At 56.1% G+C, this 57,671-nt stretch carries 46 protein-coding genes and 6 pseudogenes (2 of these 52 cut by a window edge); 26 read left to right on the forward strand and 26 right to left on the reverse strand.

Annotated features, from left to right (window positions below):
* Positions 1-592, reverse strand: the 5' portion of a protein-coding gene (gene istA, locus J5289_RS27240; RefSeq protein WP_111221723.1) for an IS21 family transposase. It extends 962 nt beyond the left edge of the window; only the first 592 of its 1,554 coding nucleotides appear in the window; its start codon is at positions 590-592; its stop codon lies beyond the left edge, outside the window.
* A 129-nt stretch (positions 593-721) separates the two neighbouring features.
* On the opposite strand from istA, the pseudogene J5289_RS27245 reads away from it, so the two are divergent.
* The 7 genes and pseudogenes from J5289_RS27245 to J5289_RS27270 all read left to right on the forward strand — a co-directional run.
* Positions 722-1,414, forward strand: a pseudogene (locus J5289_RS27245) (IS21 family transposase); the annotation flags it as partial.
* A pseudogene (gene istB / locus J5289_RS27250) lies at positions 1,404-2,199 on the forward strand (IS21-like element helper ATPase IstB). The pseudogenes J5289_RS27245 and istB, both read left to right, overlap by 11 nt.
* Before the next feature lie 172 nt (positions 2,200-2,371).
* Complete coding sequence (locus J5289_RS27255; protein WP_219276583.1) at positions 2,372-2,656, forward strand: cupin domain-containing protein; 285 nt, start codon at positions 2,372-2,374, stop codon at positions 2,654-2,656.
* A 153-nt stretch (positions 2,657-2,809) separates the two neighbouring features.
* Positions 2,810-3,037 (forward strand): annotated as a pseudogene (locus tag J5289_RS29600) (four-carbon acid sugar kinase family protein); the annotation flags it as partial.
* Positions 3,014-3,406 carry a TetR/AcrR family transcriptional regulator C-terminal domain-containing protein gene (locus J5289_RS29605; protein WP_374108616.1) on the forward strand — a complete coding sequence of 131 codons (393 nt, stop codon included), beginning with the start codon at positions 3,014-3,016 and terminating at the stop codon, positions 3,404-3,406. The pseudogene J5289_RS29600 and the gene J5289_RS29605, both read left to right, overlap by 24 nt.
* A 56-nt stretch (positions 3,407-3,462) precedes the next feature.
* The gene (locus J5289_RS27265; protein WP_209207710.1) at positions 3,463-4,080 is read left to right on the forward strand and encodes an O-methyltransferase; all 618 of its coding nucleotides are present in this window, start codon (positions 3,463-3,465) and stop codon (positions 4,078-4,080) included.
* Between the two features lie 466 nt (positions 4,081-4,546).
* Positions 4,547-5,365 carry an IS5 family transposase gene (locus J5289_RS27270; protein WP_219276648.1) on the forward strand — a complete coding sequence of 273 codons (819 nt, stop codon included), beginning with the start codon at positions 4,547-4,549 and terminating at the stop codon, positions 5,363-5,365.
* A 246-nt stretch (positions 5,366-5,611) separates the two neighbouring features.
* On the opposite strand, the gene J5289_RS27275 is transcribed toward J5289_RS27270, so the two are convergent.
* From J5289_RS27275 to J5289_RS27285, 3 genes are all read right to left on the reverse strand, one after another.
* Positions 5,612-7,000 (reverse strand): MATE family efflux transporter, encoded by a 1,389-nt coding sequence (locus J5289_RS27275; protein WP_257625540.1) that lies wholly within the window; start codon positions 6,998-7,000, stop codon positions 5,612-5,614.
* A 229-nt stretch (positions 7,001-7,229) separates the two neighbouring features.
* On the reverse strand, positions 7,230-7,601 hold the full coding sequence (locus J5289_RS27280; protein WP_219276650.1) for a hypothetical protein: 372 nt from the start codon (positions 7,599-7,601) through the stop codon (positions 7,230-7,232).
* Between the two features lie 452 nt (positions 7,602-8,053).
* Positions 8,054-9,127, reverse strand: a complete 1,074-nt coding sequence (locus tag J5289_RS27285; protein WP_209207655.1) for a Fic family protein — start codon at positions 9,125-9,127, stop codon at positions 8,054-8,056.
* 949 nt (positions 9,128-10,076) lie between these two features.
* On the opposite strand from J5289_RS27285, the gene J5289_RS27290 reads away from it, so the two are divergent.
* From J5289_RS27290 to J5289_RS27305, 4 genes are all read left to right on the forward strand, one after another.
* The gene (locus J5289_RS27290; protein WP_209207656.1) at positions 10,077-11,411 is read left to right on the forward strand and encodes a 4Fe-4S cluster-binding domain-containing protein; all 1,335 of its coding nucleotides are present in this window, start codon (positions 10,077-10,079) and stop codon (positions 11,409-11,411) included.
* Positions 11,412-11,565: 154 nt separating this feature from the next.
* Positions 11,566-11,988 carry a hypothetical protein gene (locus J5289_RS27295; protein WP_247750785.1) on the forward strand — a complete coding sequence of 141 codons (423 nt, stop codon included), beginning with the start codon at positions 11,566-11,568 and terminating at the stop codon, positions 11,986-11,988.
* 20 nt (positions 11,989-12,008) lie between these two features.
* On the forward strand, positions 12,009-12,446 hold the full coding sequence (locus tag J5289_RS27300; protein WP_209207658.1) for a hypothetical protein: 438 nt from the start codon (positions 12,009-12,011) through the stop codon (positions 12,444-12,446).
* Between the two features lie 17 nt (positions 12,447-12,463).
* A complete protein-coding gene (locus J5289_RS27305; protein WP_209207659.1) occupies positions 12,464-13,270 on the forward strand; it encodes an inositol monophosphatase family protein in 807 nt (268 codons plus the stop codon).
* 321 nt (positions 13,271-13,591) lie between these two features.
* Here the strand turns inward: J5289_RS27305 and J5289_RS27310 are convergent, their stop codons facing one another.
* The 4 genes and pseudogenes from J5289_RS27310 to J5289_RS29610 all read right to left on the reverse strand — a co-directional run.
* Positions 13,592-15,190 (reverse strand): IS66 family transposase, encoded by a 1,599-nt coding sequence (locus J5289_RS27310; RefSeq protein ID WP_219276654.1) that lies wholly within the window; start codon positions 15,188-15,190, stop codon positions 13,592-13,594.
* Positions 15,191-15,263: 73 nt separating this feature from the next.
* Positions 15,264-15,608, reverse strand: coding sequence for an IS66 family insertion sequence element accessory protein TnpB (gene tnpB, locus J5289_RS27315; RefSeq protein ID WP_209187038.1), 345 nt, complete (start codon positions 15,606-15,608; stop codon positions 15,264-15,266).
* Positions 15,605-15,976, reverse strand: a complete 372-nt coding sequence (locus J5289_RS27320) for a transposase (protein WP_257625541.1) — start codon at positions 15,974-15,976, stop codon at positions 15,605-15,607. Before J5289_RS27320 ends, tnpB (J5289_RS27315) begins: the two co-directional genes overlap by 4 nt.
* 129 nt (positions 15,977-16,105) lie before the next feature.
* Positions 16,106-16,222, reverse strand: a pseudogene (locus J5289_RS29610) (oxidoreductase); the annotation flags it as partial.
* Between the two features lie 215 nt (positions 16,223-16,437).
* Between J5289_RS29610 and J5289_RS29615 the strand changes: the two are divergent.
* Positions 16,438-16,653 (forward strand): annotated as a pseudogene (locus tag J5289_RS29615) (transposase); the annotation flags it as partial.
* Positions 16,654-16,753: 100 nt separating this feature from the next.
* On the opposite strand, the gene J5289_RS27325 reads toward J5289_RS29615, so the two are convergent.
* The 6 genes and pseudogenes from J5289_RS27325 to J5289_RS27350 all read right to left on the reverse strand — a co-directional run.
* The gene (locus tag J5289_RS27325) at positions 16,754-18,085 is read right to left on the reverse strand and encodes an ATP-binding protein (protein WP_219276657.1); all 1,332 of its coding nucleotides are present in this window, start codon (positions 18,083-18,085) and stop codon (positions 16,754-16,756) included.
* Positions 18,082-18,804, reverse strand: a complete 723-nt coding sequence (locus tag J5289_RS27330) for a response regulator (RefSeq protein ID WP_142832606.1) — start codon at positions 18,802-18,804, stop codon at positions 18,082-18,084. Before J5289_RS27330 ends, J5289_RS27325 begins: the two co-directional genes overlap by 4 nt.
* A 94-nt stretch (positions 18,805-18,898) precedes the next feature.
* The gene (locus J5289_RS27335; protein ID WP_153816505.1) at positions 18,899-19,048 is read right to left on the reverse strand and encodes a hypothetical protein; all 150 of its coding nucleotides are present in this window, start codon (positions 19,046-19,048) and stop codon (positions 18,899-18,901) included.
* A gap of 296 nt (positions 19,049-19,344) precedes the next feature.
* Positions 19,345-19,818 (reverse strand): hypothetical protein, encoded by a 474-nt coding sequence (locus J5289_RS27340; RefSeq protein ID WP_219276659.1) that lies wholly within the window; start codon positions 19,816-19,818, stop codon positions 19,345-19,347.
* Between the two features lie 149 nt (positions 19,819-19,967).
* Positions 19,968-20,576, reverse strand: coding sequence for an outer membrane protein (locus J5289_RS27345; RefSeq protein WP_209208100.1), 609 nt, complete (start codon positions 20,574-20,576; stop codon positions 19,968-19,970).
* 428 nt (positions 20,577-21,004) lie between these two features.
* Positions 21,005-21,385 (reverse strand): annotated as a pseudogene (locus J5289_RS27350) (transposase); the annotation flags it as partial.
* A gap of 187 nt (positions 21,386-21,572) precedes the next feature.
* On the opposite strand from J5289_RS27350, the gene J5289_RS27355 reads away from it, so the two are divergent.
* The 3 genes from J5289_RS27355 to J5289_RS27365 all read left to right on the forward strand — a co-directional run bounded on the left by J5289_RS27355 (position 21,573) and on the right by J5289_RS27365 (position 24,882).
* Positions 21,573-22,391, forward strand: a complete 819-nt coding sequence (locus J5289_RS27355; RefSeq protein ID WP_219276561.1) for an IS5 family transposase — start codon at positions 21,573-21,575, stop codon at positions 22,389-22,391.
* 438 nt (positions 22,392-22,829) lie between these two features.
* Positions 22,830-23,906 (forward strand): PHB depolymerase family esterase, encoded by a 1,077-nt coding sequence (locus J5289_RS27360; RefSeq protein WP_209208091.1) that lies wholly within the window; start codon positions 22,830-22,832, stop codon positions 23,904-23,906.
* Between the two features lie 322 nt (positions 23,907-24,228).
* Positions 24,229-24,882 (forward strand): TetR/AcrR family transcriptional regulator, encoded by a 654-nt coding sequence (locus J5289_RS27365; RefSeq protein ID WP_247750861.1) that lies wholly within the window; start codon positions 24,229-24,231, stop codon positions 24,880-24,882.
* Positions 24,883-26,113: 1,231 nt separating this feature from the next.
* On the opposite strand, the gene J5289_RS27370 is transcribed toward J5289_RS27365, so the two are convergent.
* Entirely contained in the window at positions 26,114-27,238 is a 1,125-nt protein-coding gene (locus J5289_RS27370; protein WP_219276660.1) for an IS5 family transposase, read from the reverse strand.
* Positions 27,239-27,329: 91 nt separating this feature from the next.
* Here J5289_RS27370 and J5289_RS27375 point away from each other — a divergent pair, with 91 nt between their 5' ends.
* Together J5289_RS27375 and J5289_RS27380 are read left to right on the forward strand one after the other, a co-directional pair.
* Complete coding sequence (locus J5289_RS27375) at positions 27,330-28,508, forward strand: efflux RND transporter periplasmic adaptor subunit (protein ID WP_209208083.1); 1,179 nt, start codon at positions 27,330-27,332, stop codon at positions 28,506-28,508.
* Positions 28,509-28,514: 6 nt separating this feature from the next.
* Complete coding sequence (locus J5289_RS27380) at positions 28,515-31,649, forward strand: efflux RND transporter permease subunit (RefSeq protein WP_209208084.1); 3,135 nt, start codon at positions 28,515-28,517, stop codon at positions 31,647-31,649.
* Positions 31,650-31,901: 252 nt separating this feature from the next.
* Here J5289_RS27380 and ltrA read toward each other — a convergent pair whose 3' ends face one another.
* Entirely contained in the window at positions 31,902-33,725 is a 1,824-nt protein-coding gene (gene ltrA, locus J5289_RS27385; protein WP_219276662.1) for a group II intron reverse transcriptase/maturase, read from the reverse strand.
* Positions 33,726-33,837: 112 nt separating this feature from the next.
* Here ltrA and J5289_RS27390 point away from each other — a divergent pair, with 112 nt between their 5' ends.
* Positions 33,838-34,260, forward strand: coding sequence for a transposase (locus J5289_RS27390; protein ID WP_209208094.1), 423 nt, complete (start codon positions 33,838-33,840; stop codon positions 34,258-34,260).
* Positions 34,241-34,438: an IS66 family insertion sequence element accessory protein TnpB gene (gene tnpB / locus J5289_RS27395; RefSeq protein WP_209208095.1), complete on the forward strand. Its 198-nt coding sequence runs from the start codon at positions 34,241-34,243 to the stop codon at positions 34,436-34,438. The genes J5289_RS27390 and tnpB (J5289_RS27395) overlap by 20 nt, the downstream gene beginning before the upstream one ends.
* 99 nt (positions 34,439-34,537) lie before the next feature.
* Here tnpB (J5289_RS27395) and J5289_RS27400 read toward each other — a convergent pair whose 3' ends face one another.
* Entirely contained in the window at positions 34,538-36,547 is a 2,010-nt protein-coding gene (locus J5289_RS27400; protein ID WP_209208096.1) for a S9 family peptidase, read from the reverse strand.
* Positions 36,548-36,717: 170 nt separating this feature from the next.
* On the opposite strand from J5289_RS27400, the gene J5289_RS27405 reads away from it, so the two are divergent.
* Positions 36,718-37,797 (forward strand): IS630 family transposase, encoded by a 1,080-nt coding sequence (locus tag J5289_RS27405; protein ID WP_111223089.1) that lies wholly within the window; start codon positions 36,718-36,720, stop codon positions 37,795-37,797.
* Between the two features lie 258 nt (positions 37,798-38,055).
* Here J5289_RS27405 and J5289_RS27410 read toward each other — a convergent pair whose 3' ends face one another.
* From J5289_RS27410 to J5289_RS27425, 4 genes are all read right to left on the reverse strand, one after another.
* The gene (locus tag J5289_RS27410; RefSeq protein WP_209207901.1) at positions 38,056-39,087 is read right to left on the reverse strand and encodes an ABC transporter substrate-binding protein; all 1,032 of its coding nucleotides are present in this window, start codon (positions 39,085-39,087) and stop codon (positions 38,056-38,058) included.
* Between the two features lie 125 nt (positions 39,088-39,212).
* Positions 39,213-40,451 carry a cytochrome P450 gene (locus tag J5289_RS27415; RefSeq protein ID WP_209207900.1) on the reverse strand — a complete coding sequence of 413 codons (1,239 nt, stop codon included), beginning with the start codon at positions 40,449-40,451 and terminating at the stop codon, positions 39,213-39,215.
* A 237-nt stretch (positions 40,452-40,688) separates the two neighbouring features.
* Positions 40,689-41,126, reverse strand: coding sequence for a VirK family protein (locus tag J5289_RS27420; protein ID WP_142832428.1), 438 nt, complete (start codon positions 41,124-41,126; stop codon positions 40,689-40,691).
* 103 nt (positions 41,127-41,229) lie between these two features.
* Positions 41,230-41,742 (reverse strand): GNAT family N-acetyltransferase, encoded by a 513-nt coding sequence (locus tag J5289_RS27425; protein ID WP_247750833.1) that lies wholly within the window; start codon positions 41,740-41,742, stop codon positions 41,230-41,232.
* A 1,774-nt stretch (positions 41,743-43,516) separates the two neighbouring features.
* On the opposite strand from J5289_RS27425, the gene J5289_RS27430 reads away from it, so the two are divergent.
* The 5 genes from J5289_RS27430 (at position 43,517) to J5289_RS27450 (ending at position 50,754) form a co-directional block, all read left to right on the forward strand.
* Positions 43,517-45,739: a peptidase domain-containing ABC transporter gene (locus tag J5289_RS27430; RefSeq protein ID WP_257625542.1), complete on the forward strand. Its 2,223-nt coding sequence runs from the start codon at positions 43,517-43,519 to the stop codon at positions 45,737-45,739.
* Positions 45,736-46,971, forward strand: a complete 1,236-nt coding sequence (locus J5289_RS27435) for an HlyD family secretion protein (RefSeq protein ID WP_219276664.1) — start codon at positions 45,736-45,738, stop codon at positions 46,969-46,971. Before J5289_RS27430 ends, J5289_RS27435 begins: the two co-directional genes overlap by 4 nt.
* Positions 46,972-47,031: 60 nt before the next feature.
* Complete coding sequence (locus J5289_RS27440; protein WP_209207943.1) at positions 47,032-47,271, forward strand: flagellar hook protein; 240 nt, start codon at positions 47,032-47,034, stop codon at positions 47,269-47,271.
* A gap of 757 nt (positions 47,272-48,028) precedes the next feature.
* Positions 48,029-49,195, forward strand: coding sequence for an HlyD family secretion protein (locus J5289_RS27445; protein ID WP_209207944.1), 1,167 nt, complete (start codon positions 48,029-48,031; stop codon positions 49,193-49,195).
* A complete protein-coding gene (locus tag J5289_RS27450; RefSeq protein WP_209207945.1) occupies positions 49,192-50,754 on the forward strand; it encodes a DHA2 family efflux MFS transporter permease subunit in 1,563 nt (520 codons plus the stop codon). Before J5289_RS27445 ends, J5289_RS27450 begins: the two co-directional genes overlap by 4 nt.
* 538 nt (positions 50,755-51,292) lie before the next feature.
* Here J5289_RS27450 and J5289_RS27455 read toward each other — a convergent pair.
* Complete coding sequence (locus tag J5289_RS27455; RefSeq protein WP_219276668.1) at positions 51,293-52,597, reverse strand: MFS transporter; 1,305 nt, start codon at positions 52,595-52,597, stop codon at positions 51,293-51,295.
* A 544-nt stretch (positions 52,598-53,141) separates the two neighbouring features.
* Between J5289_RS27455 and J5289_RS27460 the strand changes: the two genes are divergently transcribed.
* Positions 53,142-53,519 (forward strand): hypothetical protein, encoded by a 378-nt coding sequence (locus tag J5289_RS27460; RefSeq protein WP_209207942.1) that lies wholly within the window; start codon positions 53,142-53,144, stop codon positions 53,517-53,519.
* A 1,634-nt stretch (positions 53,520-55,153) separates the two neighbouring features.
* Here the strand turns inward: J5289_RS27460 and J5289_RS27465 are convergent.
* The 4 genes from J5289_RS27465 to J5289_RS27480 all read right to left on the reverse strand — a co-directional run.
* A complete protein-coding gene (locus J5289_RS27465; RefSeq protein ID WP_209208106.1) occupies positions 55,154-56,278 on the reverse strand; it encodes an IS5 family transposase in 1,125 nt (374 codons plus the stop codon).
* Between the two features lie 36 nt (positions 56,279-56,314).
* Positions 56,315-56,725, reverse strand: a complete 411-nt coding sequence (locus J5289_RS27470; RefSeq protein ID WP_209207933.1) for a hypothetical protein — start codon at positions 56,723-56,725, stop codon at positions 56,315-56,317.
* Between the two features lie 27 nt (positions 56,726-56,752).
* Complete coding sequence (locus tag J5289_RS27475; RefSeq protein ID WP_209207932.1) at positions 56,753-57,355, reverse strand: hypothetical protein; 603 nt, start codon at positions 57,353-57,355, stop codon at positions 56,753-56,755.
* 143 nt (positions 57,356-57,498) lie between these two features.
* Positions 57,499-57,671 carry the 3' portion of a SyrB-like regulator gene (locus J5289_RS27480; protein WP_209207931.1) on the reverse strand. The gene runs 238 nt beyond the window's last position, so 173 of the gene's 411 nt are visible here — the last part of the coding sequence; the start codon falls outside the window, past its right edge — the gene reads right to left on this strand; its stop codon occupies positions 57,499-57,501.

Consider the following 57,671-nt stretch of genomic DNA (forward strand, 5'->3'; position numbering starts at 1 on the left):
TCCAATCCGGCAGCTTCTGACTGAAGCTGGCATAGGAGAACACCAATTGCGATGCACTCAGCACGGCCACATAAATCTGTGCTGCCCGGATCTCGCCAGAAGAAGGATCGATGATCGGGATCGTATGGCCGGCATAGTCGCATTCCATCGCGACACCAGCCACATGACGACTGCGATAGGTGGGTTTGGCGCGGCTCTCATAATCAGCAAATCGGCAGCAGAACCAGGTGTAGCCGTATCCATCCGGATGGACCTCCCGGTATTCCTGCCATAGCAGGTTGAGCGTCACGCCTTTGCGTTTCAACTCGCTGGCCACTTTCGGCCAGTTCGGTTCCTCGCTGTCTCGAGGAGGTCGCCCCATCCGCCGGAATAGACGCTGCTCCAGGAGCTCGTCATCATCCAGACCGGGTGGAAGTGGCCATGCTGCAAGCCCCGCCTCCCGCGCCCGCAGCAGATACGTTGAGACCGACGTCTTGCTCATCTTCAGCCGCTCAGAAACGGCGCGTATCGACAATTCCTGCTCGAACGTCAGCCGCAGTATCGATCGAATGTCTTTCACATCAGTATGTCTCGCTTGCTTCCGTCTAGGCATTAGATCCTCGCTTAAAACACGAGAACAAATTGCCAGATCGGCGCTCACGAGATTCGATCTAAATCCGCTGTCGCTTCTGTCCGCGACTTACTGAAATCTTTGTCCGGGACTTTGTGAAACCCGCAGTTTTGGCAGCAGACCGCACATGGAAAGATGCGCGGCACCATTGCCGACCTATGGGCTGAAGAAGCACTGGCTCTTATGCCAACGTCCCGCCTGTTCGATGGCTTCGTCGAACACACCAAGCGCGTTTCCCCCACTTGTCTCGTGCACTTTGACCGTAATCGCTACAGCGTTCCGGCATCCTTCGCCAACCGGCCCGTCAGCGTTCGGGTTTACCCTGACCGTATCGTTGTGGCTGCGGAAGGCGATATCATATGCGAGCATGTTCGCATCATCAGCCGCTCACATGACGGACCCGGACAGACGGTCTATGACTGGCGGCATTATCTGGCGGTGATACAGCGCAAGCCAGGCGCTCTTCGCAATGGCGCACCGTTCACCGAACTTCCCGACGCCTTCAGGACACTGCAACAGCATCTGCTCAAGAAGCCGGGCGGTGATCGTGAGGTGGCCGATATTCTGGCGCTGGTGCTGCAGCACGACGAACAGGCCGTTCTCTCGGCCGTCGACATGGCACTGAAGTCAAATGTTCCAACCAAGACGCATGTGCTGAACCTTCTCCACCGGCTCGTCGACGGCAAATCCGTCACGCCGCCCACCATCGATGCGCCTCAAGCCCTGATGCTCACCAACGAGCCCAAGGCGAACGTCGAGCGATACGATGCCTTGAGAAAGAAGGAGGTTCGCAATGCGTCATAATCCAGCAAGCGGGGCCATCGTCATCATGCTGAGGAGCCTGAAGATGCATGGCATGGCACAGGCCGTCGGCGAACTTACCGAGCAAGGAGCACCGGCGTTCGAGGCGGCCATTCCGATCCTGTCGCAGCTCCTCAAAGCCGAGACAGCCGAGCGAGAGGTCAGGTCGACTGCCTATCAGCTCAAAACGGCACGCTTTCCGGCGTATCGCGATCTCAATGGCTTTGACTTCTCCAGTAGCGAGATCAACGAGGCGCTCGTGCGACTTAATCGAGGAGGCCAATAACATCGTGCTGGTCGGCGGCCCCGGTACGGGCAAGACACACGTCGCCACCGCGATTGGTGTGCATGCCATCGAGCATCATCACAAGCGAGTCCCCTTCTTCTCAACGGTCGAACTGGTGAACGCACTCGAACAGGAGAAAGCCCAAGGCCGCTCCGGGCAGATTGCCGGTCGGCTTGCCCATTCCGATCTCGTCATTCTCGATGAGCTTGGCTATCTGCCGTTCAGCGCATCAGGCGGCGCATTGCTCTTCCATCTGCTGAGCAAGCTCTACGAGCGGACCAGTGTGATCATCACTACCAACCTCAGCTTCAGCGAATGGGCCAGCGTCTTTGGCGATGCCAAGATGACGACCGCGCTGCTCGACCGCCTCACGCATCATTGCCACATCCTTGAGACCGGAAACGACAGTTTCCGATTCAAGAACAGCTCAGCCCACGATACTAAAACCAAAAAGGAGAAAAACAGGAACTTGACCCCAACACCAGACCCGAAACATACATAACAGGCGGGTCAAATCTCGGTGGAAATGCCGGGTCACTTCTCAGTGGATATCAACATCTCGCCGTTTGTCGGCTTTGGTAGGGCTAATTGCGATCATCGGGCTGTCAGCATTGGTCAACCCATCCTCAGCGGACCAAGCACAGTCGACGGATGACAGTGCAAAGGAGGCAAAATTGCCAGTTCAAATTCTTTCCATGAACAAATCGGTGGTCCTCAAAAACCCGGGCAAGGATTCGGCCCAGCTTCTGTGGGGGGAGAATTCACCGGAGGCGAAGGTCACGATAACAAAGGTTACCATGCAGCCGGGAGCAGTGTCGGAGCGGCACACCCATGCGGTCTCGGAGCAAATCTGGCTCGTGGAGAAGGGCGAGGGTGACATGCTTCTGGCGGACGGGCAGACTACGCCCATCAAGGCGGGGCAGCTTGTTCGAACGCCCGCTGGGTCGTTCACGGCATAAAGAACATCGGATCGGTTCCCCTCGAGTACACTTCGATCACAACCCCTCCCGAGGACATGACAAAATTCTACAAGGAGCGGGCGACGTGAATTCTGTCGATCGCATGACGCACGCTGTAGAAATATGGGACTGTAGGGCGAGGGAGCTAGGCGGATGAAGAGAAAGCTCGGCTGCATAGCGGATGATTTCACCGGCGCGACCGACCTTGCGGGCACGTTTGCAAAGGAAGGTCTCCGGACCGCCCAGATGATCGGTGTCGCCGACACTTCGCCGCCTGAGGACGTCGACGCCATAGTCGTGGCGCTCAAGACACGCACGGTGTCGGCCGAAGACGCAGTCGCGCAGTCAGTCCAGGCCTTGAAGCTCCTCGGGGAATGGGGGGTGACCCTTCTCGACACCCTGGTGCCAATATTTCGGCTCGATATCGATGAAGCCGCAGAGCTTCGTCGAGAGGCGCTTCTGCACCCGATCATGCGTGAATCGCTGCAATTCCCCGAGCTTTCCGATTACCTGTACGACAACGGCATCATCCGCGCCCGCGAGGATCTGCTCGAGTGGGCTAAGATCCCAGAACGAAGCGGTCGGTTGACAATCGAGGATCCAGCAGTCTGTTCGGGAATGCTGATGGACATCGTCTTCGGTGCATTGTTGCGACGCCGGCACCTGAAAGCGGCGGCGGACCGGGAACTTCGAAAACTACACATCAAAAAGCGATTGGAAATTTTCCTGAATGGAGTGAGGCGAGCATGAAGATGTTCGAGTGCTGCCGCACTGCTTCAGATAGAGATATTTATGGAGAAAAAGATATGGATGACAAAGTATTGGCTGTCCTCGACCACTATCACGAAGTGATCCGCAAACAGCAGAACGAGCCGCGCGAAACGCCTCCGGGCGGGCGTGATGGTGGACTGGACCAGCGCATGCGCGCTGTCGGACCTGCAACCGGTCAACTGCTGAACATCCTTGCGAAAAGCATCAAGGCACCGACCATTGTCGAGATCGGCACGTCTTTTGGATATTCCGGCATCTGGCTCGGAGAAGCGGCCAGGGCTTCCGGCGGCCGGCTCATCACCATGGAACTGCATGCATACAAGACCGACTATGCGCGCAAGATGGCCGAAAGGGCAGGACTTGGTAGCTTCATCGACTTCAAAGTCGGCGATGCCATCGAGATGATTTCGCAGCAGCCTGACGGGATCGATTTCATACTGCTGGATCTTTGGAAGGATCTCTACGTGTCCTGCCTCGAAGCGTTCTATCCAAAGCTAAGTCGCGGTGCGATCATTGTCGCCGACAATATGGTGCGCGGTGGCGACGGCAATATGAAGGAATATGCAGCCCGCATCCGTGCTATACCGGGCATCAGTAGCGTGATGCTGCCGGTCGGAAGCGGCCTCGAAGTCAGTCGCTACGACCCGGACTGAGACACATGACGCTCTTTATCAAGTCGTGACGCGGTGCTCGCGCACTCTTCGTCGGGATAAAGCGGCAAGGTATGAAAGCGTGACGAGCCGAGAGGCGATATCTCGATGCGGATCAGACCGTCTGACGCAGTGCGACTTTGAGCACACAAAATTGATTAGGCAATCGACGTCGTGGATCATCGTGCCCAGCGGTCAATGACCGCGCTGGCAAGCCGGACATATGACAGCTCTGACTTTCCGTCGATGCCAAGCATGCATGCCGTGTGAAACGTCTGGCACGAATATGTCAGCAAGAAGAACCATATCAAGACATTCGCGAGCAGCGCTCCAAACAATAGGGGTGCCACTTCCTTGCCTTGTTCAGACCTTCGATAAGTGTCTGTTCAAGAATGGCGGGCGTGCGCGGGGTTGAGTGAAGGGCGGCAATCAGATTCTTTGTATTTTGCGACAAATACGGAGAGATCGAATGGCCTGGACACCCTTCACCCGGCGTCACCATGACAGAAGCCGCATGCGCTACGCAAGTGATCTGAATGACCGTGAGTGGAGCTTGATCGAGCCCCTCATGCCGAGGCAGCCTCGACTGGGCCGCAGACGCAAGACGTCGCTTCGGGCGGTGATGGACGCGATTTTTTATCTGCTGCAGTCAGGCTGCCAATGGGCATTGCTGCCGCATGATTTTCCACCGAAGAGCACGGTCTACCATTATTTCAAACGGTTTTGCCGGGACGGGACGTGGCGTCGTATCCATGACGCGCTCTACTGCCGAACGCGGCAGCTTGAGGGGCGAGAAGAGCAACCGTCATTTGCCATCATCGATAGCCAATCAGTGAAGACCGGCCCGGATGCTCGTCTCGATATCGGCTATGATGCGGGTAAGAAGATCAAGGGCCGCAAGCGGCACATTCTGGTCGATACTCTTGGCATGCTTCTGAAAGCCGAGGTCCACTCGGCAGGAATTCAGGATCGTGATGGAGCAGCACTTGTTTTCGACAGGCTCGCCAACCGTTTTCCCTTTATCGAGAAAATCTGCGGCGACGGCGGCTATCAGGGCACAACAGTAGAAGAGGCCAGCCCGCGACCGATGGAGATTATCAAACGAAACCAGGCCGGTTTCCAGGTGCTACCAAAGCGATGGATTGTCGAACGAACGCTGGCGTGGCTCGGCATAAACCGCCGAATGGCAAAGAATTTCGAGCGTTTCTCGGCCACAAGCCTAGCCTTCATCCAAACAGCAATGATCAAGCTCATGACAAAAAGGCTCGCTCGATACCCGCTTTCTTGAACAGACTCTAAGAGAACACCGCGACAACGAATACGCCGCCTGTGATGAATACTATAGGCGTGATGTAGTCTTCGAAGGATTTCATTCGTGGGCCGCAAAATGGTTGAGCGACCAAAGCATTGGCACACTTTTGTTTAAAGGTAGATAACGTGACCGCTCTCAGCATTCTGCTGCCATCTAGTCGCGGCGACCTTTTTCAGAAGGAAGAGAGAATGATGTCAAGATGCGGGCGTAACAGCGGTTACCCTAAACCGCACGCTCGGGAAACCAAACGCCAGAGCGTACCGCCAGCGCCAAAAGTGTGGAATAGACAACAAGTGCGATTGCCATGGCAGCGTATAATCCTTGTAGCGAGCCTGAAATCTCTACCGCAAGCCATCCGCCAACTCCTGCAACGGCCAGCCGGAGTAATCCGCAACACATAGGCCAACGCAGTTGGCCTGCCCCTTGGGAAGCAAAGTAAAGAGCCATGCCCATCCCGGAGAACCCGTAGACGGGCCCGATCACCTGCAGGTAGCTGACGCCTGTATCGATAGCCCCGGCAGCATGGCTGAACAGACTAATCCATTCATGAGGAAATATCGCAGCGATGATACCAATCGTTTCCGTAATTGCAAACGATAGAGCAGCGCCCGTTAACGCAATTTTGATGGCTCTATCGCACTGACCGGCGCCGATATTGGTCCCTATCAAGGCAACCATCGGAGCGCCGATCCCGAATATCACGGGCATGAGAAGGTATTCAAGCCGTGCAGCGGTACCGAAGCCTGCGACTGCCTGCACGCTTGAATGAGCAGCCACAATCGCCGTTGCCACGCCTATCGTGACATTCGTGAGCACAGAGTTGACAGATGAAACGGCGCCCAGCCGCGCTATGTCTCGAAAGCGATCAAAGCTCAGGGCATCACGTCCGAAAACAACGGCATTTCGGCCTGACAAAATATACCATCCGAGAATAGCGGTGCCACAAAAGTTGTAGAGCAACAACGCCAATCCTCCACCGGCAACCCCCATGGCGGGAACCGGCCCGAGGCCAAAAATCAGCAGCGGCGACACAAAAACAAGCACGATCGCCCCCCCGCATGTGACGATTCCCGGTACAAGCATGTTCCCTGTCCCACGAACGATACTGGCAAGGCCATTCATCAGCCAGACAAAAACCAATCCGCTGAACACGGTATTTGAATAGATGAGAGCAGCTTCGAGCTCGCCGGCCTTCCCGCCCAACGCCTGATATATTGGCCGTCCGAAAACTAGCATAATTGCCGAGAAAATAATGCCGAGAGCGACGTTGATGATAATGGCGTGGGTCGCAAGTTGATTTGCGTCCGCGTTTCGACCTCCGCCGAGCGCTCGCGCAATCCCTGACGAAATTGCTCCGCCGAATGCACCGGCAGACATCATCTGCATCAGCATGACCGCAGGGAACACGAGCGCCAGTCCGGCGAGTACATCGGTACCCAGATGGGATAGCCACCAAGTCTCTATGAGCCCAGTCGACGCCTGTACCAGCATGATAAGGACGTTTGGCCAGGCTAGGCGAACAAGCATGGGCAGGATCGGATCTGTGAGCATGCGCCGGATGCGTGGATTCATAGGTGGCGGTTGGGCAATGGCGTCCGTTGCCGTTGTCATCGGGTTCCCTCGTCCCTACGCGTTAATCTCTAAATCTATCAATAGATGGCGCCCTCAATTTATTGCCCATGCAAGCCCAAGTCACGCTCATCGGATCAGCGTCCTTGAAACGTTTTCAAGGTTAGGACGCATCTGAGCTTTGAGCCGTTCGGAAATCAAAGCTGACACGCTATGACCCTGGATTCAATATGCGAGTTAGCTCTTCATGGTGCGAAATCCGGCATTACTTTTATCTCTGGTCGTGCACAACACCCATGATATCGCCAGACCGCGATACGCTCACAAGCAGGTTGTCGCCGCCGCGGGTTGCCTTGACCAGATAACGTTCGCCGACATCCTGAACATTCCTCACGCGGTAGCCGCGACCTTCAAGCAAGGTGATGACGTCATCCGGTCCAAAGCTAGACTGTTGCCCGGACGAGCGGTTCCGATTGTCATGATGGCGGTTCCACGAGTTTAGAAAGTTGGATTCGGTGTTCCCGTCGACCGAGTAGGGATCTGAGGGCTCGCCATCGTATATTACGACCTGCGGGAAGGCTGGTACGGCGGCGATAGCGGTTAGAGCAGCGGCCGCGGTGAACGCGATGACATAACGTGTCATGAATTTTCCCTTTGACTAAAACGCTTTACCCGGTCCTATTTTGCGACCAAGTTAGATCAATGTTTGGAGGCGATGCAAAGCTCAATGACATTATGCGCCTTGCTACTGTTGCAGTGTGTCGTTTGTTGTTACAAAATGTTGGAGCCACTTTTACGGATCAAACTGCGGCAGTACGGCAGTGGTCCCCTTGTCGACTGTCGTTCGAATCACGAGGACAGGAGGTGGGAATTGCGGTGGCGCACATGCGTGGCAACGTGCACCTGCTATATAGTGTTCTTACGGTGTATTGGTATTGAACATAGAGCTGTCGCTGGAACTGAAAAGTTCCATAAATAGGCTTTATGCAAAAAAAAGCGTGGCGTTTCAGACGCTTATTCAATTTCGGCCATCCGGTCGCGGGTTCAATACCGTTCAAGGGCATATCTATTCAGATGGACCTGACATCCGGTTCATCATGAAAGACCGTACCATGCCCCGCGGCCTGCACCGCGCAGGATGAGGTGCCCTTGATCCACGAGTGCCTTGAGATGATCCTTGATGGTGTGACGGCTAGCGTCTGTGATCCGTGCAGCCTCCGCGACCGTGATCCGCCCGTGCTCGCGCGCCAATTCGAGCAATGTGACAGATAATTCCGGCATGTCGGCGAGGATAATGCGTTCGCGCTCCATTTTCTTCTCAAGCCGCGTCTTCTGCCGATGCAGGGCTCTCAAAAAGAACTCGATCCAGGGATTCCAGTCAGGCTCGGCGCTGCGGATCGTTCCTTGCGTGCGTCGAAGCGAGATGTAATAGCTCTCCTTGCTTTGCTCGATGATGCTTTCGAGCGAGCTGTAGGGGACGTAAGCGTAGCCGGCCCGCAGGAGCAACAAAGTGGTCAGAATACGCGACAGGCGGCCATTGCCATCCTGGAATGGATGGATTTCGAGGAAAACGACAACGAAGATCGCTACGACCAAAAGTGGATGGAGCCGCTTTTCTCGCCCTTGCTCATCCAGCCAGGCGATCAGTTCTTCCATTCGACGCGGCGTATCGAAAGGTGATGCCGTTTCGAAAACGATGCCGAGGCTTTCGCCCTGCTCGTTAAACGCTTCCACGTTGTTGGAGAGGGTTTTGTAGGCGCCGCGATGCCGCTCGTCCTTTGTCGAATGCGCAAGAAGGTCGCGGTGGAGCTGACGGATATGATTCTCGGTGAACGAAATTGCTTCGTAGGCACTGAAGATGGTCTCCATTACCTCCGCATAGCCGGCAACCTCTTGCTCGTCGCGTGTCGTAAACGACCCCAGGCGAATATTTGCCAGTAGCTTTTCCACCTCCCGGTCGGTGAGGCGTGCCCCTTCAATACGTGTGGAGGAACCGACGCTTTCGATCGTAGCAACCCGCCGGAGGCTGGATAGCCGCTCAGGCGCGATCCGGCCGATCGCACGCCAAGCACCTTTGAATTCATCGATTTCGGCGATCAACGATAGGATTTCGGGCGTAATTCGGATGGTCGCTGTGTTTAGAAACTCCATTTGCCCATCCATTGGCATCCGATACCTGAGATGCTGTCATATGCTATTTATTCATCCATTTCCATCCAATTTCTACGACGCACTTGTCAAACGTGCCGGTTGATCCGCTTGACCTCAAGCGAATCCAAACTTTTGCATAGAGAGGCGAGAAGATGGGCGAGGACAGCTCTCAAAAATCGAGACGGTCATCCTAAGTGGTTGGCAAAGCACTAGCGAACGAGCTCGTGGATTGGGATTTCTAAGTCTTTGACATCCCTAACGGTCCGGATGAGATCGACACGAAACAACGGTGCGGTCGTAGGTTCGACTCTGCTCAAGGCGTACACACGGGATCTACAGGGCAGCGCCTAACGTATTAGTTTATGTGATAACGAACATTATCATATATAGAAGGCCGGCAATACGCCGGCGACCGCGCTGTGGATTCTGGCGCAAAAGTCGGTATTCTGCAGCGGCGCAAAACTCAGTCGCAAAATTGAAATTGTAATCAGTATTTTCGCGACAAGCGCGTTCAAACAGAAATTTCGCTTCCCTTTGTCGAAGTACTCCTTATCCGAAGTTATGCGTTTTGCGCTTCCCGCCTCGGCCGAACGTCACCGTCGAGGCAGTAGTTGCCTGGACGCAATTGCGTACCCATCAGCTCCCGGCAATGAGAACGCGATCGAATAGACAAGTCGTGATGGTGGCGCATTCACCGGCGCGCATTACTAGAGCGCGCGGTTGTCGTAAACCTAATAGACGGGGAGACGGCTGAAGATACAAAAGCCTGCCTCTAAAAAAGTCCAAAAGAGTAAATTATACGCAATTTCAGCTTGCGTTTGCGGTTCGTCAGGCATAGCTTGAGCTTAAGGGTGGCATCGATCACCCACATAATAAGATTTCATATCGACATTTCAGCTTTCCAGCTGTGACCGGACAGGATTTACGTGCCGGTGAGCATTCGCAGGGATATACCCGGAGTGGTCACATGGCATTTGAAACGCTTGCGGCATTTTTCGCCGAACCTGTCAAAGCACGCGAGCAAATTATTCGTTCGCTGGGTCCGTTTAAGGCTCCAATTCCACTCTCCGGATCTAGTTTTTTTATCCATCTATCGGAATTATGCCCGGTTGCATGCGAGCACTGCATGTACTCGTCGGATCTTACTTCAAAGTCTTTGAAGGATGCACTCGATAAAGAGGATCTGGAAGATGCTTTGTGCTTCATCGACGAGAGCCACTCCCAAAAGCTCAATATCACGGGAGGAGGCGAACCCTTTCTCAAGTTCGGCAATATCCTTCGCCTTGTAGAAGCAGCTAAAGTTCCAGTCATCGAAATCGTAACCGCAGGACATTGGGCAAAAACCCAACAGCGCGCAACAACTGTGCTTCGTCAACTCGGCGAGGCAGGGCAACGCAACGGTGAACTGCGGGAACTTAGGTTGAGGCTCAGCCTCGATAGGTACCATGTTGGTGCACCTCGTCCTGTTCTCCTCGAATACTACGCAAATGTGGCACGCGCTTGGGCTAGTAATTCGGAGGTCATAGGCCTTGGCTTTCGCAGCATACAACCTGACCGAGCGGTTCTTGACGCTGCGCTAGCTCAACTGCTGGGGGGACACACTGAGGTCATCAACGACTGGAACCATGTGATCGTGTTCGGCGACAATAAGCGGCTTCCGATTACTTTCAACGTTATGAGATTTAGCGGCAAGGCTGAGGATCTCCACGACAGCGAAGAGCTCTCAACGAACTCAATGACTATCAAGGAATACTACACCCCATTCGAACGAGCGCCCGGTAGGCTGAACCTCGCGACAACAGTAAACGATGCAATCAAAAGCACCTACACCGTCAGTGAAGGAGTGGCCATTACGCTCAATTCCGACGGAACTTACTGGATTTTCAGCGGCACTTCGCCCGAGCGAAAACTCAAGCTTGGGACGTTGTCGTTTCAGGAGTCCGTCGCGTATTTTTTCGAAGACCCCATCACCAGATTTCTGGTCGACGACGGCATATGGGCTCTCGCCGAAATGGTGAAGCGCCTTGATCTCGCACTGCATGACCGGGCATTTTTGAAAAATGACGTAGCATTTCTTGTCGAGGATCTGTTGGCAAATGCGCGGATCCGCCTTGCGGTCACTGTCTGGATTCTTAAACGGATGATTGATCGTGGCGATGCCGGCGGCAGTTCTTTGCCGATAATTTCGACACTCTGCAAATCGCGCGAGGAGGATCTGCTCTCGCGTCTGACAGAAGAACTTTCACGGAAGGAGCCATTTGATGTTGTCAGTCGAAATAGAAGATCGACGCGGGTTGTATAAGGCCGTCAGGTCTGGAGTGCCATCTCGGATCGGGATGCGGGAAAACCTCAGTGATCTAGGATTCAGCCTGGCACGACAGACCCGGGTGATTGTGATGGCTCAGCCTCCCGCACCCCAACGAGTTCTTTGCGTCGTTATCCTTAGGGGCGGTGGCATGCTTTATCCTGGCTTTCTCTCGGAATTCGTTGAGGCGGATTTTTGCATGTTAGGCCTGCAAAGAGGCGACGGAGGGCAGGGTGAAGCGAAATGCACATACTGCTCCCCGCTGGAATCGTCTCACTATGACTCGATAATTTTTCTCGACTGTATCTCGGCTACCGGTGGGACGATTCTTGAGGCGAGCCGATTTCTTCAAACCAGATGCGATACAGAAGCAAGGCTTGCCGCGGTCATTTGCTCCTCCGCTGTCGGAAGCAGAGCCCTAAATGACAGCGGGATCGGCGTCATAGGTTTTAGTCTCCGCGAGAACATGAAGGGGAATGTCGTGACGCCAGATTTTGGTGAGATGGACGCAGGTGATATTTTCTTCCGTGCACAGGTTTCACCAACGCTAGATCTTGCAACGGCGGCACAGTGACTGAGCGATAGGAAGCAAGAGTGGCAAATATTATTCCGATCATCATTGGAGGGGCTATTCCAGCGTTCCTGTGGGGAATGACGTCAATATTACAGCGACAGAGCAGTATGTCTGGCGCAAGTCCATCTGTTTATCTGGCTATCTTCGGACTTTCGATTTTTGCTGCTGGCCTGGCTTCCTTGGCATTCCAGCCCCGTCAGTTAGTCCCATCACTAGGTGCGATTACCTACGCAATTATGGCGGGCGCAGGCTTTGCGGCGGGAACTGGTTTGGTGGGCATGGCGCTTTGGAAATACAACTTTCCGATTTCCAGGCTGGCCCCTATCTTAAGTACCAACGTACTCGTAACCGTGGCGGTTGGGCTGCTTTTAGGCGACGTCGAAAACGTCAATAGCGTCAGGCTGCTAATAGGGACCGCTTTGATAATCGCGGGTGTTGTGTTCGTCACCGTAAGCTAGGGCCTGAGAGGTACTCGATGAAAGAATTTTCGGGGGTGGAGCCATTGATGAAAGCCGTGGCTCTGGCTGAAATCCTTCCTAGGTTCAACCGACTTCGGCCAGAGGAAATCTTCAATAAATCTGAAAATGATTACGCGACATCTGCCGACCGAAAAGCAGAAATGGCACTAGGTTCGGGACTAAAGGCACTCTTAAGCGGGTCCGTCTGCCTCGGGGAAGAAGCCGTTCACGAGAATCCTGGGATTATGGCAGCATTGGAAGAGGACGCACCCGTATGGATTATCGATCCTATCGACGGTACCTCCAATTTTATACGCGGAGAAGCAGATTTCTCGGTGATGGTTGCCCTCGTCCTGAACAGAGAAACAGTTGGAGGCTGGATTTTTGCACCGATCCTCGGCCTCATGGCAGAAGCAGTCGCTGGAGAGGGCGCGCGTTTGAATGGAAATGAGCTGAAAATCACGCCAAATGAGAACGTCATCGACCGAATAGTGACAACTCACCCAGCTTACCGCAATGCTGAGGACGAGCGCATGCTTGCACCGTTGAACCGCCACCAATCGGTGAAGCTGCACGCTCGAGGAGCCGGTTTGGAATACGTCGATCTCGCTAGGAACCTAGCTGATGCTGCAGTCTTTACCTGGCAAAATCCATGGGACCATGCCGCCGGCCTTCTACTTCATAGGGAAGCGGGAGGCCATAATGCCAGCCTTTCAGGAGAAAGGTTTCGTTTATCAGGCGGAAATGATCTGCCTATTATTGCGGCGAGAAGTCATTCCGCTTTCAATAACCTTCGTCAGCTTCTCGCTATAGACCATCGTTAAGTTTCGATTTTTGACTGCCTAGATGAACCTTGGTAAGCTCTTGGACACGCTGTAGCGGTGGCACCCTCTCCTGCGGGCCGATTAGCCTCAGTTACGCATTCTGGAGCTTAACCGGCCAGACTGCCGCCACTTTTCATAAAGCGTTGTGTTACGAAGTACATTTTTCAGGAACTTAAGCTGTCTGATCAACCCGTCGCCGGTTCGATTCCTTTCAAGGCGGTACCTTTGCGCTCCATCTACAGGTTCGCGAAAAAGAGGGTCTTCCGGCACCGAGACTCTGATGGCGCAGATGTTGGCGGGTGGTCGGATGATCGTAAGCGCTTAGCCGACAGCGTCTGCCTTATAATTCCAGGGCATTAGCAGCTCGATATCGGCGGCGGGCCAACCGTTTGCGATGCGCGTCAGCGTCTGGGAAAGCCAGGCAAGCGGATCGACGTTGTTCATTTTCGCTGTTTGCAAGAGTGTGGCGATCGTTGCCCAAGTCTCTCCACCGCCTTCGCTTCCCGCAAACAGGCTATTTTTTCTGGTAATTGTCTGTGGCCGGATCGCGCGTTCGACGATGTTGGAGTCTATCTCGACACGGCCATCATTCAGGAAGTGCTCCAGCGCCTCTCGGCGTGTCAGAGCGTAGCGGATTGCCTCGGCTGTCTTGGACTTCCCGGAGACTTTGGATAGCTCCTTTTCCCACAACTGGAAGAGATCGGCGACGATGCCAGCGGACGTCTCCTGACGACGCCTTGCGCGGGTCTCGGCGTCGCTGCCGCGGATCTCGTCCTCAACCTGCCAAAGTCCCGTCATCGCGGTGATCGACGCTGTCGCGGCGTCATTGATGCCACCGACGTGCAGTTCATAAAACTTGCGGCGGACGTGCGCCCAACATCCGGCCAGCTTGATCGTTCCATTGCTGCCGGACTTGGCGCGTTCTTTGAGCATGCTGGTATAGGCCGAGTAGCCGTCAACCTGCAGGATGCCGCTGAAGCCTTCGAGATGACGCGCGACACACTTCCCACCCCTGCTGACTTCGAAGCGATAGGCAACCATAGGCGGGCCAGACCCGCCAAAAGGTCGGTCATCGCAAGCGTAGGCCCATAACCACGCCGTCATTGTCTTGCCAAAGCCTGGAACCAGCGTCGGCAAGGTCGTCTCGTCCGCAAATATCCGCTCGCTGGCTTTGATACGCTCCAAGATGTAATCCGAAAGGATCCGCAGCTCGAAGCCCAGATGCCCCATCCATTGGGCCATCAAGGAGCGGCTGAGAAACACGCTGTCGCGCAGATAGATCGCCTCCTGGCGATAAAGCGGAAGACCGTCGCCGTATTTGGAGACAGCGATATAGGCCAGCAACCGTTCGCTCGGCAGGCCAGCTTCGATGATATGCGCGGGTGCCAAAGCCTGTAGCACACCGTCACGCTCCCGTAACGCGTATTTGGGGCGGCGTGTGATGATGACCCTGAACTTCGGCGGGATGACATCGAGCCGCTCTGATCGATCTTCGCCGATCAGAACCCTCTCCAAGCCCTGGCATTCCTCTGGGATCTCCGGCTCGATGACTTCCTCTATGCGCTCCAGATGGGCTGCAAAACCTTTGCGAGGACGGGCTTGCCTCTTTGGTCGTTCTCTGCCGACCTGGCCGAGTTCACGATCAATCGCGGCAAGGTCAGTCTCGACCTCCTCGAAGGCGAAGTCGATCTGGTCGTCGTTGATCGCCAGCCGCAGACGCTCGGAGCGCGTTCCTTTTTGAGCACGCTGCAAAACCTTTAAGATTGCCGTCAAATTGGTGATCCGCTCGTCGGCCTTCTGTTGGGTAACCTTCATTCGAGCGATTTCAGCATCAGTCGCAGCCCTCTCCGCGTTCAAAGCGATGATCATCGCTTTCAGCGCATCGACGTCGTCGGGAAGGGCGGGACCGGGTAAAATCATGATGCCAGTAAAGCACAAAAGCGCCCGATTTCCCAACACTTACAGCGACATGATTCATCTTGTCGCAGGCAATTCAGCCCGTTGACAGTGGTCGGCGCACTTGGACGGGATGGATCTTTTTCCAATCCATTCCGGCTAGAAGTGCCATCAACTGCGCATGGTCGAGACGGATACGGGCGCTGGACTGCCCTGGCCAGCAGAAGCCATTTTCCTCAAGAATTTTTGCGTAAAGGCAGACACCTGTCCCATCCCACCAAACAATCCGGATCCGGTCTGCTCGCTTCGACCGGAAGACAAAAAGTGCGCCACTAAAGGGGTCAAGGCCGCCATCCCGCACCAGGACCATCAGCGACGCGGCTCCTTTGCGGAAGTCGACCGGTTGGCACGACACGTAGACCACGACACCCGAAGCGATCATGCCTGCCGTACCGCTCTGACAATGCCGCTCAGCAGCGCCGGATCGGTCGAGGCGCTGACGCGAAGTGTCGCGTCGCCAACCTTTATCTCGACGGTGTCCGTTCGGACTGCTTCGAAACGGGTAAAGGCCTCGCCATCTCCGGCTGCGCTCAGGCGCTGAACCGAACCAGACGCAAGCGCTATTCGCCCCCAACCAAAAAGCTGCGACGGGTCCATTCCATGAGCACGCGCAACCGCAGACACATTCGCGCCAGGAGCAAGCGCTTCCTCCAAGATCTGAGATTTCTCCTCGTCTGACCACAACTTCGGCTTTCGCCGCGTTCGCACAGGATCAGCCGTCAGAATTTCGAACGTACGACCCTGTTTCATGTCTTCACTCATAGGTTTCCCAGCATGATTCACACTGAAAATGAGCGATTTTCCTGCTCAATGCTACGTGGGGTAGCCTTAGCGCTTACGGATGATCGACGACGGTTCATCGACCATCCGTATTGCGCCTTACGGGATCGACCGTACCAAGCCTCCATCCACACGCAATGCCGTACCACTCGTCGCGGAGGCCTTCTGCGAGCGGACGTAAAGGACAATGTGGGCGATTTCCTCCGTGGTCGACAGGCAAGCCAAGCTAAATCATCGTGAAATGCCGCGGCTTGCTCTAGGGAGCGCCGGCATCATGGCAGCAAAGGTCGACCTAAAAGTGTCGAGGATGACGGTTTATCGGTTGATCGAGCACTTGCAGGCGCAGGCCAGTCGTAAAACCTATGAGGTCCACTACACACGTTCTAAGTTAAATCTTCAAGTTGGCCAAAATTGCAGCTTCGGGCCGACAGGCCTATGTCGAGCAGCAGCTCGTGCCGGTCCTCAAACCCAATGGCATCGGACAATATCGGGACCCATAGATCGGCCGCTGTGCTGAAAGCCATCAAGGCAGCCGGTGCACGCCTCTGGTTCCTCCCACCATGCTCCCCGAACTTCATCCGATCGAGCAGGCATCTTCCAAGATCAAGCACTGGATGCGAGTGGCAGAAAAGAGACTCACCGACGAAATCTGACGGCATATGGGCCCCCCTCAAAACCATCCAATCCGACTGATGCCACAACTATAAGGAAGATAACGGCTATGTTTCTACAAAACACTGAAAGGATCTAGCCAGTTGCGGGTGGCAGCCGGATATCGGCTAGCAGCCCTTTCGGGATATTGTCGAGCAACTGGAACGTGCCGTTGTGACCTTTCTCGACGATGCCCTTGGTGATCGTCAGGCCGAGGCCGAAGCCGCTCCCCATCGCTCCGCCCTGCCGGGATGCGTCCGCCTTGAAGAATGGCTCGAGAACGCGGATTTTCATATTGTCGGGAAGGCCGGGCCCGTTGTCCTTCACCGCGATCCGGACGCCGCCGTCCTCCAGACATTCGAGCGTTATGCAGACCTGATCCGCATAGCGGGCGGAGTTCGACACCAGGTTGCTCACGGCTCTCGTCAGGCCTTGCGGCTTGCAGATGTACACGACACGTCGCGGACCTTCGAACGTAACGTTGACGCCAGTGTCGGCGAAATCGCTGGCGACGGTCTGGAGGAGGCTCGACAGATCGACTTTGCGGGTGTTTTCGACCTTATCGTTGAGGAATGAGAGGCTTTCGTCGATCATCGAGCCGAGAGTGGTGACATCTCTCAGCATCAGATCCTTGAGGTCGGAATCTGCCAGCCGTTCGGCTCTCATGCGAAGCCGGGTGAGGGGCGTTCTGAGGTCATGGCTGATGGCGCGCAACAGCCTCGTGCGATCGACGGTCATCTGCTGAATACGGCTGCGCATGGTATTGAGAGAGTTAGCGAGAATTCGGATCTCGCTCGCACCCTCGACCGTGAACGGTTCCGCATAGGTTTCGTTCAGGACCGTTTCTCGCTGGGCCGCCGTCGCGATGCGCTCCAACGGCCGGGTTATCAGCCGGCTGCTGAGATAGGCCATGATCGCCAGGGGAATGATGATCTTCAAAAGCCCACTGGCAACAGCTGGAGCAAACCAGAGATATTTCGGAAACGCAGGGGCTTCAATCGCAAGCGCGTTATTGTTGTCGAGCATGACGAGAAGGCTATGGCGGGGACTGGCGTGCGAGAAGATTTCGCCGATCTCCGCGGCAAAGGATTTGTCCAATAGCCTGCGAATGCCCGGGCGAACGTCTGCCTGGATCGGCACGACGGCGGCTGCGTCCGCGAACTGCCTGGGATCGACCCGCCCCATGCGGAGCCCGACGGCGGCCGCATTGGCAAGTGCTGCATCCTCGTCTGCCCGGGAACTGGCCTTTTTGAATTGCTGCAGCACCGTCTCCACGCGACCGGCGAACAAGCCGATCTCGATCCCCTTGTCATGTCGGCCATAGATGAACGGCTCGGTAATCGTCGCGACAGCGGATACGAGAACAACGAGGAGAATGGCAAGCAGGAGTATCTGTATGCGAAGGGACGCAGAACGCAGCGATATCACAATATCCGCTCCACTTTTGCGGCAAACATGTAGCCGCCGAGCCGGACCGTCTTGATAAACGTCGGCTCCTTGAGGTTCGGCTCGATCTTCTGGCGAACCCGACTGATGTGCGCGTCTATACTGCGCTCGATCGGTCCCGCAGTGCCCGCATGGGTCATCGACAGCAATTGTTCCCGCGTCAGGATCTTGTTGGGATTTTGGCAGAAGGCCAGTAGCAGGTCGAATTCGGCAGTCGTCATCGACACCTGCGCGCCCTCGGCGTCGTGCAGCTGGCGACTGTTTGGATCTATACGCCAGCCGGAAAATGTCAGGGCAGCGAGCCCGCCATCCTGTTCACGCACATAGGAAGCCCGACGCAGTATGCTCTTGATGCGGGCAATGAGTTCGCGCGAGTTAAACGGTTTGGTGACGTAGTCGTCGGCTCCCAGCTCGAGGCCGAGAATACGATCGATATCCTCCTGGAGCGCCGTCAGCATAATGATTGGGATGGTGCCGGAGGAGCGCAGCCTTCTGCAAATGCTGAAGCCGTCTTCTCCAGGGAGCATCGCATCCAGAACGATCAGATCATATTTGTAGCGCGCCAGAAGGCGGTCCATGTCCGCACCGCTGTCGGCCGACGTCGCCTTGTAGCCATTGGCGCAGGCCAGCTCGACCAGCATTCCGGCGATTTCGGTGTCATCTTCAACGATGAGGATGTGAGCTTGGTCTTGAAATGTCATCTCGGCGGGCTCCCCGATTTCAGAGGCCAGTCTTATCGCAGTTGCAAGCCGATTGCTGGATTTATCCGCTCCGGTCTTTTTTGCAAGCTCCAGATCATATCCCACCGGACATCCCCGTATCGACGATGATCATCGAGATATAGCAGGCGCGTGCCGCAACCAGGACAAAAAAGGCAATTCCGAGAGTAAGTGTCGCGTAGTGGCGCCCACGGGAATACTTCGGCATGCCTTCGATGATCTTCATGAGCGTTATCCTCAGAACCTTCGCAAAAGTCAGAAGGCAAAAGAAGGCTGTCAGAACGAAACCGCTGACCGAGGCAGCGCCGATTATCCACAACATCAAAAGAGACCCTATCCAGAAAAGGAATTCGCATTTTACCGCAGCGGCCTGTGCGGTATCCAATCCCTTGGGGAGCCAGGTGAAAGCGGTCCGGCCAGTTGCCACCGTTTTCAAGCGACCAGTGTGAGACATCGTGTCTGCGCTCCCATGACGCGTCATGAAATCCGGACGATGGCAAGACAGATCGGAAATAAGCACGCTCAGACGTCCATCCTCGCCATGGAGCGGCTTTTAAAAAAATGCGCCGCCGCTTTGCGCCATCCCGCCGAGGCGGAGTTCGCTCCAGTCGGCTTGCGCCCGAACTCCGTGACTTTCTCAGGCTCCCGTCCTGATCGGGGCGCAGTGAGCGTCTTTATGCGGTTGACGAAGGCATTGACGTCGAACTGCTTGCTGCTGATCTCACCGCTGTCGGCTGTGAGCGACATATGGAAGAAGACCTCGAGGTTGATGACCGGGATTGTCATGATGTTCCGGACGATATCGATCTGCGGCCGGACGGTGACCGCAAGTGCAAACGCATCCGAGCGAAGGGCGTCGAACAGGTCCGGGACTGTCGTGACCGCTACCGCCGGATATCCCGCAAGTTCGAGCTTGGCGACGATGGTGTTTGCTGCGTTGGCCGGAAGAAAGACAAGAATGGGTCGTCTGTTATTTTTGCTCGCAGGTCCGCTCACGGCAAAGTCTCCTTACTTGATCCGTCTGTTAGTTGGATTTTGTTCCGTCTCTATTGCCGAGCTGCGATTGGCGGCGGGAGGCAGGTGAGACCATCCCGGATGGGCCCGGAAAGTCTCGCCTTTGTGCTTCCCGGGCATCCTGTCCGCGGCTAGAACTTGTAGCTCGCGCCAATCATGACCTTGTTCTGGGTGGCGCCAAAATCGCCGGCGCCGGCGCCGAAATCCTTCTTGCCGAAGTCTGAATAACGATATTCGCCACGAACCAGAATGTTATCGGTGACGGCGTGTTCGACACCTCCACCCGCAGTCCATCCAATAAGGATGTCGTCTTTCTTGCGTATGGCGGGCAGGTCCAGCTTGCCGCTCGTCGCCGCGACGCCGGCAGTTGCGAAGATCAGCGTACGGTCGAGGGCATAACCGATACGACCGCGCCCGGACGCATCCCATTCAAGGTCGGTGTCCTTGTCTTTGGCGAAGTTGTAGTTGAAGTCGTTCTCGATGCCGTAGACGATGCTGCCCGACTGGAAGTTATAGCCGGCGTGAATGCCTGCGGACCCGTTGTCCAGATCTTCCTTGGTGCCCAGAACGGTCGTTTGATTCCAGTTATAGCCACCCTGGGCGCCGATGTAGAAACCTGACCAATCATAGGCTGAATAGGCAGCAGGCGCGGCCTCGGGAACAACGGACAGGTCCGCAGCCATAGCGGGTGCTGCCGACGAAATAGCGATAATGGCAAATACGAATGACTTGATGTGCACGGGAATGACTCTCTTTCATGGTGTGGATGCAGAGGCTGACCCCACGACGGGAGGCCGGTTCGCATCGCACTATGCCGGAGAGCAACATTGCGGAGTGTCTTTTTGTATTAAGTTATGTTGCGGAGTAAGTCGCTTGCGTTGAGAGGTGCTCTGAGGATCGTGCAAGCCGCACGAAGCAAAATAGGCGGGCATGCAGGAGGCCTATCGTTATATGCTCCGGCCTAGAAACAGATGCACCGACGTTAGCCGTCTCCGTTGAGCAGCCAATGAACAACACCGTGATCTAAATGCGCCGTTTAGCTATTGCGGCGCTTGGTTTGCTTCGCTTCTCGCCGTGGAAATCGCGCTCGGAGTTGCTCCCTTTGGTTTTTGGCGGCTGTTTCCCTTTAGCGCCAGAGCGGCTGCCGTCGGTGTCGCCGCCATCTGTGGGGCTGGCCCAGCAAGGCGGCCAGAAACTTGGCGGCGATGTCGCCCGCCAAAGAGGCGCTCGGGGTTCTTGGTAAACATTGTGACGTCGCAGATCGGCGCGTCATCGACAGGCCGACGAACAGCGGAACGGCAGATTGCAATCCATCTGCTTCATGAGCTGACGCTCAGAGCGTATCGTGTAAAACGCCTGCAGCAACAGGGCACGCAGCAGCTTCTCCGGCGGGATTGACGGGCGGCCGATCGCTGAATACACCGCCTCGAAATCTGGCGACAGAACTTCCAGCGCCTCGTCTACAACCGCAGCGCATGGCTTGCCGGAACGCGGGCTTCGCAGCTCACATAAGAAAACAGACCCGCCGTCTGATATCACTGCCAAGCATGTCCTGTCACTGCCGACCAGTCACGCAGGCATGGATCACGGCAGCCCGCTTGTAGGAAGGGCCCTTTCCCGCACACTGTTAGTACTGCAATCCTAAGTGTCTGTTCAAGAATGGCGGGCGTGCGCGGGGTTGAGTGAAGGGCGGCAATCAGATTCTTTGTATTTTGCGACAAATACGGAGAGATCGAATGGCCTGGACACCCTTCACCCGGCGTCACCATGACAGAAGCCGCATGCGCTACGCAAGTGATCTGAATGACCGTGAGTGGAGCTTGATCGAGCCCCTCATGCCGAGGCAGCCTCGACTGGGCCGCAGACGCAAGACGTCGCTTCGGGCGGTGATGGACGCGATTTTTTATCTGCTGCAGTCAGGCTGCCAATGGGCATTGCTGCCGCATGATTTTCCACCGAAGAGCACGGTCTACCATTATTTCAAACGGTTTTGCCGGGACGGGACGTGGCGTCGTATCCATGACGCGCTCTACTGCCGAACGCGGCAGCTTGAGGGGCGAGAAGAGCAACCGTCATTTGCCATCATCGATAGCCAATCAGTGAAGACCGGCCCGGATGCTCGTCTCGATATCGGCTATGATGCGGGTAAGAAGATCAAGGGCCGCAAGCGGCACATTCTGGTCGATACTCTTGGCATGCTTCTGAAAGCCGAGGTCCACTCGGCAGGAATTCAGGATCGTGATGGAGCAGCACTTGTTTTCGACAGGCTCGCCAACCGTTTTCCCTTTATCGAGAAAATCTGCGGCGACGGCGGCTATCAGGGCACAACAGTAGAAGAGGCCAGCCCGCGACCGATGGAGATTATCAAACGAAACCAGGCCGGTTTCCAGGTGCTACCAAAGCGATGGATTGTCGAACGAACGCTGGCGTGGCTCGGCATAAACCGCCGAATGGCAAAGGATTTCGAGCGTTTCTCGGCCACAAGCCTAGCCTTCATCCAAACAGCAATGATCAAGCTCATGACAAGAAGGCTCGCTCGATACCCGCTTTCTTGAACAGACTCTAAGAGCGCTTTGCAGCGTACCACGCAAATGACGCGCTATTGGCTTCGGAGCCTTCGCGACGGGCGAGATGGCACACAGCCCCAGCTCAATATAACGCAACTTAAAACAACACTCCGCAACATGGTTTTGCAGCATAGTAGTTCCCGCGACGGCGCACCGCATAGATCGCGCGAAGGCTCACTGAACTGAACGGCTTAACCAAGCATACTTTCGTCGGACGCTCGATCAGCTAGCGACCCAACTGACTGACCAATGGAGTTAGGACCGGGAGATATCTCTTCGCCGCATCATTTACGTCGAAGAAATCAGGGGCTTTAAATTTTAAACCTGGTTATTCCGTCATTGCCGCTAAACTTTTGAGCGGCGACAATTTCGGCGATCATCTCAACAACTTAGGTGCTTCGGACTAGGCGTTGATGAGGAGTTAGTATGCGACCATTATCCGACACAATAAGGCCGCTGCGACGGTATCAAGCCTCTCTCATGAGCAGCAAGCCGATAGCTACTACGCTTAAGAAACTTGAGTCGTTTGGAAGCAATCCCGGAGAACTCCAAGGTTGGTATCAAATGCCGCAGAAGGCTCACGCGGCTCCCGCTCTCGTTGTTGGGCTACATGCTTGCTTACAGACGGCTGCGGATTACGATCATGGATCGGGATGGTCGGAACTGGCGCGTCGCTACGGCTTTGCTGTTCTCTTTCCCGAGCAGTGCTCCTCCAATAACGCGACACTGTGTTTCAACTGGTTCAATCCAGAGGATGTTACCCGCGACAGCGGGGAAGTCCTCTCGATACGACAAATGATCGCCAGCCTGATTACAAACCATGAGGTTGACGCAGCACGAGTCTATGTGGTTGGACTGTCTGCAGGTGGAGCGATGGCAAATGCCTTGCTTGCAACCTATCCGGAGGTCTTTGCGGGTGGAGCAATAATATCAGGTCTTCCTTATGGTGTGGCATCGACTCTACTCGAGGCATTTGACCGCATGCGGGGCCATGAACTTCCCTCAGCGTTGGCCCTAGAAGCTAGCATTCGCGCGGCGTCCTCCCACCAGGGGCCGTGGCCGACGTTGTCAGTTTGGCATGGAACTAGCGATGATACAGTTGTAGACGCAAATTCTTTCGCTATCGTCGAACAGTGGCGAAATATCCTTGAGGCCGAAGCGACCACAGCGACAGAGGTGGAAGGTCACCGCCGGCGATCTTGGCTTGACGCGTCCGGGCGGCGCGTCATCGACCACTACCACATTATCGGGATGGGTCACGGGTTCCCGACCGAAACCAAGAGTGGTTACGGTCAGCGCGCGCCACTTATGCTCGAAATGGGAATTTCTGCGACCGCGCACATCGCTTGGAGTTGGTGTCTAATGACATCATTCACTCCCCAAACAACAGTCGCTAAGGCAGAGGTTGTTGTCATTCCGCAGGACGGCAGAACGCCGCCTCGTGAATACGCAATCGTTAATATCTTCAAAAGGGTCCTCCGAGCAGTCGGACTAATTGCTTGAAGCAGAGACCGAGAGCCGAAAGTCTCAGCAGCATGCCGTTTTCGATGAGAAGATGTATGCTCTGCCAATTTAGATTGAAGCGACGCGAAAACCTCTTTCAATTTTTGACGTGCTGTCTTACGAGCAAGAAATTTCATATATCTGTGATGACTACGGTCTATCTGGCCGAGGTGGCGCTTCTTAATTAGCTATTTAGCCAATGTGTCTTTCGGTATTTTGACAGGAAAGGTTTATCATGACACTGATCCCGTCTTAGCAGGATGGCGCGGCGTCAACAGCGAGAATAAATTATAAACATTGGAAAATTATCGGTCGACGTAAATTGAAACAAGAAAAGACTACGGTTCAAGCATCCGGACGCTGGCCGGCGGGTGAAGACCCTATTAAGCGTAAAAAAATTCTGGATGGAGCCGATCAAGTCTTCATGCGCCTTGGCTTCGACGCGGCGAGCATGGACGACGTAAGGCGCCAAGCGGGTGTCTCCAAAGGCACGTTGTATGTGTATTTTGATAACAAGGAAGAACTATTTTCCGCAACTATTGAAAGGCAACGAGCCACCTTCATTGCGACCATGCGGATGACTCTCGCCGAACATGGCGACTTGGATGGCGGCCTCTATGATTTCGGTGTGACCTTTGTAAGACACATAACGGATGAGACAGTGATAACAGCATTGCGAACCGTGCTTGGCGTGCGAGATCGAATGCCATCTCTTTGCACGCGTATATTTAAAGGACCTGAGAACTTACGCAGCGTTCTGCAGGATTTTCTGTTACGGCACTCCAAAGAAGGTGATCTCGCGATCGATGATCTGGAGCTTGCTGCTGCTCAATACCTCGATCTGTGTAGTGGTAGCTTCTTCAAACTCCGTCTATTCGGCACCATGAGTGCGCCGCCTGAGGATGTCGAGATCGAGCGAGTGATCAGGGGCGCCGTGAAGACATTCCTCGCAGCGTACGGCTCGAAGCCGACGTAGTGCGGCAAAGCTTTTTTATTGGATTGTCTAGGTTCCGCCTGTGGAGCGATGATTAAATGTGAGTGGCTGTGGACGACTTGGCGGCGGCGATCAATTGATCCTCAAGCGCTAGCTCCAACTGCTCGATTCCTGGAGTTGCCCCATAAAAACCGGACAGGATCAGATTTCTGTTTGAAGGCTAAGAACTCGCGCAGCGATCGATACCCCCAAGCTCGAACCACAATGGCAGTTGGGCGATGACCGTTTCGGCGTCCGGGATGGAGTTGACCGAGACACAGTCGCGCTTAAAGATTTTGACGACGGCTTCGGCCATTCCGTTGGCATAATCGGCATTGGATTGGCTAAAAGCGGAATCGAGAGAGGTGGGTCGGTGCTTTTTCGGCGGGAGATTTCAAGCAAGAAGTTAATTGCCTTGCTTTCGGAGGTTGAACTTTTAAGCGGCAGGCGGTTCAATTCGGCGGTTAAACTTACCAACGATCGATTATTAGTCGAGTTGGACGTTACAACGTTACAACGGATATTTTATGCCGATTGCCGCCTGTGTAATTGAGCTCAGTTGGACTGCGAATGCATCTGTCCCAGATTGTAGAAAAGCGGCCTCATATCCACTGTCGGAAGCTAGCGCATCGGTTCTCAAAGGCCCCGTCACTTGCCACAGGCATTGTCTATCCCAAATGCCGATGCCGTCGTGACGATTGCGGCGTTGATTCGCTACGCTTGCCGCTGCTCGGATACCAGCGCTTTCAAAGTAGGCTTTCGCGCGCCTTTTAAACGCAACGCACCATCACCGCCGCAACATTTAATAACAAAATAGCATCCAAACTCACAGCTTAAGCTGGTACTTGGTCATCCTCGGCAATGCTCGGTCACCGATCTAGCGCCGAGACCTCCTGTCATGGCCTATTGTGCGGTAATCGGCAGCATATTGGTCATGCTCGCCCGGGGAGGCCTGTCCCATGCCTCCCCGGGCGGGTTTCCAGACCGGCTGCGCCGGCGGTCCAGCGATTTTGGCAGTCGGAGCGCAATGCCGCCGTTGCGTTACGACCGCGTTTTAGACACCAACGGTTTGCTCTTTCGGACCATTCCTTCTTAGCAGGTCGCGGAAATAGCGCCGATTTTTCCGCCGATCCTGGCTAGACGGCTCGAAGACAGGCCGTGATGAGGCTTTTTCAGCGGCCGTTGTCGGCCCATTTTGTCGTCATCCGCCTGGTTCGGCGGATTCCGGGCGCGATTAGGCTGTCGCCAGCAGCTTTGGCAGCCTCACCAGATTATAAGCGGTGGCTGTTAGGGTGAACATCCAGCCGACGCGATCCTTTCCACGATGGCGGGTCTTACGCATTCCGCCGCTGGTCTTGGCCCAACCGAACACTTCCTCGATACGCTTGCGAATGCGCTGACTGACAGCGTAGCCAGGGTGATGGGTGGTGCGACCGTCGATGGCCGAGCGTCGGTTCGTCGTGTTTTGGGCGACGTGTGGCGTCACCTTTGCGTCCCGCAAGGCAGCAACGAAATCGGCCGTATCGTAGGCTTTGTCTGCAGCCAATGTGATGCGATGACGACCATCCATGCGGCCCACCATATCCAGTGCCGCCTCGCGCTCGGCGGTTCCGGTCGCATGGGTCAGCGTGGCGTCAACAACCAAACCATTGCGGTTTTCCATGGTGACGTGGCCCATGTGGCAAAGCCTGGCCGCCTGGCCACGGGCCTTCTTATAAAGCCTGGCGTCCGGGTCGGTGGTCGATGCGTGGGTTGCGTTGCTGCGCTTCTCGCCGTGGAAATCGCGCTCAGAGTTGCGGCCTTTGGCTTCTGGCGGCTGTTTCTCTTCAGCGCCAGAGCCGCTGCCGTCGGTGTCGCCACCATCTGTGTCGTCCTTGGGCTTGAAGCTCTTCATGCTGGCCCAGGCTTCGATCAAGGTGCCGTCCACCGAGAAGTGGTCGTCTGACAGCAATGCTTTCACCCGCGGCTGGCTCAGCAACGCGGCCAGAAACTTGGCGGCGATATCGCCAGCCAAGAGCCGCTCACGGTTCTTGGTGAACACGGTGACGTCCCAGATCGGCGCGTCCATCGACAAGCCGACGAACCAGCGGAACAGCAGATTGTAGTCCATCTGCTCCATGAGCTGACGCTCCGAGCGGATCGTGTAAAAGGCCTGCAACAACAGAGCGCGCAGCAGCTTCTCCGGCGGGATCGACGGACGGCCGATCGCTGAATACATCGCCTCGAAATCCGGCGACAAAACTTCCAGCGCCTCGTCTACAATCGCGCGGATCGCCCGCAGCGGATGGCTTGTCGGAACCCGGGCTTCGCAGCTCACATAAGAAAACAAAACCGCCGTCTGGATATCATTACCGCGCATGTCCTGCTCCTGCCGACCAATCACTCAGGCATGGAATCATGGCAGTCCGTTCACAGCAAGGGCCTTTTTCCGCATCCTGTTAGGACCACCCATGCACGATGTGACAAAGCCCCTCCGTTTGGTCTTCTTGGCCTGTGCCATTCTATCGCTGGCAGCGTGTACAGAAAAAGAGGGAGAACAAAAGCAGGCTGTAGAACGGCCCCTCGCGGTTTCGATCGTGGAAGCCAAGCCTGAGACCATCCCCGTGATCAGCGAGCTACCGGGTCGGGTATCGCCAATGATCACAGCAGATGTCCGCCCGCGAATTACCGGTCTCGTGCTTCGACGTATCTTCGAGCAAGGGACAAATGTTACAGAAGGTGACCTGCTGTACGTCATCGACCCGGCGCCGTTTCAGGCGAAGGTGGATTCAGCACAGGCCACGCTTGACGCAGCCCTCGCGGCCCGCAAGCTTGCAGGGCAAAAAGCCGAGAGGCTGACCCAGCTACAGCAGAAAGGTGTTGCCAGCGCTGACGACAGTGAAACTGCCGTAGGACAATTGGCACAAAGCAACGCTGACGTTTCTCGTGCCCAGGCTGACCTTCGATCGGCGCAACTAGAACTGCAGTATACACAAATCAAGGCTCCAATCACCGGCAACATCGGTCGAGCTTTGGTCACGGAGGGTACGTTAGTCAGCCCGACTTCGGATATCATGGCGACAATCCAGCAAATCGATCCGATTTATGCGGACTTCACACAGCCGGCCGACACGTTAATCCTTCTGCGCAACGCTATCAGGAGCGGCGACCTCAAAGAAGATGCGGCAGGCAGCGTCAGCATGAAGCTGGTGACGGAGCAAGGGCGTACCTATCCGCATGACGGCAAACTCCTGTTTTCTGAGGTGAGCGTCAACGCACAGACCGGCCAGCTAATCCTGCGTGGTGAGTTTCCTAACCCAGAGCGAAACCTGCTACCGGGCATGTATGTTCGCTCAAACCTTCAACAAGGCGCTCTCGAAGGAGCGTTCGCCGTTCCCGAGCAATCCGTCCAGCGCGACAACACCGGAAAGCCGCGGCTATATATCGTGAACGCGCAAGACAAGGTCGAAATCCGCGAGGTGACGCTTGGTTGGATCTTCGAGGGCCGCTGGGTGGTTATCAGGGGACTTTTGGCTGGAGACAAAGTCATTGTCGAAGGTTTCCAGAAAGTCACCCCCGGGCAGACGGTTAAGGCTGAACCATGGAGCAAGCCATCCAGGGCTGACGCCCCCATAAAAAAGGAGGGCTGATCCGTGATCGCCGCATTCTTCATCGACCGCCCAGTTTTTGCGTGGGTGCTTTCCATCGCCATCATACTGGCTGGTGCAATTTCACTGACGTTGCTGCCGATCTCACAGTATCCGAATGTAGCGCCGCCGCAGATCACGATCTCCGCAACCTATCCCGGGGCCTCCCCCGAAGACACCTACGAGGGCGTAACACGTTTGGTGGAGGAGGAGCTCAACGGCATTCCCGGTCTTCTTTATTACGAATCCACGTCGAATGCCCAGGGCGGAATTAGCATAACCGTAACATTTGCGCCTGGAACGGTGCCGGAAACAGCCGCGGTTGAGGTCCAGAACCGGGTGCGCCGTGTAGAGGCTCGACTACCGTCCTCCATCGTTCAACAAGGGATCAGCGTGGACACCGCAGGTGGTGGCATTCTGCTTCTGGTCGCCTTGCAATCGAAGAGGGGGACAGTGGACGGTATCGCGCTTGGTGACTACATGAGCCGCAACGTCGCCAATGAATTGCGGCGCGTTCCAGGTGTTGGCAAAGTGCAACTGTTTGGAAGTGAGCGCGCGATGAGGGTCTGGCTTGATCCGGACAAGCTACTCGGTCTCAGCTTAACACCAGCCGATGTTACAAACGCCATTCAAGCTCAAAACGCGCAGGTTGCGGCCGGCCGTCTCGGAGCAGCGCCCTCCCAGACGGACAGGCGCGTCACGGGATCCTTGCTCATCAAGGGCCAGTTGACGTCACCGGACGAGTTCGGTCAGATCGTATTGCGCGCTGATACCGACGGCTCCGCGGTACGCTTGCGTGACGTGGCGCGAATTGAAGTTGGCGCCGACAGCTATGCCACCTCGGTGCGGATCGACGGCAACGCGGCTGCAGGCGCTTCGATTGAGCTTGCACCCGGCGGCAACGCGCTGACCACCGCTACCGCCATCAAAGCGCGGCTGGCCCAGCTGGCGTCCTCGCTTCTCGAAGACATCGAGTATTCGGTACCTTACGACACCACACCGTTCGTCTACATCTCTATTGAACAGGTGCTGATGACGCTTGCCGAGGCGATGGTCCTCGTCTTCCTCGTCATGTTCCTCTTCCTCCAGAATATTCGGTATACCATCATACCCACGATCGTCGTACCAGTCGCGCTTCTTGGTGCATGCGGCGTGATGTACACGCTCGGGTTCTCGATCAATGTGCTGACGATGTTCGGTATGGTCCTTGCGATCGGCATCCTCGTTGATGACGCGATCGTTGTCGTTGAGAATGTCGAGCGGATCATGATGGAGGAGGGGCTCCACCCAAGGGAAGCAACGAAGAAGGCGATGACTCAAATTACCGGGGCCGTGATTGGGATTACCTTGGTGTTGACTGCTGTCTTCGTGCCAATGGCCTTTTTTCCAGGCGCCGTTGGCGTAATCTACAAGCAGTTCTCGCTGACGATGGTATCGTCGATCCTCTTTTCGGCCTTCCTGGCCCTGACACTTACGCCAGCGCTTTGTGCGACGTTTCTAAAGCCTGTCCAGAAGGGCGAAGCTCATATCAAGAAAGGCTTCTTCGGTTGGTTTAATCGTGCTTTCGACAAAGGCTCCAAGAAATATAGCGGTTGGGTCGCGGGCCTGCTCAGACGGGCGGGTAGTACCATGCTAATTTATCTCGCCGTGGCCGCTGCGACCGCCTGGATGTTCCTGCAACTGCCGTCCTCCTTCCTGCCGGACGAAGATCAGGGCACGCTGCTGGCCCAGATCCAGGGGCCGGCAGATGCTACGGCTGAGCGAACACTCGGCTCCATCAAGCTGATGGAGAAGGTTGTGACGTCCGAACCATCCGTGGACCGCGTGGTCGCGATTAGCGGCTTCAGCTTCTCCGGGTCGGGCGAGAATGCCGGACTGTCGTTCATCACCCTGAGAGACTGGAGCGAGAGGACCGCGGAGCAGTCGGCACAGGCTCTCTCTGCCAAGTTCAATTCCGGATTTCGCGCCATTATGGACTCAACGGCCTATGCATTGTCGCCGCCAGCTATTTCCGGTCTTGGCACATCGAATGGTTTTGCGTTCCGCCTTCAAGATCGTGGCAACCAGGGGACTGAAGCTTTGAATGCCGCGCGTGACCAATTCATGGCGGAAGCAGGCAAGAGCCAGATCCTCGCTGGCGTCATGGTCGAGGGCCTCGCCGATGCGCCGCAAACCGTACTGACTATCGATCGCGAGAAGGCAAACACCTATGGCGTCACGTTCGCCGATATCAACCAGACAATCAGCACTAGTCTCGGCTCGTCCTATGTCAATGACTTCCCCAACGCGGGACGCATGCAGAGGGTCACCGTGCAGGCCGATGCGAACAAACGCAGCACGATCTTCGATGTGATGAAGTTGACGGTGAGAAATTCAAATGGAGGTATGGTGCCAATCTCAGCTTTTGCAAGCTACGCCTTTACGAGAGGCACGACGCAGATCGTCGGATACAACGGTTTCCCAGCCGTCCGTCTCAGTGGACAGGCGGCTGCAGGCTTTTCCTCCGGTGAGGCTATCACCGAGGTCGAACGGATTGCCAATACCCTGCCGCCGGGCTTCGGCTATGAGTGGAGTGGCCAGTCACTGCAGGAAATCCAGTCCGGCTCTCAGGTCCCGATGTTGCTGGGCCTGTCCGTCATTCTGGTATTCCTTTGCCTTGCGGCGCTGTACGAAAGCTGGGCAATTCCGCTTTCGGTACTGCTTGTCATCCCGCTCGGCGTCATTGGCGCGGTTGGTGCGGTAACGCTGCGCGACATGCCGAACGACGTCTACTTCAAGGTCGGCCTAATCACCATCATGGGGCTTTCCGCCAAGAACGCCATCCTGATCATCGAGTTCGCAAAAGATCTTCGGGCCAAGGGCAAGTCGACGTTCGACGCGGCAATGGAGGCGGCACATCTTCGTTTCCGGCCAATCCTGATGACCTCACTCGCCTTCGCTTTGGGGGTAGTGCCCTTGGCCATTGCCACAGGCGCGGGCTCCGGCAGCCAAGCTGCAATTGGGACCGGCGTCCTTGGCGGCATGATCTCCGCCACTGTCCTAGCAATCTTTTTCGTTCCGGTCTTTTTTGCCTTCGTCATGAAGTTCAGCAAGGATCCTTCTATGCATCAATCGGACGAGGCGCCACAGATTGCTGATAAGTGAGTGTCTGATATGGAGACAGGCACACGACTTTGCGGGCGGATGCCCTCCATAAATAAGCTGATTGCGGTCTTCAACGATGCGACGCTAAAGCTGGGCGATTGTGGAAACGGATCGCTTAGGCAGTAATCGCCCAGTCGAGCTCTATAACCTCGGTTTCAGACACATGATCAAGCAGGAGCTAGGCAAGTCGAAGGGGTCCCGGTAGGGACTATGGTTGCCCATCGCCCCCCGGCCAGATCCGTACGTGCGGCATTACCGCATACGGCTCCTATCGGATGTTGTGACGGTGAACCGAGCATCTGGATGCGGGTGCAACAGACGACATGGCGGCAGGTATTTGCGAAGCAGCCTTTGGAAACGATCCCAAGACAGCCGGTGTCGCTGGCTTCGACGCATCAAAGCGTGTCGCCAGGCGCGACCAACTTCCCAGCGGAACCCTCCCAATCTTCTCAGATTGTCGGGCACCGCATGGTAGTTCAAATACCCCTGTAACATTTGCCTTAGCCACCGACCTACTACAGCCACGGGTTCATGGCGCCGTCGCATTAGCGTTTCCCGAATGGCCGCCAGCGTCGTGCGCATTCGCTTCTTGATTGTCAGACGGACAATCTTGAAGCCTCCATCATTGCGCCGCCTGCCGCAGCAGTGCGTGAATCCCAGAAAGTCGAAAGTCTCTGGCTTGCGGATACCACGTTCCCGGCATTGTCGCGCAGCATACCGCCCAAAGCGTATCAGCCGCGTCTTTCCCGGGTGTAGTTGCAAGCCGAACTGAGCGAGACGCTCCCGCAATGCTTGCAGAAAGCGCTGCGCCTCTCCTTCGTACTGGAACCCAATCACGCTGTCGTCGGCATAACGTACAATGATCACGTCGCCTTTAGCGTATCGAGTACGCCACTGCTGGACCCATAAATCCAATGCGTAATGCAGATAGATATTCGATAGCACGGGGCTAATTACAGATCCTTGGGGAGTTCCTCGCGTCGATGCCACGCGGCGGCCATCCTCAATCGTGCCCGCTTTCAACCATTTGTAGATCAGACGTATCAGCCGGCGGTCACCAACTCGATGCGACAGGAAACGGAGCATCCACTCGTGATCGATTTCATCGTAAAACGAGTGAATATCCGCGTCCAATATCCAGTTGATCTTCCGCTTGTCGATCCCAACCCACAAGGCGTCCAGCGCGTCATGCTGTCCCCTTCCTTGTCGGAACCCGTATGAGAAGCCGAGGAAGTCTTGCTCATAGATCGCGTTCAGAACCGTGGACACGGCCATCTGCACGACTTTTTCTTCCATCGCTGCAATACCGAGTGGACGGAGTCTTCCGTCATTCTTCGGAATGTAGACCCGTCGGGACGGTTGTGCACGATACGCACCGGACTGAATCTCCCGATGTAGTTCGTGCACGCGCCCTTCGAGTGTCTTCTCATAGTCGTACCACGTCACGCCGTCCACTCCACTCGCCGCCTGCTTGCGAAGCGCATGAAAGCTCTTCACCAATAGCGTCGGAGTGATGTGGTGCATCAGCGCCGTGAAACGCATCTTCGGGTTCCGTTTGGCGGCTTCCCGTACACCTTCGATCCCCATCGAAGCGTGTTTTATCCGGCTCTGCGTCCGGCACGCTGGAGTCTCGACGGCGTTCCCTCCGATTACACCCCTTCCCTCCATTGCCTCCGCGAGATCATCTCCTTTGTTCGGCAACTTCTGCAGTACTATGGGCGTATCCGACTTCTCATCAGCGTCGATGACTGGCTTGTGGTCAACGACCTTCCCAGTCCCGTCCAGTCCATTCGCACTGGACACTGATGAGATCTCGCTGCTTCCGTATGAAAGACTTCCCGGCATGCACAGGGTCTCCGACCGCGCGGGATCGGGACATGGCTTGCGATTGACGCCATGCACCGTGTTGCCTTCCGCTTCGCTTAACAGCGTCGGCATCCCGAATTGATCATTTCGCGGCTCAATGGCCGGCCTGCCGGTTTCCCCTGTCAACGCTTCGACGCACACCTCGCGATGTGCCCCGCATGACTCGGGGTCAGAGTGATTCGCCACTTCTTCTCCGTGTTGAACTTTCATCAACTATCTTTCATCGGCTTTGCAGCCGCACTAAGCGCGAATTTCTGCGCACCTTCTGAAGTGCGGTGCTATCAGGCATGAAGTGTCCACCAAAATAGGTGGACACCTAATCATGGATGAAGATGCCCCTAAACCGCAAGTGCGGCTTGTTGGTCGCGACGGCCGCCGTCGAGATGACCCTGCCTCGCGAGATCAGCTGGTCGCAGCGTGCTTAGAGCCGGGCGTTTCGGTCTCTCGACTTGCGCGGGAACACGGCGTGAATACTAATCTCGTACGCAAAAGGATGAAGAAGACCAGAGAGGAGCGTCCTTTGCCTTTGGTCTCGGCGTTCGTCCCGGTTCAGATTGCTCCGGATATGCACTCGGCTGCTGCCAGCGATTTACTGACGAAGACCGAGCCTTTGGGCAAGCGCTCTCATGCATCCAAGGTGAGCGCGTTCCTGCCGAACGGGGTTAGCCTGACGGTCGAGTGCGACGACGTGGATGGACTGGCAGCAATCGTAGGAGCGTTGGGTCATGTTCAGACTGGGCGCTGATCTCAAGGTCTATCTGCATCGCGAACCGATCGACTTCCGCGCGGGCATCAACAGCCTTGCGGTCCTGGTCCAGGAGACGATGGCGCTCGATCCGTTTGCCCCGGCGGTTTTTGCCTTCTGCAATCGCCGGCGTGACCGGGTGACGCTGCTGCTCTTCGATCGCTCGGGCAATTGGTGATTTCATCCGCCTTCAGCGTGTTGATCAACGCATTAACCTGGGCCCCATGGCTTAGGTTGCGTCAGTCGCACGCCGACTTGCTCAGCATTCGTCACTCTCCTAAAGATGGGCATCAAACCAATCGAGTACGCGGCGCTGGATATCCAACTGATGCTCGGGCTCGCTAAACCAGTGAGCTTCCCGTGGATAGCTGATCATCTTAACGGGTTTGCCAAGAAGTCTTAGTCCTCGGTAAAACTCCAGACCAAGCGCTATCGGCACTCGCGTATCTGCCTCGCCGTGCAGTACCAGCACTGGCGTATGAACGTTTTTCAACATCCGCACGGGCGATACCCTATCGAGATCAGCAAGGTGCGCGGATGGCTCGCCGAAATAACCCATGGTGTAGTCGGGCGTGTCGGTAATGCGCGCCATCGTAGTCATGTTTGTTGGAGCAGCACCGACCACTGCTGCCTTGAAGCGCTCGCTGTGCGTCACCGCCCAGGCCGCCATGAACCCGCCATAGCTCCATCCGCCGATGCCGAGGCGCGAAGGGTCTGAAATCTTCATGGCGACGAGCATGTCAACGCCGTCAATCACATCTTGATAGTCCATTCCGCCCCAGTCATGCCCAATCGCTCGCGCAAAGGCCGTGCCTTGACCGTCCGAGCCGCGCGGATTGGGCAGCAATACGGCATAGCCATGCGTCGCCAGCATTTGCGCCCATTCGTGCCAGCTCCCGAGCCACCCCGCCCACCACGCCCATTCGGGACCACCGTGAATTTGGATGACTGTCTTGATCGGGCTCCCAGGAGTGTAGTCGGGCGGCGTAACGAGGACACCATAGATCCGTTTGCCGTCACGGCTATTGGTCCAGGATATTTGACTGACCTTGCCACATTTCCAGTGGGCGACTTGCGGATTGATTATTGTGATTGGACGGATCTGTTTGCCGGCAATGGTCCATACGTCGGCGGGTCGCTCAGGGCTCGACAGTGCAACCGCGACGAGGCGATCATCTCGACTAGTCGTGAGGTCGAAAGCCTCACCTTCCAAAGTGGCAAGCCGCGTGACACGCCCGCTCCCGGTCGCTGCGATTCTCACTAATCTAGATTGCGTCTCTTCAAATGACAGGGCGAGGATGGAGCGACTATCCGCAGCCCACTGCAACCGCGTCAACAACCCCGCGGCGTCGTCGGCGAGCTTTATGAGTGTATTTGTCGCAACGTTGTAAACGCGAGGGGCCGTGCCAATGAAGCCCGGCGTCAGGATTTCCGAGGCGAGGATGGCAGTGCCGTCGGGTGCCCAAAACGGGCCTTCCGCGGCATGTTCAATGAGCGTCTTGCCGAATGTGCCGTTCTGGAAATCAAAGGTGGTGATCCGCGAATGGTAAAAATAATCATTGATCGCGCTCGTATCCGCGATACGGACCGCCATGCGTTTTCCATCCGGAGACCACGCCATTTTACTGACGTTGACAGTTTTTGGCGAGACAGGTCGCGCCTTGTGGCTCAAGAGATCCAGGATCCAAAGGCGGGTCATGTGACCAGTCTTGTCCATCTCGACCCAGTCACGCTTGGCCTCACGATCTGCCTTTTCCTCCGGTGTATCTGGATCAGCACTTAGAAAGGCAATCTTTGTCCCGTCTGGCGACCATGCGAAATCAGTAATGTCATATGGCACTGCGGTGAGCGGCACTGGTTCGCCACCATTGCGCCCAACCTTCCAAAGCTGGCGGGTCTGTTTGCCCCCGGCGTCCAAAACAGCTGGCGGCGCTGCGTCGGTTTGGCCTTCAGGCCGGTTGGATGCGTCGGGCTTGCCTGCGGTCGACATATCAGTTCCCGTCGTTCCTTTACTCCTGCGGTTCGACAGGAACGCGATCATTTCACCGTCCGGAGACCAGCGCGGTGTGTTGTGAACACCAGCACCGTTGACGAGCTCACGCGCGGGTTCGCTGCCGTCGGTCGGCACGAACCATATCCTTTGCTGGTCAGAGCCGAACGTCGCCACTTGCCGTTGGACGACAAACAATATTGTCTTACCATCAGGCGACATTTCCAAATGACGCATGTCCTGTAACTGCATGATGTCAGAGGGGCCAATCGGACCGCCGAATTCGGCAGTTTTCATCGGTGGAGCGACGGGCGAGCGAAGGTGCAGTGCCTGGACGTCCGCCTCGGTCGGTGACTGCGTCACGGCTGTAAGGAGCGACGCCGTAAGAGGAAATACTAGTGGTTACCGCCTGACATAAGAGTCCCGTATGGGATTCCATTTGCTGGGTTGGCATGCGAGTCTGGCGCATGCGCACAGGAATATCGTTCACCGTTTCGCCAACAGATCACCAACGCCTAATGGCCTTGACCAGGGATCGCAATGCGCCCCAAAAGCACGTCTGGCGGGCCGAGATCATCCTGCTGAGTGCCGATGGCGTCGGGACTGTCGAGATTATGCGCCAGACCGGCAAATCGAAGACCTGCGTATGGCGCTGGCAAGAGCGCTTCGCCACAGAAGGCGTCGAGGGTCTCCTGCGCGACAAGACGCGGCCGTCGCGTATTGTGCGGCTCGGACCCGATGTCGCCGAGCGTGTGGTGGCCCTGACGCTGGCTGATCCGCCGGGCGAGACGACGCACTGGACGGCCGACATGATGGCGACGGCCGCCGGCATCAGCGCCAGCGCAGTCAGGCGTATCTGGAAAGCGCATGGCCTCGCACCTCATCGGTGGCGGCAGTTCAAATTGTCCAACGACCCGAAATTCGTCGACAAGCTGCGAGACGTTGTCGGCCTCTATGTTGATCCGCCAGCCCACGCCGTCGTGTTGTCGGTCGATGAGAAAAGCCAAATCCAGGCGCTCGACCGCACCCAGCCGGGCCTGCCGATGAAGAAGGGTCGGCTCGGCACCATGACCCACGACTACAAGCGGCACGGCACAACCACGCTGTTTGCCGCCCTCAACGTGCTCGACGGCACCGTCATCGGCCGCAACATGCAGCGTCATCGTCATCAGGAGTTCATCCGCTTCCTCAACGCCATTAACGCCCAGGTGCCGGACGACAAGGCCGTCCACGTCATCCTCGACAACTATGCTGCCCACAAGCATCCCAAGGTGAGAGCCTGGCTCGACCGTCACGAGCGTTTCACCTTCCACTTCACTCCGACTTCAAGCTCATGGCTCAACGCGGTGGAGGGTTTCTTCGCCAGGCTGTCGAAGCGGCGTCTGAAACGCGGCGTTTTCCATTCCGTCGTCGATCTCCAGGCCGCCATCAACCGTTTCCTCGTTGAGCACAACAAAAAGCCAAAGCCCTTCACTTGGACCGCCGATCCCGACAAAATCATCGCCGCCGTTAAACGCGGGCACCAAGCGTTAGATTCCATCCACTAGCTTCATTGAAGAATCTCAATCTCACATGACAGGGGGCTAAAGGCATCATTCGGCACAGTTGCGGTCTACGCATCGCAGCCCGGCTACAGCGCCTCCTTTAGATTGTGTGGGGCCGCCGCATCCAGCCGCTTATCGCGGGAGAAATGAGAATGCACGGTGCTGCTTGCGCCGCACACATTTGATGCCCGATTAGTTCGCTGACATCGACATGCGCGTTCGTCCAGGACTGACCGCAGCACAGTCGTATTCGCTGCTTCACTACCGCATTGAAGATTTTACAAAGGATGGATCGAACGTCCTACTGAATGGCACGTCGCTATTTGCAAGTTCCGGATCAAGTGTTTTCAATACACTCATCATCGATTTGTAGCCTTCCTCTGTCACCATCCCATCGAGTGAGTACATTTCCCTCGAATTTTTAAAAGCTTCGACGTAGAGGCTTTTGTCGCCCATCAAATACTCCTGCGGAACGGCTGCGGCGATATCCTCAGGCGTTGAAGCTTGGATAAATTTGAGCGCCTTGAGGAAGGCGTTAACAAGCTTCTGGATGGTGATAGGATTAGCCTCAATAAAACTACGGGTCGTATAGACTGATGCGGCGGGATTAGGGCCTCCGAACAGCTCGCGGGTCCCAGCCTCGGTTCTCGTATCAATCAAAATTTGGACTTCGCCCTCGCGTTCGAGCTGGGCAATGACGGGGTCCACATAGGAAAGGCCGTCAACTTCGCCACTCTTGAGTGCAGCCAAGGCGCTGGCTCCCCCACCCGTGCCGACCAATGCGACATCGTCCGCCTTCAGGCCATTTTTTATCAAAGCATATTGGAGCATGAGCGCGGTCGATGAACCCGGCGCCGTTACAGCCATCTTCCTACCTTTCAGCTCCCTTACCGATCTAACGTCGCTTGCCAGGCTTTTGCGCACCGCTATTACGATCCCAGGAAAACGGCCGAGGCCGCAGACAGCAGCAATGTCCTGGCCTTTATTCTGCATCCTGATTGTGTGCTCATACGCGCCAACGACAACGTCTAACGATCCGCCGATAAGCGCCTGCAGCGATTTGGCGCCACCGGAAAAGTCATTAATGATGACGTTTAGACCCTCTTCTTCGAAGAACCCCTTTCGCTCGGCAATTGTCAGTGGGAGATAGTAAAGGAGAGGTTTACCGCCAACTCCGATAGTTAAGTTAGGCTTCTCCGCCTTTTCGCCTGAAGCCGCTGCGGGACCCAGACCAACGAATCTGGCGGCAACCGCCAATGCCGTAGTGCTGACCAAAAACGTTCTACGATTCATCACAAAGTTCCTAACGTTTTACTTCACTCATGTTGCAGACCACCGCGCTAAAGGGCGTTGGAACAGATTATTGGAGCCAAGATCGGTTCAAACCAGAACTTGCTCGGAGGTCTTGGTGTCCAGCTCTATCGAGCTCGATTGGCGTCCCAAGTCACCGGAAAGTTTTGAACCGTTCGGATTCCCGAAAAGCCGGTGACTTTCGGAAAAGCACCAGCAGCTCTGATGGTCGGGAAACGCTCCGCTAACACGGTCAATGCCTCTTCCAGCTCAGCTTTCGCCAGTGCTTCGCCCAGACAACGGTGCGCTCCAGCGCCAAATACCGGATGCCATTTCAATTGCTCTCTTGTAATATCCAGCCGATCAGGGTCGTTGTAGAGATGCTCGTCTCGGAGGGCGGACATGGTCACAAGGGAGCAGGCTTTATTGGCAGGGAGGAGCATCCCGTCCAACTCGATATCGGTTGTGGTAAAGCGCGGAACCGAGCCTATCGCAGGCTCATAACGAAGGCATTCCAGGACGGCCTTTGGAACCAGGTCGTGATTGTCTAAAACTGCATTCCATTGCTCAGGATGCTGGAGAAGCACTGCCAGCTGAATGACGATGGCAGATCGCGTCGTGTCGCTGCCACCGACAATCAAAGTCATGATTTGGGTAATCACTTCCTCGGCGGACAAGGATCCGTCGCTTTCCACATCGGAGAGAAGTTTGCTCACAAAGTCATTGTTTTTCTCATAGCTGCGCTTTGCCACGACGTCAGCAACATATGATCTCAGCTCGCCGGCTGCTCGTTGAAGCTGCGGTACATCTTGCGCACGCCAAGATCCGCCCAGGAGCGGACTGAAGCGGTATACGATCTCTGTAAATCTATTCACATCGTCCTGGGGGAGGCCCAAGATCGACGCAATGATCCTGGCCGGAATAAGAGCGGCAAAGTCCTCAAGCAAGTCCATGCCACCATCGGGCGCTGCGGTATCGGCGATCTGCGCAACAGTCTGTCTAATGAGAGGTCGCAACGCATCAATCATCTTGAAGGCGAATGTCCTGGTCAGGGGAGATCGTCTGCGCAAATGGACATCGCCATTCGACGTCAGCATCCCGTTTCGCACGAATTCCCAGATCGGCCCATTCTCAACGCCGCGCAGGGTGACCAATTCTGTTTCTACCTGACGTGTCTTAGCATCGCTGCTCAGGCTGAGAACGTCGTTGGCACGCAAGATGAGATATACCCCCGCTTCCGACAAGATGAAGGGGATCTCCTTTCGGTAGTGCCGGTAGACGCGATGAGGGTCGGCGCTCAGGGTTGAAATGGGTAGCACCGGAACTCGAAAGTTCGCAGACCGCTCCGCGGAGTTGTTTAGGGTCATTCATCAATATCCTTTAATTCGACTCATCCGCCGCCTAAATTTCCGGCCAGCTGCCGAAACACAACCGACGCGTCAGGCAGGGCGGTAGTGTTCTTTAGCGGCGACAGCAGGCATGCATTGTGTTCTGGTAACAGTGGTGGCAGATCCACGTTGAATAACGTTCGCAACGGAATTGGCGCGAATTTCCCCGTGTCGTTAGATGTGCCTGTCACGCAAAAACATCTAAGTGCACCCACATTAGCGCGTTGGGAAAAAGCTTAATCCACGGTCCATCGCACAGTTGAATTCGACTGTCGTACCCTTTTGTTCGTACGCGGGCAGGCTGAACACAGTCATAGAAAATTGAGCGCTGTTATCTGGGTGGACTTTGTATCGTAAAAACTGAACGATCGGCTTTCCATCGAGATCGATGGTCATATGCTCGTCAGCAAAGGCAAGCGTCCCATCGTCCGTCAATCTGAATGCGTTAATCCGTAGTCCACCGCGTGTTTTGCTCGGCTTTGCATCGTTCGGTACCGCGCTGCAAAGACTGAGATCAACGGTGACGGCGACCGGCTGCCCTTTGCCAAGCATACGGATTACAGCTGGCAGGGCGAGGGGGCCCTGGCGATGCTCGGTTGCACTCGCGGCGGCGGGTAGCAATGCCGCGAGAAGAATAGTGAAGACGCGCTTCATGCAGTACTCCTTGGAACTCTCGGCGCATGGCTCGATAAGCGCCGTCAAATTGATTGGCATCGCGTAACTTGACGCAGCATAATTGCGTTGCGGGGGGAAGCCGTTACCCTAAATCACCGATGGAGCGTATCATCTGGACTTCTTTAACCGGCTTGCCATTCTCGATAATTCCGCCAGGCACCACGCAGAGATCGGAGAAAAGCTGACTACGATAGAATGCAATGGCAGATACATTTTCGCCGCTGACGCATAGCTCCAGTTTTGAAATACCTTTGTCCTTCGCGAAAGAAATGACATGGTTCAGCAGAGCCGAAGCAGTTCCAGTTCGCCGGAAGTCAGCGTGGACGTAAGCCATTACAATAATAGCCCGGTGCTTCAGTTTTGCTGGATGCCTGCGAATAAGCCCCATCAATCCCACAGGGATACCACTATGGAAAGCGCCGAAGACTGGATCAGTTAACCGCCTATTCCATTCATCCTCGGAAAGAGACTCCCAGTCATCAAGAATGCTGGCGTAGGACGATGGTGTGGACCTTAAGGCCTGCAGCCATATCTGTTTGAAGATAGAGCCTTCGCCGGGCACAATCCGTCTGTATGAAATTTCTTGTGTGTTCAAGATATGCTCCTTTTCCCGGCTTTGTTGTCAACACGACAGACTGACCCAGCAAACGTCCGTTTTAAGCGCTGCATGCGCTAGAGTTTAGGTCATCCTGTCCACACTAGCACCGGAAGTATCAGACAGAGCGGCGGGGATTCCACCCTGTTACAAAATGATTTGGCCCTAAGGTACTAGGCCGACGTCACCATTTGGGACGGAAGGTAAGTTGATGATCTAATGATCCTTCCCGCTCACTAGCCCGTCTTCGGCGCTGCCTTTACAGGGTTGTCCATCAAGAAATCCGAGGTCTCGCTTCCGCTCACCGGGAGGTGATTTGCAGCACTTGATCTCAATGCTGTTTAGGCCCCGAGCCTGAGTGGAGTCGTCTTAAGCAATTGGCTAATAAGCCCCAATGTTTTCGCATATTACACCCATGAAATTGTATCGTGTTGCCACCTACCAAACCTGATCACGAATTCGTGAATTGGCAAATGAAGATTTTATGAAGACCTATGTGGTTGATTTCGTGAAATACTTCGGCACGACGCTTGGACTTGCCTCGCTGAAGGCTGCTTTGTTTTAACAGGCTAATCTTGAGCGAACGGTCGGCTTCGCCATCCATAAGCGAGGTCCGGCAAACCCATACTGTCGGCGTGTCATTGGCATTTGCGTGCTCCAATCCGACGTTATCAAAGTGTGGATTGCTGGGCCGCGAGCGACGCTTAAGAACTATAGGTGTCATTGGCCAACTCCGTCTTATGGGCACGGAGCTTCGTTTCGTTAGAACCTCAAAGGACACCAGGTAGGGTCCCCGAGACACATGCCAGATCTCTATGTTGCAGTGGGTGATGTTTTGTTGCGAAATGTTAACGTGGGCACTGGATTCAGCATCGTCCCATAGCTGACTAGAATGTATCCACAAGCTGAAACCGAGAGGGTGCTTTGCGCGCAGCTGACCGTGGTGAGTCATGGTGTGGTCTACGTCAGGTTGGAGCTGATTGATTTATGGAGAAAGGCCAACGTGAAAGTTGGATGCGGTCCGATGCCAAAGTGATCTCCTTGGGATGGTCAGTGGCTGGACTTATGCTGCAAATTTGTGGTGAGCTGCGCACCAAAAAACCACCATCATAAAAGTGTACTGTTCCAGAGATCATGCGGAAGCACTTTCATCATGACGGAGATCGACAGCTGCCCCACTGTCGGAAATCACGTATTCCATCCGCAATCCTTGTGCGGATCGGTGTTTCAGCGCGCTATGCACGAGACGAGACTTCAAAGGAATGTTCGAAGAGCTAGGCTTCGAGTTCAATCATAGCACGATCAAACCGGGATCGAGCAGTGACACGAAGATCGGGAAATGTCCTAGACCTGAAGGTCTGCGGAGGTGGCGTAGCTTCGAAGGCGGTTGGTCTCCCCCGCCTGGTGTCCGATCCACAGATCCGGTTGGGCGAGCACACCGGCCGCCCCTGCAAGCCAGATATTATCCTGATTGTGGCAGCAAAGTGGGTCGCCGCAACATCTCTCAATATAACTAGACCCAACTCAATAATGAGGCATGCCATACCTTTGGACACGGCAGCTTGGTTGCCACGCACGAAGTAGGAGTGCGGGGAATAAAGCGCCGACAACGATCCAGGGGAGCTTTGTCATATGTCTTACATTACTCATCTTCACAGAGTTCGGACCAGTCGCTGCCCTTCTTCTGAGACGGGTTCTGAACTGGATGTCAAAGGCCAAGTCCCCCTAACTTAACCATCGTATTCAAAAAACTCGTCGATGGCCCTGTCATGACGTGACAGTCGTCGGCCGGACTAACGGCCGGGCTTTCGTCGGAATCGCATTCCATTTCCCTTCTTTTATCACCTCAGAGCGAGTTAGTCAGTTGTTTCTCACGGCCCTCCATAAACGCTACGGAATTGAGCCGTTGCTCCAATCCGAAGCCGCTGAATGCGGGCTAGCGTGCCTGGTGATGGTAGCCGGCTTTCACGGTCATCGGGTGACTTTGTCAGAACTTCGTCGCCGCCACGCCGCATCCGCGAATGGTACGACGCTAAAAACGCTTATTGCCGTCGCTGACGACCTCGGTCTGACCAGTCGGCCGCTGAAGCTGGAAATGGCAGATATCGGCAAGCTGAAGACGCCCTGCATCTTGCACTGGGATATGTCGCACTACGTCGTGCTGACGCATGCTTCTGGCCGGTGGGTGGACTTGCACGATCCGGCGAGCGGCCAGCGGCGGCTCTCGCTCAACGAGGCATCGAAACATTTTACCGGGATAGCGCTGGAACTGACACCGGCGACTACCTTCCGAAAACGCAAGGTGGTCGAGCGGGTGCGCCTGGCCGACCTGTGGTCCAGGAGCGCCGGATTCATTCCGAGCCTGCTGCAGATCTTGGCGCTCTCCGCCCTGTTGCAATTCTTTGTTCTGCTGTCGCCGCTCGTCAACCAGATGATTGTCGATGAGGCAATCTCAAAGGGTGATTTCAGTCTCCTGAACGTCATAGTCATCGGCGCGGCATTGCTGCTGTTGGTTCAGAGCGCCACGACCTTGTTGCGCGGATACGTGCAGATGCATTTCAGCACGCTTCTTACCTTTCAGATGCGCGGCAATCTGTTGCGTCATGCCATGCGCCTGCCTGTCCCGTGGTTTGAAAAACGGCGTCTCGGCGATATCCTATCGCGTTTTAATTCCCTTCAGCCGGTTCAGGATCTGCTGACAGGTGGCTTTGTGTCCGGCGCGCTGGACGGGTTAATGGCGATCATCACGCTGGTCGTGATGGTGATCTACGCGCCCTATCTGGCAAGCATTGTGCTGGGCTCGCTGGCGCTGGTCATTTGCATACGCTTGGGGACTTTTCCGTGGCTTCGCAGCCTGACCAACGAGGGTATCCAGTACCAGGCCAAGGTGGATGGTATCCTGCTTGAAACGATCCGTGGTGCGCGGGCATTCAAGCTGTTCGGACGTGAACTGGAACGCCACGGTGTCTGGCAAAATGCCTATGCCGACAGCATCAACAACAATGTACGCGTCCAGAAAATCAGTCTTAAGGGTTCGGCAGGCTTATCCTTCCTGACGGGCGCCGAGATGCTCCTCGTCTTCTATTTCGGAGCCGGCAGCATCATCCGCGGAGAGATGACGCTCGGCATGTTGCTGGCTTTCCTTTCCTATCGGAGCCAGTTCAGCACGGCGGCGTTTTCACTCGTCGACCAGTATTTCAAATTTCGCATGATCGGCCTTCATCTAGAGCGCCTGGCCGATGTCGTGCATCAGGATCCAGAGCCCGCCCTCAATGCCGCAGCCCGGGGGGATCGTCCACTTGCCGGATCACTTCTCGTACGCAACCTCTCCTTTCGCTATGCCGAACGGGAGGCATGGGTTCTGAAGGATGTATCCCTCTCCATAGAGGCGGGGCAGTCCGTCGTCTTTGTGGGCCCTTCTGGCGGCGGCAAGTCTACCCTCTTGAAGTTGTTGATGGGCCTCTATCCGCCGGGTGAGGGCGAGGTGTTTGTGGACGGCCTCCCGCTCGGCGTCTTCGGGATGCGGGCGTACCGAGCCAAGGTCGGTGTGGTGATGCAGGACGACCAGCTTTTTGCGGGGACGATTGCCGACAATATCGCTTTTTTCGATCCTGAGATCGATATCGCTCGGGTCGAGGAGGTTGTCCGGCTTGTTGGCCTTCACGACGAAATCATGTGTATGCCAATGGGCTACATGACCTTGGTGGGAGACCTCGGATCTACGCTGTCAGGTGGGCAGCAGCAGCGAGCTCTCCTGGCGCGTGCGCTGTACCGCAAGCCGTCCATATTGTTTCTCGACGAAGGGACGGCCAATCTGGATGTCCTGTCGGAGCGCCGCCTCATGCAATCGCTGAGCAAGCTCGGAATCACCCAAGTGATGGTCGCCCATCGCCCCGGAGCCATCGAAGGTGCTGCCCGCGCCTTTGCAGTGGAAAACGGCAATATACGCGAGCTAAAGCGCGATGTGCCGGCCCACCCTTTGCAGGTGGTGCCATGAGTACCCTGTTCCGTAGCGAAGCCACTGAACATCGTCGCCGCATTGGCGGGGAGGTGATGATCGCACAACCGGTGAGCCATGGGGTGATGACCACCGTCCTCGGCTGCCTCGTGGTGGTCGGTGCAGCCTATCTCATGACCGGTACCTATGCGCGCAAGGAAACGGTGCAGGGCTACATCGCCCCGACTGGTGGCCTGGCACAGATTTACGCCGCCAAGGGCGGTACGGTTACCCGCGTCCTTGTCCATGAGGGAGACCTGGTCACCCAGGGCCAGCCGATGGTGGAACTGTCGCTGGAGACGACCGGCGCAGACGGCACGGTCGGTGAAAAATTGCGGATCGAGACGCAAGCCCGTATCCAGTCCATCGACACACAGATCAAGGCATCCAACACCCGCTTCGACCAGGAGGAGCGGCGCCTGTCTTCCCGTGTCGAAGGACTGGGCAGTGAACTGGCGAGCCAGGAGCAACGTCTGGAGTCTGAACGCCGGCTGCAAGCCCTGCAAACAGACGATACCGGCCACTACGCCAAGCTCCAGGTCAATGGCGGGGGCACGCGTTTTGAACTATCGCGCCGCCAGCAGCAGATCTTTGCCCAGGAGAGCGTCATCCACGAACTCGAGCGGCAAAAGGAACAGCGGCAAGGCGATCTTGTCGATGCCCGCTCGCAATTGGCCAGCCTGCCGGCTGGAAGGGACGACAAGCTCGCTCAGCTACAAGGTCTGCGCAGCGAGCTTGAGCAATCCCTCGCGCAATTGCAGGTCAACCGCGCCTATGTGGTTGTCGCGCCGGTAGCCGGCCGGGTTGCGGCGCTGCAGGCCCAGCCCGGGCAGACTGCCATTGCCCAATCGCCTCTTGCCGCCCTCGTGCCTGGTGGCAGCAACCTCGAAGCCAATCTCCTCGTTCCGCCGCGCGCTGCTGGCCTTATCCAGCCAGGGCAGGAAGTACGGCTCAAGGTCGATGCCTTTCCATATCAGCGTTTCGGGATGCTTTTGGGACATGTCGTTCAGGTCTCCCGCGCAACCTATCGCGAGGGTGAGCTTCTGGCTCCCATCGCCCTCACAGCTCCCGTCTACCGGGTCACAGTCAGCCTCGAGCGCACCAGCATCGCCGCGTATGGCGAAGAGCGTCCGCTGACCCCCGGTATGACCCTAATCGGCGATATCGTCACAGATCGCCGACACTTCACCGACTGGATATTGGACCCTCTGATGGCCATAGGCAGCCGGTGATGACTGAAGGAGGGGAAGGCCAGGCAGGCCACCCCCCACCCAACCTGAAAGGAGACTAACATGAACAACATCATCGAACTCGACATCGCCCAGCTGGATCTCGTGAGCGGCGGCGCCTCCACGGTCGCTTCCACGGTCACCATCGGTGCCGATGGTGCTGTCAGCGGCAGCTACACCTTCGGTTCGAAGTCAGGCACGTTTTCGGCATCGCTGCCGGCTGAAGTCGTACAGAAGGCTGGAACATTCTCGTTCAGCAACGCGTCTGGCGATTTCAAATTCAACAGCTCGTTTGCTAGCTAAACGCCTCTGATCGCAAGAATTCCGGCAGCCGCTTCGCGGCTGCCGGTCCATCCTGGCGTGGTCGGACTGTTGTCGCCCGCTATACGATTTACATGGGTTTGACAAAATGCCTCACGTGCCTCAGTCACGGGTTGTGACTTCGAGGCCGCTTTCGACCGGCAGCATCACACTGCTGATGCCCGGCTTATGTGGGTGCATTCCGTCATATCGCGGTCGCTACGCATGAACTGCACGGTACAGTCCCCGCACCATCTGAAGGGTGACATTGCCCAGCCGCTCCGCATTCGAGCGAGTGGCTTCATCATAGATCAAGCAAGCGCCAACGGTGGACGCGCCTGGCGGCATGCTTGCTGTGACGGGCCAGACGCCGGAGACCTTCCTCGCCCCAAAATTCTCGCAGTGAAATCGCTCTCCTCAGCAAACCTCCAGCATGGAGCAGAGACTATGATCCATTGCCTTCTGGTAAGCCGAAGAGCCCAATTTAGTGAAGCGCCGTACTACCGTTATGGTCACCTTTAAGCTGAAGGAATTGCTTGCGGCAGATATCAACGTGAATGCCGAAAGCCCAGATCTGTCGTACCAACAAGGGCACCCGAACGCTACGCGCACCGTCGAGCAAGCAGCAGCAATTGCAAATTTTCAGGGTCTATTCGCTCTTGAGCGATAGAGAAACTGGTGAGTTTCACAACCACCGAATGAGACTTCACACCGAGATTAAATAAAATGAATAGTACCATCAATGCGACGGAGTGATCTCGTGCTAGCACAGGTGAATGCGACGCGGGCCGAAAAGATTAACGACGCTTCTCGCGAACCGCCCGGCGAAGTTTTCGCGCCCTCCAAAAACCCCGAACAGAAGGGTCGCATCAAACGCATCCTTCTGACCGTCGCCATTTTGGCAATGATCGGCGGTGGAATATGGTTCTTACACTATTGGACGGTCGGCCGCTTCCTGCAGTCCACGAATGACGCGTTCCTTCAGGCCGACCAGACGACAGTGTCGCCGAAGGTCCAGGGATATGTCGAACAAGTGTATGTCGTCGCCAACCAGAAGGTCGCGGTCGGCGATAGGCTTTTGAAGATCGAGCCGCAAGACTATGAGGCTAAGGTCGCGCAAGCACAAGCTGGCGTCGAGTCTTCGAAAGCGGACCTCGCCAGGGCGCAGGCCGAAGCGAAGCGGCAGATATCGTCTGTGGGACAGGCTGAGGCGCAACTCCTGTCAGCCAGGACGCAGGCGCAGTTCGCGCAAAGCCAGGTCGACCGCTATCAGTCGCTTGGCCGCGCCGGCGCGACGTCCAACGAACAGATCGCAACCTACACAAGCCAACGCGACCAGCAGGCCGCGCAGGTCGAGGTGTCCGAGGCGTCTCTGGCGTCTGCAAAGGAGGCCATCAATACCACTGAGGCCGCCGTCAGACAGGCGGAGGCGGCTGTACGGCAATCCGAAGCGCAGCTCGCAACAGCCCAGCTTGATCTCGACGCCACCGAGATCACCGCGCCGATCGCGGGCGTCGTCGGCGACAAGTCGGTAGCCGTCGGGCAATATGTCTCCGCTGGTTCGCGATTGATGACGCTCGTTCCGGTCAAAGACATCTACCTCGTTGCCAACTTCAAGGAGACGCAGGTTGAATCGATGCGTGTCGGACAGCATGCGAGAATCAGTGTGGACGCCATCAGCTCCGGAACCCTCGACGGCGAAGTCGAGAGCTTCTCCCCCGGAACAGGCGCACAATTCGCGCTGATCCCGACCGAGAACGCCACAGGGAATTTCACAAAGATCGTTCAACGCATACCCGTCCGCATCAAAATTAAAGCCAATGCGAACCCGCATAATGTGCTGGTCCCCGGTCTATCCGTCAGTGTCGAGGTGGATACCTACGGCATCACCGATGGCAAAGACAATACAGCGGAGCTTAGCCAATGAGGTCCACGAAATTGGAGGGGGGAAGCAGCTCGCCAAAAAAGGCGGACGTCGCGGCATGGACGGCGGTCGCCGCGGGTATCGTTGGCGCCTTTATGGCGACGCTGGACGTTTCGATTACCAACTCTGCGCTGCCACAGATACAAGGGGAAATCGGAACTAGCGGATCGGAAGGCACATGGATCGTCACTGCCTATCTTGTCGCGGAGATTGTCATGATCCCGCTTTCGGGCTGGTTTACCAACCTTCTCGGCCTCCGCAGGTTTCTGCTTGTCATGACCTCACTATTCATCTGCTTTTCCATGGTCTGCGGTTTTTCGACCTCGCTTGGCATGATGGTAGCGGGACGCGTGGGGCAGGGGTTCACCGGAGGCGCGATGATACCTACAGCGATGACCATTATCGCCCAGCGGCTTCCCGCCAACCAGCAGTCTATCGGCGTTGCCCTGTTCGGAATTACCGCGATCATGGGACCGATTGCCGGACCGGTTCTTGGCGGATGGCTAACGGAAAACGCCAGCTGGCACTATGCGTTCTTCCTTAACCTCCCCGTAGGCGTCGGCCTGCTTATGCTTCTGACCCTTGGATTGCCGTCTTCAAGGACCGATTTTGAATTGCTTCTTGAAGCGGACTGGCTTGGGATCGTTGGGTTGTCGATGTTTCTAGGGTGCCTGACGGTAGTTCTTGAGGACGGACAGAGAGAAAGCTGGTTCGAGTCGTCATCGATTGTCCTCCTGACTGGCATCGCGCTGGGAGGTTTTTGTATGCTTGTCATGGGCCAGCTTACCGCCGATAGGCCTGTAATCCGCCTGAGCATCCTGTTTCAAAGATCGTTTGGAAGTGTCGTCCTCATGGCGGTTGTCACGGGGGCATCGCTCTATGGAATAACCTACCTCATCCCTCAATTCCTTGCCCGGATTAGCGGATACAACGCGCTTCAATCGGGAATGGTCGTTCTCCTCAGCGGCCTGCCAATGCTGGCGATCATTCCGTTCTTCCCGCTCCTGATCAGAACCCTCGACCTCAGGATCGCAATCGCATTCGGGCTGGGCTGCTACTCGGTCAGCTGTTACCTGGATACGAGCCTCACCGCAGGTACCCATGGCGGAGACTTCGATCTCTCGCAGCTACTGCGAGGGCTCGGGCAGGCGTTCACCCTTATCTTCCTCAACCAGGCGATGACGAGCTCCGTACCTTGCGACCAGGCGCAGGACGCAGCCGGAATCTACACGGCTGCCCGTAACCTAGGCGGGTCTGTCGGACTGGCCCTGATAGGACTCATGCTCGACCGTCAGACTTCGGTTCATACGCAACGTCTGATGGAGACGGTCACCGCCAATTCAGTTATTGCTCAGGAACGCATCCACCGGTCCGGCAGCGATCCGCATTCTGTTCAGCTCGCCATTGTGAACATCTTCCAGGTCATTGAGCGCGAGGCCACCGTCATGGCTTTCAACGACATGTTCTATTTTTTCGCCATCGCCCTTTTGGTCATTTTGCCCCTGGTGTTTATCCTGAGACCAATTCAGCGCGGACCCGCCGTGGCGATGCCTGAGCAGTGAATTTATGGCCTCAGCACTGCGAGATGAAAGGAACATGATGAAATCCGCGCTGATGACGGCAAGGCGGCCAAGAATGCCCAAGCCTCGCCGCGCTCAAGAGGGCGTCCTACCAAGGGAAGTGAAGCGGCCTTGACCGCTGCGATCCTCGCTGCAGCCCAGGTCCTGTTCTTTGAAAAGGGTTATGAGGGCAAGAACAACGATGACGTCATCGAACTTGCGAAATGACGACGCTCTACGTCGATCTCGATGCGACTGTCCGCGAGAAAGCGTTCAATAGACTTCCGACGGGTTACCGACGCTATCGTTGCCCAAGGTCCGTTCTCGCTTAAGCACGGGGCTCGGAACCTTCATGGATGGCCGCGAGGTTCGCCCGTTCCATGGTGCGACGACAGAGTAGCTAAACGACGGGGTGCCTGGGCCTCGGGGTGAAGCGACGACGGCACAATATGCGTCTGTACCCCGGTGAATGGCTGATGTATTTAGAAAAAAAGGCCGCGAAACATGTGTTTCGCGGCCTTTTTCGATGCGATTGTTTGGATCAGATCTCTTCGTTGCCTGACAGCAGGATGCAGACCAGCGTGATGAAGGCGGCGATTGCCATATAGTAGCCGACATAGGCAAGGCCGTAGTTGCTAGCGAGCCAGGTGGCGATAAAGGGTGCCAGCGAGGCGCCGAAGATGCCGGCAAAGTTGAAGGTTATGGAGGCGCCGGTATAGCGCACGGCGACCGGGAACGGCGCTGCCAGAGCTGTGCCGATCGGACCGTAGGTCATCCCCATCAATGCCATGCTGACGGCAGCGAAGATGTAGATCTCGGTGAGGCCACCGGTGAGCAGTGTCTGCAGGAAGAACGAGAAGACGCCGATCCCGATCGTCGTGGCCACGAGCACGGTGCGGCGGCCAAAGCGGTCCGACAGCTTGCCGGCGATCGGGCAGAAGATGCCGAAGAACACCGAGGCGACGATCTGCACGAGAAGCGCGTCGAGGAAGCTGATCTTCAGGACCTTGACGTTGTAGGACAGCAGGTAGGCCGTGCCGATGTAGAAGAGCACGAAGGTTGCCAGCGCCACAAAGGTGCCGAGGACCAGGCTGCGCTTGTGGTTCTTCAGGATCTCGACCACGGGAACGGCAACGCGCTCCTTGCGGGCGACGGCTTCGCTGAACTCCGGGGTCTCGGTGATCGACAGACGGACCCAGAGGCCGATGCCGATCAGGATGATCGAGGCGATGAACGGCACGCGCCAGCCCCAGGTGATGAAGTCTTCCTGGGAGATGAAGTGCAGCAGCAGGCAGAAGACGGCCGACGACAGGAACAGGCCGACGGGCGCACCGAGCTGCGGGAACATGCCGTACCAGGAGCGCTTGCCTTCCGGCGCATTCTCCGTCGCCAGCAGCACCGCGCCGCCCCACTCGCCACCGAGACCGAAGCCCTGGCCGAAGCGGCAGATGGCCAGCAGTAGAGGCGCTGCCACGCCGATCGAGGCGTAGGAGGGCAGGAAACCGATCAATACCGTCGAGATGCCCATGGTCATCAGGGCTGCAACGAGCGTCACCTTGCGGCCGATGCGGTCACCGAAATGGCCGAACACGATGGCGCCGATCGGACGGGCGAAGAAGGCGATGGAAAAAGTCGCGAATGATTGCAGGACGCCGGTGGTCGGATCGCTGGTCGGAAAGAACAGCGTCGGGAAAACGAGGACGGCAGCCGTCGCGTAAACGTAAAAGTCGAAGAATTCGATGGTGGTGCCGATCAGGCTTGCCAGCAGAACGCGTGACGGCGAATTCAGGGAGGCACTGTTTCGCGACGAGGGAGCCGGCGATAATGGCGATATCGCTTGTTTCATTTTCGTGACCAATCCGGAATGCTAAGTTCAACTTCACGGGCCTTAACGCAATTTAAGGCCCCGTTAGCCTCGGAAGTAGATTTCTTACATAACAGTGCGATGACGCGTCTCATAATTTAGTCCGCAGCTTCTGGTCGCATACCGCCGATACCTCAATCGTTTTCGAACGAGGAGCTATCGAATCGACTCTGCCAACGCAGAAAAAATCTCTTGCAGCAAGTGCTGGGGAAGACGCGAGCCCGGCACAATGTCCGTCCGCTCGCCTACGCCAGGCGCATTGCTTCCTTCCCAAATTCTTTTGTAGATTTCTTCTGCTTTGGCATTCCGGTTGCCCTTCAACTCAAGAAAACTTCTCCACTTTTCTGAAGCAAGTCCCGGCGCAGTTTTATCCGTAATGTGGCTGCAACATTTCGCAATAACAAACGACACACTGCAACAGTGGCAAGGCGCATAATGCCGTTGTGCTTCGCATCGCGTCAAAACATCGATCTAACTCGGTCGCCAAATAGGACCGGGTGGAGCGTTTTAGTCAAAGGTAAGTTTCATGACACGTTATGTCATCGCGTTCACCGCGGCCGCTGCTCTATTCGTTACCGCCGCCGTACCCGCATTCTCGCAGGTAGTTATCTACGATGGCCAGCCTTCAGATTCCTACTCGGTTGACGGGAACACGGAATCCAACTTTCTACACTCGTGGAACCGCCATCATGACCATCAGAACCGGTGGTCCGTCCAACGGCCCAGCTTTGGACCTGACGACGTCATTACCTTGCTTGAGGATCGAGGCTACCGAGTGAGGGATGTTCAGGATGTCGGCGAACGTTATCTGGTCAAGGCAACCCGTGGCGGCGACAACTTGCTCGTGAGCGTATCTCGGTCGGGCGATATCATGGGTGTCGTCCACGACCAGTACCAGAGATAAGCCACACCTAGTTGTCAATCCAGCGCCCTGTTCACCCGCTTGGGTGAGCCAAAGCTTGCCCTCGACCGTCCAACGCCAAACGAAAGGCATCCAATGTCTAGTTCTCGCAGCCGTGACATCATTTCCCGACCGGAGGCAGGCAATGGAGAGTTAATCCGTGTCGAGCGTGTGTGGCAGCATCGCCATGATCTCGAACTACGGATCTCAAAGCCGCGACACAATCGTTCAGCGTTGCTCAAGCTTGCTGCTGGTGGCCTTATGCTGGGTGTAATTTCTATCGTCGCGTACAGCGAACTGAAACCGACGCAGACCCCTGTGTTGCAAGAGGCCACGGCCTCCTATCCCGACGGTCGGGAAGCCGCTGTCGCCTCAACAAGACTTCAGGACATTGTTGATATAGCACGAGCACCAATGACAGCGAGCATCGCAGAGCCGCGAGCTGCCTCTACACCTTACACCGTTATTCCGACCAAGCGGCCGGTCTTTGAAGGTGTCAAATCTGGTGACCCTCAAAAGGTGAACCGTTTGGGTTCCGCCACGACTTCGACAAATGTCCTCCGCTACGATCGATGTAATCCTGGCTGTAACACCCGAGATCCACTGGTCGCGGGGACAATCCCACCTAGAAATTCTGCACGACCATCTGTCGATCCCGTGGAAAGCACAGATTTAGAAAGTTCGAGCGGAGCCGCACAAATCGCGAAAACTGCACTCAATGGTGCCGGTCTCGTCCTCATCCAAACCGCTACTCTGCCGTTCACGACTCTGAAATTCGGTCGGGACGCGGCGATGAAGATGTCGGAGCAGAACTAGTGCCAATGACTCGATGCTTGCGTCTCAAAGTATGTTGTCGTCGCGGAGGTCACGATGGTTCAGCACCGCAGTTTCCCTTCGAATTTGCTGAGCATGGCGACGTCCAGTGGGTCACAAATTAGTTTCTTACCTAACTTCTGGGGAAGACTTTCGAAATACTCCGGGGCCGAAACGAGAACTGCTACAATCGTACAGGGAGATCAAGAGAGCTCTGACGTTGCCTGATCCGGATCTGTTTTGGCAGAAAATCTTTCAGCGGCGCGGGCAGGCGCGAGGGATGTGCTGTTTCCCTCAGAACCAGGACCGATTGAAACGAGCGGAGGATTTCCGGGCCAGTCGCACGCACAGCTTTGTAGTGAGCGACACTGCGGACCTCCGCCTTCAGCATCCGCTTCGGGCTGCGCGCAATTGCGGCAACGACGATTTCGAGTTCGTCAATCGTAGAACGCAGGAATGGCTTCAATTTACTTGTGAGCCTATTCCAAAACGCTCCAGCATTTTCCTAAGCTGTGCGTTCTGGTGCCTCAGTTGTTCCGCGAGGAGCCGCTTCAGGCGGAGGTTTTCGTCAGAAAGCAATGCCAAGTCATCGGAGTGGGTCCCGACTACGTCGACCGCCCTCATGACATAGGGCGCTGCGATTGCATCCTCGGCAACAGATCTGCGACGTGTGTAACGACGCTTAACAGGTCGCGGAAATAGCGCCGATTTTTCCGCCGATCCTGGCTAGACGGCTCGAAGACAGGCCGTGATGAGGCTTTTTCAGCGGCCGTTGTCGGCCCATTTTGTCGTCATCCGCCTGGTTCGGCGGATTCCGGGCGCGATTAGGCTGTCGCCAGCAGCTTTGGCAGCCTCACCAGATTATAAGCGGTGGCTGTCAGTGTGAACATCCAGCCGACGCGATCCTTTCCACGATGGCGGGTCTTACGCATTCCGCCGCTGGTCTTGGCCCAAGCGAACACTTCCTCGATACGCTTGCGAATGCGCTGACTGACAGCGTAGCCAGGGTGATGGGTGGTGCGACCGTCGATGGCCGAGCGTCGGTTCGTCGTGTTTTGGGCGACGTGTGGCGTCACCTTTGCGTCCCGCAAGGCAGCAACGAAATCGGCCGTATCGTAGGCTTTGTCTGCAGCCAATGTGATGCGATGACGACCATCCATGCGGCCCACCATATCCAGTGCCGCCTCGCGCTCGGCGGTTCCGGTCGCATGGGTCAGCGTGGCGTCAACAACCAAACCATTGCGGTTTTCCATGGTGACGTGGCCCATGTGGCAAAGCCTGGCCGCCTGGCCACGGGCCTTCTTATAAAGCCTGGCGTCCGGGTCGGTGGTCGATGCGTGGGTTGCGTTGCTGCGCTTCTCGCCGTGGAAATCGCGCTCAGAGTTGCGGCCTTTGGCTTCTGGCGGCTGTTTCTCTTCAGCGCCAGAGCCGCTGCCGTCGGTGTCGCCACCATCTGTGTCGTCCTTGGGCTTGAAGCTCTTCATGCTGGCCCAGGCTTCGATCAAGGTGCCGTCCACCGAGAAGTGGTCGTCTGACAGCAATGCTTTCACCCGCGGCTGGCTCAGCAACGCGGCCAGAAACTTGGCGGCGATATCGCCAGCCAAGAGCCGCTCACGGTTCTTGGTGAACACGGTGACGTCCCAGATCGGCGCGTCCATCGACAAGCCGACGAACCAGCGGAACAGCAGATTGTAGTCCATCTGCTCCATGAGCTGACGCTCCGAGCGGATCGTGTAAAAGGCCTGCAACAACAGAGCGCGCAGCAGCTTCTCCGGCGGGATCGACGGACGGCCGATCGCTGAATACATCGCCTCGAAATCCGGCGACAAAACTTCCAGCGCCTCGTCTACAATCGCGCGGATCGCCCGCAGCGGATGGCTTGTCGGAACCCGGGCTTCGCAGCTCACATAAGAAAACAAACCCGCCGTCTGGATATCATTACCGCGCATGTCCTGCTCCTGCCGACCAATCACTCAGGCATGGAATCATGGCAGTCCGTTCACAGCAAGGGCCTTTTTCCGCATCCTGTTAAGCGCCTTTACTGTCTGGCGTGTCGGCTCACCGGCCGGCACCTTGACGACCTGACTACTATTTGAAACCGCATCTTGATGATTTCGCTCAATCTGGTCGCAATCGATTACCGGCAATTGCCGGTGCGTTTCTCCCCCGACCTCGCTGACATCGGCGACTTCGATTTGTTTTTCCAGGCCGGTTGGCAGGTTTTCACGACGGAGCGGGGTTTCCGAGTTGGCGTTGTGCATAAACGGAAGGGTTGCCTCGGTATCCCTCACCAGAGCCGCGAAATCGGTGTTGCCCCAGATGGATTTCGGCTGTGTTTTTAGTCGTCGGCGTGCCGATTTGATCTCGACGACGAAACTGCGCTGCTGTGTCCTCATTTTCTTCTCTGATTGTTGTCTGCGTATTCAGGAGCGTTCGAAGCGCTTGAGCATTTCTCTGAGCTGGGCATTTTGAATACGTAACTTTCGCACCAGCAGATCCTTCAGGTGTTTGATCTCTTCATCCAGGCTTGCGACGTTTTCAAAGAACGGGTCCCTATTCGAAGATGCGGCAGAAATGGGCAAGTCCGCGAAGGCGCCAGGAATTTCGACTAGCGAGCCGATGCGCTCTTTCTTTGCGGTCTTCAACCTTGCCTGCCGAAGCTCGGACACCTGAACAGCAACCTCCCCCGCGGGCGGCTGGTCGACCGGGTCGGCGTTGGACCGCTCTTTTTTCTTTGTCAGGTCGGACTTACCTGCTGAGGTAGCGTCCGGCCGCAGATCGGGCATCTCGGGATCAATTACCCTGTCGATCGCCACCGGAGCTGTCACGCGATCTTCAGGCTTGCCCTCCCTCACTCCCTCAATTTCGGAGGTGGCTTCCGGGGAAGAGAGCAGAATAGTCGTAGCTGGCCGCAGCTCTATTTCGACAAGCTTGCGAGCGCTATTAGGCGCACTTTGTTCACCCGCTGTCTCGGAGGATCTTTGCCGAGACACCAGCTGCGCTAGATATTTCCAAGGTGACTTCATAATGCTTCTTTCTGAGCGACAGATATGCATCGATCTGACAACTCAATCCTGGCTCGAAAGCCGAGCCAGGATATTTTAAAAACTAGGCTGTTGGATAGTGACGGAGATCGATTGCCCGAGCAGCCAACAACCTCCCAGCGAGATCAAACGCCCAGGCGCTTGCGCAGATCAGCATTTTCCGCACGCAACTTTTCGGCCAAAGCCTGGCGAAGTTTCTTGTTGTCTTCCTCAAGCTGAAGAAGATCAGCCATCTCATCACTCGCGGTGACAAGCGCTCGCGACGTTGCCGGCTGACTGCCAGGCTTGGTCTGTGCAG

It is taken from the genome of Rhizobium sp. B230/85 (genome assembly GCF_019355735.1).
GTDB classification, from domain to species: domain Bacteria; phylum Pseudomonadota; class Alphaproteobacteria; order Rhizobiales; family Rhizobiaceae; genus Rhizobium; species Rhizobium rhododendri.

Bases quoted from the DNA above. Each gene is read 5' to 3' on its own strand.
- tnpB (WP_209187038.1), bottom strand. From the start codon at position 15,608: ATGATCGCTTCGGGTGTCGTGGTCTACGTGTCGTGCCAACCGGTCGAC.
- J5289_RS27375 (WP_209208083.1), top strand. From the start codon at position 27,330: ATGCACGATGTGACAAAGCCCCTCCGTTTGGTCTTCTTGGCCTGTGCC.
- J5289_RS27330 (WP_142832606.1), bottom strand. From the start codon at position 18,804: ATGACATTTCAAGACCAAGCTCACATCCTCATCGTTGAAGATGACACC.
- J5289_RS27405 (WP_111223089.1), top strand. From the start codon at position 36,718: ATGCGCACAGGAATATCGTTCACCGTTTCGCCAACAGATCACCAACGC.
- J5289_RS27460 (WP_209207942.1), top strand. From the start codon at position 53,142: ATGACACGTTATGTCATCGCGTTCACCGCGGCCGCTGCTCTATTCGTT.
- J5289_RS27440 (WP_209207943.1), top strand. From the start codon at position 47,032: ATGAACAACATCATCGAACTCGACATCGCCCAGCTGGATCTCGTGAGC.
- J5289_RS27280 (WP_219276650.1), bottom strand. From the start codon at position 7,601: ATGACACGTTATGTCATCGCGTTCACCGCGGCCGCTGCTCTAACCGCT.
- J5289_RS27320 (WP_257625541.1), bottom strand. From the start codon at position 15,976: ATGAAACAGGGTCGTACGTTCGAAATTCTGACGGCTGATCCTGTGCGA.
- J5289_RS27470 (WP_209207933.1), bottom strand. From the start codon at position 56,725: ATGAGGACACAGCAGCGCAGTTTCGTCGTCGAGATCAAATCGGCACGC.
- J5289_RS27455 (WP_219276668.1), bottom strand. From the start codon at position 52,597: ATGAAACAAGCGATATCGCCATTATCGCCGGCTCCCTCGTCGCGAAAC.
- J5289_RS27435 (WP_219276664.1), top strand. From the start codon at position 45,736: ATGAGTACCCTGTTCCGTAGCGAAGCCACTGAACATCGTCGCCGCATT.
- J5289_RS27285 (WP_209207655.1), bottom strand. From the start codon at position 9,127: ATGCCAATGGATGGGCAAATGGAGTTTCTAAACACAGCGACCATCCGA.
- J5289_RS27360 (WP_209208091.1), top strand. From the start codon at position 22,830: ATGCGACCATTATCCGACACAATAAGGCCGCTGCGACGGTATCAAGCC.
- J5289_RS27295 (WP_247750785.1), top strand. From the start codon at position 11,566: ATGCTTTATCCTGGCTTTCTCTCGGAATTCGTTGAGGCGGATTTTTGC.
- ltrA (WP_219276662.1), bottom strand. From the start codon at position 33,725: ATGAAAGTTCAACACGGAGAAGAAGTGGCGAATCACTCTGACCCCGAG.
- J5289_RS27400 (WP_209208096.1), bottom strand. From the start codon at position 36,547: ATGAAAACTGCCGAATTCGGCGGTCCGATTGGCCCCTCTGACATCATG.
- J5289_RS27270 (WP_219276648.1), top strand. From the start codon at position 4,547: ATGGCCTGGACACCCTTCACCCGGCGTCACCATGACAGAAGCCGCATG.
- J5289_RS27415 (WP_209207900.1), bottom strand. From the start codon at position 40,451: ATGACCCTAAACAACTCCGCGGAGCGGTCTGCGAACTTTCGAGTTCCG.
- J5289_RS27370 (WP_219276660.1), bottom strand. From the start codon at position 27,238: ATGCGCGGTAATGATATCCAGACGGCGGTTTTGTTTTCTTATGTGAGC.
- tnpB (WP_209208095.1), top strand. From the start codon at position 34,241: ATGTTCAGACTGGGCGCTGATCTCAAGGTCTATCTGCATCGCGAACCG.
- J5289_RS27475 (WP_209207932.1), bottom strand. From the start codon at position 57,355: ATGAAGTCACCTTGGAAATATCTAGCGCAGCTGGTGTCTCGGCAAAGA.
- J5289_RS27305 (WP_209207659.1), top strand. From the start codon at position 12,464: ATGAAAGAATTTTCGGGGGTGGAGCCATTGATGAAAGCCGTGGCTCTG.
- J5289_RS27420 (WP_142832428.1), bottom strand. From the start codon at position 41,126: ATGAAGCGCGTCTTCACTATTCTTCTCGCGGCATTGCTACCCGCCGCC.
- J5289_RS27310 (WP_219276654.1), bottom strand. From the start codon at position 15,190: ATGATTTTACCCGGTCCCGCCCTTCCCGACGACGTCGATGCGCTGAAA.
- J5289_RS27390 (WP_209208094.1), top strand. From the start codon at position 33,838: ATGGATGAAGATGCCCCTAAACCGCAAGTGCGGCTTGTTGGTCGCGAC.
- J5289_RS27450 (WP_209207945.1), top strand. From the start codon at position 49,192: ATGAGGTCCACGAAATTGGAGGGGGGAAGCAGCTCGCCAAAAAAGGCG.
- J5289_RS27290 (WP_209207656.1), top strand. From the start codon at position 10,077: ATGGCATTTGAAACGCTTGCGGCATTTTTCGCCGAACCTGTCAAAGCA.
- J5289_RS27335 (WP_153816505.1), bottom strand. From the start codon at position 19,048: ATGAAGATCATCGAAGGCATGCCGAAGTATTCCCGTGGGCGCCACTAC.
- J5289_RS27275 (WP_257625540.1), bottom strand. From the start codon at position 7,000: ATGACAACGGCAACGGACGCCATTGCCCAACCGCCACCTATGAATCCA.
- J5289_RS27355 (WP_219276561.1), top strand. From the start codon at position 21,573: ATGGCCTGGACACCCTTCACCCGGCGTCACCATGACAGAAGCCGCATG.
- J5289_RS27265 (WP_209207710.1), top strand. From the start codon at position 3,463: ATGGATGACAAAGTATTGGCTGTCCTCGACCACTATCACGAAGTGATC.
- J5289_RS27410 (WP_209207901.1), bottom strand. From the start codon at position 39,087: ATGAATCGTAGAACGTTTTTGGTCAGCACTACGGCATTGGCGGTTGCC.
- J5289_RS27465 (WP_209208106.1), bottom strand. From the start codon at position 56,278: ATGCGCGGTAATGATATCCAGACGGCGGGTTTGTTTTCTTATGTGAGC.